The following is a 45,178-nucleotide window of genomic DNA, read 5'->3' on the forward strand; positions in this document are numbered from 1 at the left end:
ATCTCGACGCCGCCGAGGTCGATACGGCCACTGTCGGGGGAAGCGAGGCCGAGCAGGCAGCGGGCGATGGTGGACTTCCCCGAGCCGGTCTCCCCGACGAGGCCGACGCACTCCCCCTCGCGAACCTCGAGGCTGACGCGTTGCAGCGCCACGGTGGTGTGCGGGCGGCCGATCAGGGGCGTGCTGCGGAAGGTTTTGCGGACGTCGGTGAGCGCGGCGACGGTAGGGGCGCTGGCGGCCGGGGCGGGCGGCGGTGTTCCGTGCAGCTCGACGGCGACGGGGGCGAGGTCGATCTCCGGCAGCCGCAGGCAGGCCGACGCGCGCTCGTCCCCGAGGGGTTCCAGCGGCGGGCGGGCGGTGGTGCAGACGTCCTCGGCCCACTGGCAGCGGTCGGCGAAGGCACAGCGGGCTCCGACGCTGTCGGCGGACGGCACCGAGCCGGGGATGGAGACCAGCTCGTCGGCGTAGTGGCCGAGCGGTGGCTCGGACCGGAGCAGTCCGTGGCTGTACGGGTGTGCGGGGCTCTGTTCCAGGGCCTTGGCGGGCCCGGTCTCGAGGACCGAACCCGCGTACATGACGTGGATGCGGTCGCAGACGTCGAAGGCGACCCGCAGGTCGTGGGTGATCAGGATCAGCGCCATGCCGCGGCGCTGCTGTATGTCCTTGAGCAGCCTCAGGACGTCGTCCTGGGTGGTGGCGTCGAGTGCGGTGGTCGGCTCGTCGGCGATGAGCAGCCGCGGGTCGCCGGCCAGCGCGCAGGCGAGCGAGACACGCTGGCGCATGCCGCCGGAGAGTTGGTACGGGCGACGGTCGGCGACGTCCGGCGGCAGGTTGACCTCGTCGAGGCGGCGGACGACCTCGTCCCGCAGTGCGGCGCGGTCACGGCGCGGGCCGGGCAACGACTCGGCGATGCCGGCACCCGCGGTCTGCAGCGGGTTGAGCATGGTGAACGGGTCCTGCAGCAGCAGGCTGAGGGACGTGCCGCGCAAGGGACGCAGCTGCTTCTCCGTGGCCCCGACGAGTTCCTGGCCGTCGAAGTGGACCGAGCCGTGGGCGGCGAGGCCACGGGGAAGCAGTCCGGTGATCGCCCGTGCGGTCAGGGACTTGCCGCTGCCGGACTCGCCGACGATGCCCAAGGTCTGTCCCTCGGCGACGTCGAGGCCGACCTCGCGTAGGAGTACCGACGGGCGTCCGCGTCGTCCGGCGGTGGTGACGCCGAGCCGGTCGGTCGACAGCAGCGGTTTCATGCGCGGCCCCCTCGGCGGTCGAGCCGCTCCTGCGCCCAGTCCCCGAGGAGCGAGGCGCTGATGGCGGTCAGGCAGAGCAGCACCGCGGGAGCCAGGGACAGCCACGGGTTCTCCGCGACCAGGGTCTGCCCCTCGGCGAGCATGCGCCCCCAGTCCGGGCTGTCGGCGGAGACGCCGAGTCCGAGATAACTCATGGCGGTGAATCCGATCAGTGCGGCGACGAAGTCCAGCAGGAAGGTGGCGACGAGGGTGGGCAGCACATTGGGCAGGACGTGCCGCACCACGATGCGCGCGGGGTGGATGCCCAGGGTGCGGGCGGCGTCGACGTAGGGCAGACGTACCTGCACCTGGGCCGCGCTGCGGGTCAGCCGGATCTGACCGGGCACGCCGAGAGCCAGCAGAACCCCGGCGGTCACCCAGTAGCCCCCGCCGAGCGCGCCCACCGCCACGATGGCGATCAGCAGCGCGGGCAGCGCGTAGACCAGGTCGGCGAAGCGGCCCGCGAGGCTGTCCGTCAGACCGCCGAAGTAGGCCGCGGCCAGGCCGAGTCCACTGCCGACCAGCAGGCAGCCCAGGGCCACGACGAGCGGCCCGAGGAGCGCCGCACCGGTGCCGGCGAGGAGCTGTGACATGACGTCGTGGCCGAGTTGGTCGGTGCCGAGCAGATGGCCGGGGCCGGAATCGCTGACGCTGAGCGCGGGGTTCTGCGCCAACGGGTCGTGCGGCGCGAGGGTCTCGCCGACGACGGCGACGATCGTCAGGAGCGCGAGGAACGTGCCGCACAGCAGCGGCACCGCTTTGACGCGTATCCGCGGACGGCGTTCCTCGGCAGGAATCACTGCGGCGGCCATCAGGTCCTCCCGCTCGGGGACAGGCGCGTACGGGGATCGATCACCAGGGCGAGGACATCGACCAGGAGGTTGACCACGACGACCAAGGCAGCGACGCAGATCGTGACGCCCTGCACGACCGGCATGTCCTTGGCGTTCACGGACTGCACCATCAGCTGTCCCACACCCGGCAGCGAGAACACCGACTCCACCAGAGCGGCGCCCGAGATGGCCACGATCAGCAGCAGTCCCGCCGCCGTGACCACGGGCAGCGCGGTGTTGCGCAGTGCGTAACGCACCATGATCCGCCGCCTGTTCAGGCCCCGGGCCCGGGCGAAGGTGATGTAGTCCTGCTCCATCACATGCAGTACCGCGGCTCGCGACTGGCGCATCAGCAGGGCGACGAGGTTGACGGCCAGGGCCACGGCCGGCAGTACGAGATGGGAGAGCCGGTCGGCGAAGCCGCTGTCGCCCGCGCCGTAGACCGGGAACCATCCCAACTGCACCCCGAAGACGTGGATCAGCAGGATCCCGACCGCGAATCCGGGGATGCTCATGCCGACGATGGCTCCCGCCGAAGCGGTCCTGTCCAGCTTCCCGCCGCTGCGCACCCCGGCGGCCACCCCGATCGTCACGCCGAAGACGCACACCAGGATCAGTGCGCATCCCGCGAGTTGCAGGGTGAGCGGCAGTTGGGCGGAGATCGTCCGCGTCACCGGCTCCCCGGACTGCATGGAGACGCCGAGATCGCCGCCGAGTGCGTCCGTCAGCCAGTGCCCGTACTGGACGATGAACGGATCGTCGAGGTGGTATCGCGCCTCGATGGCGCGGACGGCCTCGGGAGTGGGCTGCTGGTCGCCGAGGAGGGTGTCCACCACCGAACCGGGGCTGAGCGTCAGCAGACTGAAGACGAGCAGCCCGACGGCGAGCAGGATCACGACCGTGCCGGCGAGGCGTTTCGCGACGAACCGGAGGACGGGCACCGGGCTCAGCCGGCCTTCAGCGCGGACGCCCAGGTGCCGTTGACCATGAGGTCGAAGAGGGTGACCTTCTTGGAGAAGGTGAAGCCCTCTCCGAGGACGGCCACCGTGTCTGGGTTGTAGAGCGGCACGTACGGCACATCGTCGGCGATGTTCCTCAGGAGGGTCTGAGCGGCCTTCCAGCGCTGGGCCTTGTCGGTGGAGGTGGTGAGCCGGGCGTAGGCCTTCTCGGACTCCGGGTCGCTCCAGTTCGCGAGGTTGAAGCGGCGCGGAGCGATGTTCTCCTTGCCGGTCGTCTTGCTCAGGATGGCGATGGGATCCGGGATCGGGGCGACGAGTTGCATGGAGTGCGGGCCCTTCCTGTGGCCGTAGACGGCCTCCGTCCACTGCGGCTGGCTGAGCGGCTTGGGCTTGATGGTGACGCCGAGCGGCTTCATGTTCTGCTGCAGGTTGAGCACCACCAGCTCGGAGAAGGGGGCGCCGGTCAGATAGGGCACGGTGAGGGTGAAGCCCTTGGGACGCTTCGACTTCGCCAGTTCCGCGCGGGCCTTCTTCGGATCGAGGTCGTACTGCGGCAGTCCGGCGAGGAAGTTCTTCGCCTCCTGCTCGCTCGATGCCACGGGTGCCAGGACTCCGGGCGGCACCATGCCGTTCAACAGCTCGGCGTGCTTGCCGAATCCGGCGCTCATCACCCCGCTCCGGTCGACGGAGTACGCGATGGCCTTGCGTACGTGGACGTCGTCGAGCGGCGCCGTGCGGGTGTCCAGGGACAGGAAGGTGCTGGAGAGCGACGGCAGCGGGTACAGCCGCGCCTTGTCGATCCCTTCCCACTGGTCCGCGGTCTTGAGGTTGCCGATCAGGGCGCCCTGGATCTCGCCCGAACGCATCGCCAGCTGCGCGGTGTTGTCCTGCGGAATGAACCGGAAGGTGATCCGGTCCATGGCGGGCTTCTTCCCCTCGAAGTGCGGATTGCGCTCGAGCCGCACCTGCTGCTTCGTGTACGCGACGACCTTGTACGGGCCGGTGCCCACGGGCACGGCGGCGGCCGTGCCCAACTCCTTCGCGTGCGCCTCGGCGAACTTGGCGTCCTGGACGAAGCCGATGACGGCGAGCGACTGCCGGGCCGTCGGATCCGGGTAGCGGAGTTTCACGGTCACCTCGTCGGCGCCGGTCGCCGACGCGCTCTTGAAGGAGCGGACGTTCCCCGCCGTCTGCGCGCCGGCGGCGGTGTCCGTGACATGTCGCAGGCTCCACACGGCGTCCGCGGCGGTCATGGTCCGTCCGCTGGAGAACTTCACGCCCTTGCGGAGTGAGTAGACGAGGGTGGTGGCGTCGGGCTGTTCCACCGACGAGGCGAGACCCGGCGACAGTTTCCCGTCCACGGAGATGTGCTCCAGCTTCTCGGTGGCCGGCGCCATCATCTGCATGATGTTTCCGTCGTAGTGCTTCGTGATGTCGAGGGAGATCGGCGCCGCGCTCTGCGCGAAGGTGAACTCCTTGGCGCCGGACGCTCCCGCCGATCCGCTGCCGCCTCCCGTACAGCCCGCGGCCAGGGCGAGGGAGCAGGCGCCCGCGCCCACCGCCCACGCCCTGCTACGTCGTGATCGCTTCGTGCGTGTGCTGCTCAGCCGCATGGTTCGCTCCTCGGAGGGACACGGTTCGGCCGGACCGGCACGTCCAGGCAGGCGTCGAGTATGCGGCGGTCGTGACGGGCGCCACTATCGGCGGTTGTCGAGGAAACCCGCGCACATGCCCTACAGGCGTCGGGTTCCGCGGCCTCGTTCCCGCTCCTACTGTCCGCGGCAGAGCAGTCCCGACCGAAGGTCCGACGGACAGGGAGCCACGATGACGGCGAGCACCATCCAGTACCTCGGCGCGCAGGGCGACGACCCGCTCGGCGGCGGCCGCGTAGGACCGAAGACGGCCGTGCGGGCAGGGCGGGCCGTGTGCTCGAGCCAGCACCCCACCGTCACGGGGACGATGACCGACGTACTGCGCTCCGGCGGCAACGCCGTCGACGCCGCGATCGCCGGCAGCATCGTCCAAGCCGTGGTGCAGCAGGACATGACCAACCACACCGGCACCGTCACCGGCCTCTTCCACGAAGCAGCCACGGGCCGCATCCACGAACTGAACTCCATGGGCCGGATCGTGCCGGGCCTGGCGGCGCACCACCGCGTGCCGGGCGGCAAGGGCCTGTACTCGCCGGTCGGCACCCGCGGCCCCATGTCCGTGATCCCCGGCTTCATGCCCGGGATGAAGGCGATGTACGAGCGCTTCGGCAGCAAGCCGTGGGGCGACCTCGTGGCGCCCGCCGTCGCAGCCGCCGAGGACGGCCACATCGTCACGTCCTTCGAGACGCTCGTGCTCGCGCAGACGGTCGACTTCTTCCTCTACACACCCTCCGGCCGCGCCCACTTCACTCCCGACGGGCACCTGCCGCAGGCCGGCGACCGCTGGTCACAGCCCGCTCTCGCGAAGACCATGGCGGCACTTGCCGCAGAGGGTCCGGACTACTTCATCACCGGCGGCTGGGCCCGCAACTTCGTCAAGCGCGCCAATGAACTGCAGTGGCCCATCACCCTCGATCACATGACGGTGCTGCCCGCGCAGTGGCGCGAGCCACGGACGTGGAAGCACCGCGACCACGAGGTCGTCCAGCTCTCCGCCCCTGACCGGCAGGCCGTGTACTGCGCCCTCGTCCTCGGCATCCTCCGGCACCTGGACGTCCGCTCGGCCGGCCACTTCACCGACTCGCCGGAAGCCGGCTACTACATGGGGCACGCCCTGCGCCTGGCCCATCAGGAGACCGGCTTCATCAACGATCCGGACCTCTTCGAGGACCCCAGCGAGATCCTCGTCGACGACGACTACCTCGCCTTCCTGGCGGCCAAGCTCCGGCGCAGCCGCCCGCGCACCGACCTGACGGCCCACGTCGAACTCACCCGCGGCCGCAACGCCCTGCACGCCGCCGGGTCGGCGTCCGAACAGCCCGCGGGCAGCTGCGAGTTGAGCGTCGTCGACGCCGACGGCAACTGGGTGCAGATGATGAACACCCTGCAGAGCGGCGGCATAGCGGGCGAGGTCGTGGACGGAGTCCCCATGGTCGGCAGCCACATGGTCAACTCCCTGTCGTCGCCGATCTCCGGCTGGCTCACGGGCGGTGGCGGGATGCGCGCCATGCTCAGCAACACCCTGGTCCTCCGCGACGGCAAGCCGGTGGTGGCTCTCGGCAGCCCCGGAAACGTCCACTGCACCGTCCCGCAGGTGCTGGCCAACATCCTCGAGTACGGCATGGATCCGATCGAGGCGGAGGACAGGCCGCGGATGCTTCCGCTGACCGACGACTACGAGCTGTCGGTCGAGAGCCGGGTGGGCCAGGAGTACGTCGACGGCCTGGCCCGCCTCGGGGTCCTGGTCAACCCGCTGCCGGCGTACGACTACCACATGGGCTCGTACCAGATGAGCTGGCTCGACGGCGACGTGTTGAAGGGCGGGGTCGGACCGCGCCGTGAAGGAATGGCGCAGGGCATTTAGCGCCTGACCGGCCGCACACGTGCACGGGACCGGCGGACGTGTGCGGCCGGCTGCGGGAGGGAGGATCCGGGCAGCGGCCCGGCTCGTCCTTCGACCCCGAGGGGCCGGTCCTCCCGCACGCGGCGGCGCATCTCGGCCATGGCAGAGCGTTGCTGTACGCCGAGCGGCGGGCCCACCGGCCGGAGTTGCCTCGCCCGTCGGCGTGGTGAGCAGAGGCGTCCGGTCCACGCGGCGCGTGCCGTCCCGACGCGTTGAGCGGGACCTGCGGCATGCCGCGTGCCGCACGCCGGTCGCGGCCCGGCAGCGTCACCGGATGTCCTTGACGACCTCACCGTTCTTGATGACGAGGACGATGCGCTCGCGCCGGTCGAAGAGCGCGGGGTCGTCGAGCGGGTTCCCGGCGAAGGCCACGAGGTCGGCCCGCTTGCCGACCTCGACGGTGCCCACCTCGTCGCCGATGCCCAGGATCCCGGCGTTCACCGAGGTGGCCGCCATCAGTGCTTCCATCGGCGACTCCACCTCGGACCTGAGCACCAGCTCGTTGCCCCGGTGCTCCTGATGCGGCCCGATCAGGTCGGATCCGGATCCGACCCGCACTCCGGCCGCCCGCGAGGCCCTGATCGCGTCGATCTGGCCCTGCTGCACACTCGCGGCGCGATCGGCCACCTCGGGCGGCAGTCCCGCGCTCGCCGTGTCGTCGAGCAGCGCCTGAACGACCGCCAGGGTCGGCACGTGCGCGACATCATGAGCGGCCATCAGCGCTGCGGTGGCCTCGTCGATGCCCGAACCGTGCTCGACGCACCGCACTCCGGCCGCCACGGCATTGCGGATACCGGCGTTGTTGTGCGCGTGCACGGTCACGTACGTCCCGCGGGCCGCGGCTTCCTCGACCGCGACGGCGATCTCCGCACGGCTGAACTGGGTGTCGGAGACGTTGTCGTGCAAGGACACGACACCGCCGGTGACGCAGAGCTTCAGGAAGCTCGCACCGCGCCGGAACGACTCACGTACGTGCTTGCGCAGTTCGTCCGGGCCGTCCGACAGGATGGACAGCGTCCGCAGACCGGGGATGCCGTGGTCGTTCCAGCGTTCGGCGGCTTCCCAGAAACCGCCCAGATGACCATGCCCACCGGTCTGGCAGTGCGCCGGTCCGCTGTGCAGAATCCGCGGCCCGGGAACGATGCCGTCGGCCACCACCTGCGCCACACCGTCGTCCAGGCCACCCGGTTCCCTGACCGTGGTGAATCCACCGTCGAGCGTCTGCGCGCAGTTGGCGAAGATGTCGGCCGCGATCCGCGCCACGGACAGCTCATGCCGGAAGCCGTCGGAGACATCGCTCGACAGACCCAGGTGCGCATGCGCGTCGATCAGGCCCGGCGTCAGCGTGAGTCCGCCGCAGTCGACGACCTCCGCCCCGGCCGCGGGCGCCTGCTCCAGGCCGGTGATGCGTCCGTCCTCGACACGCACCGCCACCTTCCGGGGCTCCGCCCCGGTCCCGTCGACGAGTGTTGCTCCTGCAAGCCACATGCGATCTCCCGGATACGTCGGACGGGCGGACAGGGGGATCGTAGTGACGGTGCGCGACCCCGGCTATCGCTGTCCGTCGCGCCCACAACTGCCGCGACGCTACGGGTGATGCGGGCCCGCCGCTGCCCGGCCGCGGGCGCGAATGCTTCGGCGGTCGCCGAAACGTCGTCGTCGTATCGTGGCGTCATGACCAGGGACCGGGACTTCACACGACTGGGGAAGGCGCTCGGTGCGCCCGCACGGTCGGTGTTCCTCAATCTGCTGATGGACGGGGCCAGGCGCCCGGCGGGCGAACTGGCGCGAGCGGCCGGGGTCAGCGCCTCGACCGCGTCGGAACATCTGACGGTGCTCGTCGAGGCCGGTCTGGTGACCTGCGAGGCCCGCGGGCGCAGCCGCTACTACGCCCTCGCGGGGCCCCGGGTCGCCACCGCCCTCGAGGCGCTCGGCGCCCTCACCGGGCCGGCGCCGGTCTCCGGATATCGGCTCAGTCGCCAGATGGAGCGCCTGGCGGCGGCACGGCTGTGCTACGACCACCTCGCCGGGCGGCTCGGCATCGCCCTTGCCGACGCCTGGACGGCGCAGGGATGGCTGGCCGACCGCGAGGCGCTCGCCCTCACCGCCGCGGGTACCGAGGGGCTGCGCGGGATCGGTGTCGACGTCGACGAGGCGATCGCGGCCCGCCGCCCCACCACCCGTGTCTGCCTGGACTGGACGGAACGCCGGGACCATCTCGCGGGCGCCCTGGGGGCTGCGGTCGGGCGGCGGTTCCTGGCGGCGGAGTGGGTGGTGCGCCACCGGTCGGGGCGCGGCCTGGACGTGACGGCCGCAGGGCACGCCTTCGTACGCCGGACGTGGGGCATCGACCTGGGGGCTGGACCGTCTGACGGCGTGTCCGACTCCGTCTCGTAGCCGGGCACTTGGGGCGGACTATCCCAGCAGCGCGGCGATCGTGACGAGAGCCGGCACGGAGGCGGCGGTGGACAGCAGGATGGATTCGCGGGCCAGTTGCTCGGCCACCCGGTACTGGGACGCGTACGTGAAGAGGTTCTGCGCGGCGGGCAGCGCCGAGGTGACGGTGACCGCGAGCAGCGCCTCACGGTCCAGGTGCAGCACTCCCGCACCGATGGCCCAGGCGGCGAGCGGCTGGACGACCGTCTTCAGGACGGCGGACAGCACTATCGCGGGCCGGTCCGCCCCGCGGGCGGGCAGTCCGCTGCCGCGCAGGGAGATGCCGAAGGCGAGCAGGACCGCGGGGACGGACATGTTGCCTATGAGCGTGAGCGGCTCGAGCGCCGGGCCCGGCACCGTCCAGCCGGTGGCGGCGACCACGACGCCGGAGAGCGCGCCGACCGCCATCGGGTTGCGCAGCGGCGTGGTCAGCCGGTGGCCGAGACTGCGCCGCTCGCCCGGCCGGCTCAGGTCGAGGACGGCCAGCGCGAGCGGGGTGAGGACGATCTGCTGGAACAGCAGCACCGGCGCGACGAACGAGGCGTCCCCGAGGACGTACACGGCGATCGGAATGCCCAGATTGCCGGCGTTGACGTAGCTGGAGCACAGGGCGCCGAGGGTGAGCCGGCCGACGCTCCAGCGCCGCGCGAGTCCGACGGCGAGGAATGCACCGGCTGCGACGGCGGTACTTGCCGCGGTGACCAGGAGCCGTCCGGACAGGACGACGGAGAGGTCGGCGCCGGCGAGGGTGGTGAAGAGCAGAGCGGGAGTGGCGACGTTGAAGGCGAGGCGGGTCAGGACCGCGCGGCCGTCCTCGCCGAGGTGGCCGCGGAGTCCGAGGACGTAGCCGACGGCTATGACCACGGCGATCACCGCGAATCCGGTGAGGACTCCCTGCATGGCCTTCCCTCGCGCCCCGCTGCCGGCCGGGCTTGCTCGACCGCCCGCGCGGGCCCGGCCCTTCTGCCCCCGCACCGGCCGGGAGCAACCCTACGTGCCGGTCTCCGCCGTGCCGGCGACGGGCGAGTGCGCACAGGACAGGGTCTAAAGGGCGTCGGCGCCCGGGCCGAGCGGGCTGCCGTCGGTGCCGCGGGTGAGCCGGTCGAGGCGCAGGGCGAGTTGAGTCTCCAGGGCGTGGGCCGGGGAGTTCCAGTCGGGGCCGAGGAGTTGGGCGACCCGGTCGAGGCGTTGGACGACCGTGTTCACGTGGACGTGCAGCGCGTCCTTCGCCCGGGCCAGGCTGGAGCCGTGGTCGTAGTAGGCGTGCAGGGTGCGCATCAGCTCGGTGCCGCGTTCGGCGTCGTAGGCCAGGACGGGGCCGAGGATCCGTTGTACGTACGAGGAGACGTCGGAGCGGTCGCCGCCGAGGAGGATGCCGACGAAGCCCAGGTCGGCGATGTCCGCGCCCTCTCCGGTGCGGCCGAGGGCGTGCAGCGCCTGGAGGCAGCGGACCGCCTCCGCGTGGCTGGCCGGGAGTTCGTCCGGCCCGGCACCGGGGCCGGCGGCCCCGACCGTGACCGGCGCGGCGAGGGCGCGGCCGAGGTCCGCGGCCAGGGTGTGGGCGAGGTCGCCGGGCCGGTCGCCCGGCGCGAGGAGCACCACCTGGCCGTGCCGGGTGCCGGTCAGGCCGCCCAGCCCGCGGGCGGTGCGGGCGGTCTCCGCCGCGAGGCGCGAACGCAGCTGCGGTTCGCAGCCGAGTACGGCGACGATGTGCGGTCTCCCGAGGTGGACTCCGAGGCGTCGGGCGCGCAGCGTCAGGCTGCCGCTGTCCCAGTGGGGGGAGGAGTCGGGTCCGGCGAGCAGGTCGTCGAGGAGTTCGCCGCGCACCCGGTCCTCGGCCTCGGCCACGGACCGGCGCAGGAGCAGCAGCAGCGCGGTCACCAGGGCCGCCCGCTCGAACAACCGCCGGTCCGGCTCGGTCAGTTCGGTCCTGCCGGTGAGCACGATGCTGCCGAGCGGTTCGGTGCCGGCGAGCACCGCGCAGGTCCACACGCCGTCGGCGAACGCGGCGCGGCCGTCGGTGTGCGAGGCCGCGAGGCCGGCGGTGGAGGGGGTGACGGGGTCGGTGTGGGCGCGGGCCAGCTCGCTGCCGTCGGTGTCGTGGACGGAGAGTCCGCCGCCGAGCAGGGCCGCGATCTCGGCCGCCACGTCGTCGATGCCGGCGCCGCGCAGCACGAGTTTGGTGAGGCGGTCGTGGGCGTCGGAGGCCCGGTGCAGGGCCGCGCTGTGCGCGCGTGCGGTCTCGTTGGCCGCTTCGAGGCGGACCAGGGTGCTGCGGGTCTCCTCCAGGAGGCGGGCGCTGTCGATGGCGACGGCCGCGTGGGCGGCGAGCGAGCCGAGCAGGTCGATGGCGTCGGGGGTGAACTCGCGGGGTGTGCGGTTGGCCGCGAAGAGCACCCCGATGATCTCCTCGCCGAGCCGCAGCGGGACACCGAGGATGCCGCGCAGTCCCTCCTCGGCGACGCCGCCGTCGATCGCGCCGGTGTGCAGGAAGCGCTGGTCGGTGCGGTAGTCGGTGCTGGCGTAGGGCCGCGCGGTCTGCGCGACGAGGCCGCCTAGCCCCTCCCCCATACCGAGCCTGAGCTGCTGGAAGGCAGCGGAGACGGAGCCCTCGGTGACGCGCATGAAGGTGTCGTGCGCGGCCGGGTCGTTGAGGGTCAGGTACGCGACGTCGGCGCCGAGCAGGGCGCGGGCCCTGCGGACGATGGCGCGCAGTACCGCGTCCAGGTCGCGCAGGCCCGCCAGGTCGCCCGCGGTGTCGAAGAGGGCGCTCAGTTCAGCTTCACGGCGCAGGTGCTGGTCCAGGGCACGACGTACGGCGAGGGCCACTTCGGTGGCCTCGGCCACCTGCTCGACGGTGCCGGCGTCCGCGCCGTCGGCCCGGGTGCGGGCGGGCTCGGCGGCGAGCTCCTCGGCGGGGGCGCCGGCGGCGAGCAGGTCGAGGAGGCGGTGGACGGATGCCGCGGCGGGCGCAGGGCTCCGGTGCGCGGGCCGGGTGGGGTCGGCCATGGTCCGCCTCCGGGTCGGTGGGTACGCGGTGGTCACGTGCGGGGCCGCCCAGTCTGCCGTGCGCGCGTGCGGCGCGGCGGACCGGGCGGCGCCCGGCGAACGGGACCCGGCCGGGTCAGGCCCGGATCCGGGGTGCGTCCGCGGGCTCGGCGGGCTCCGGGTCCTCGTCGCGGTTGCGGGTGAGGTCACGGCCCAGGGTCTCGCGGGTGACCGCCACGGTGACGGTGGTGACCACGGCCGCCGCGCAGAGATAGAGACTGACCGGGATCGACGAGTCGAATTCCCGCAGCAGCTCGACGGCGATGATCGGGGCGAGCGCGCCGGCGACGATGGACGCGAGTTGGGAGCCCATCGAGGCGCCGGAGTAGCGGACCTTGGTGTCGAACATCTCGGAGATGAACGCCGCCTGCGGCCCGTACATCGCGCCGTGCAGCACCAGCCCGACGGTCACCGCCAGGGTGATCACGGTGAACGACTCGGAGTCGACGAGGGTGAAGAAGGCGAACCCCCAGGCGGCCATCCCCACCGACCCGATCAGCGTGACGGGCCGGCGTCCGACCCGGTCGGAGAGCGCACCCCAGAGCGGGATCGTGACGAAGTGGATGGCGGAGCCGATGAGCACGGCGTTGAGTGCGGTGCTCTTCGGCAGCCCGAGGTGCGTGGTGACGTAGACGAGGACGAACGAGGTGAGGATGTAGTACGAGATGTTCTCGCCGAAGCGGACACCGATGGCGGAGAGGACCTCGCGCCAGCTGCGGCGGAACACCTGGACGACGGGCGGTTGTTCCGCGACTCCGCGCGCCGCTGCCGCTTCCGCCTTGGCCTGCGCCTCGAGGAACACCGGCGACTCGGAGACCGACACGCGGATCCACAGGCCGATCACGACGAGCACTCCGGACAGCAGGAACGGGATCCGCCAGCCCCAGGCCACGAAGTCGGCCTCGGACTGGAACGCGGCGAGCAGGGCGAGGACGCCGGTGGCGAGGAGGTTGCCGCCGGGGGCGCCGCCCTGGGGCCAGGAGGCCCAGAAACCGCGGTGCTTGTCCCCGCCGTGCTCGGAGACGATGAGCACCGCACCGCCCCACTCACCGCCGAGGGCGAAGCCCTGGATCAGACGGAGCACCGTCAGCAGGATCGGGGCGCCGACGCCGAGGGTGTCGTAGGTGGGCAGCAGGCCCATGGCGAAGGTCGCACCGCCCATCATGAACAGGCTGATGACGAGGAGCTTCTTGCGGCCGATCTTGTCGCCGTAGTGGCCGAACACGATGCCGCCGAGCGGCCGGGCCAGGAAGCCGATCGCGTACGTGACGAAGGCGATCAGGGTGCCCACCAGCGGGTCGGCCGACGGGAAGAAGAGAGTGTTGAACACCAGCGCGGCGGCCGAGCCGTAGAGGAAGAAGTCGTACCACTCGATGGTGGTGCCGATGAGGCTGGCGGCGACTATGCGGCCGATGCCGGTTCGTGGTTTCGAGGGGCCGGAAGGTTTCGTGGTGTCGGACGGCATCGGGGTGCCGGACGGGTCCGGGGTGTCGGTCATGGATTCACCGGGTTTCACGCGTGGGGACGGGGCGACGGTGCGGGCGGAGCGGCTGAACAGGGCGGTGCCGGGCGGTACTTGGTCGAGCCTCGGGGGCGGTCGTGCCGGGCGTTGCGTCGGCGTACTGCTGCGGTCAGCCCGCAGTCCAGCCGCCGTCGAGCGGGAGCGAGGCGCCTGTCAGGTGGCCGGAGTACGGACCGCACAGCCAGACGACCGCGGCGGCCACCTCCTCCGCCTCGATGAGCCGCTTCATCGGCGAGCGTGCGAGGAGGATGTCGGAGACCACGTCCGCCTCGCTGATGCCGTGCACGGCCGCCTGGTCACGGACCTGCCCCTCGACGAGCGGCGTCCGCACATAGCCGGGGTTGACGCAGTTGCTGGTGACTCCGTGCGGCGCGCCCTCGATCGCGGCGACCTTGCTCAGGCCCTCCAGGGCGTGCTTGGCGGCGACGTAGGCCGATTTGTAGGCGCTGGCCCGCAGACCGTGGACGCTGGAGACGTTGACGACCCGGCCCCAGCCGCCGGACTGCATGTGCGGCAGGATCCTCCGCATCAGCAGGAACGGCGCGGTGACCATCACCTTCTGGATCAACTCGAAGCGTTCCAGGGGGAAATCGGTGATCGGTGCGACGTGCTGCAGACCGGCGTTGTTGACCAGGACGTCCACCTCCGCGGGCAGCAGGTCGACGGCGTCGGGGTCCGCGAGGTCGGCCACGTGCGCCACCGCACCGGCGATCTCTGCGACCTCCTTGGCGCTCTCCGCGTCGCGGTCGACCACATGGACCGCGGCTCCCGCCTGCGCCAGGGCGAGCACGCAGGCCCTCCCGATGCCGCTGCCGCCGCCCGTCACCAGGGCCGTACGACCGGTCAGTTCGACGGCGGCGGCGGGCGGCGGCAGCGGGGCCGACGCGGGAAATGTGTTCGTCATGGCCGGAAACAGTAGGGAGCCGGGACCGCCACTCCCATGTATGGGAGAGCCACAAACCGCCGGACGGTCATGGCTTCTTCCACCATGCCGATGCCCGACCCGCCGTGGGTGTCACCGCAGACGGCACTCGTCGAGCAGTCGGGCCGGCTCCGTTCCCCGGGGCAGCGCGACGGTCCGCGAGGCCGGTGGCTGCCCCGGGTGGTCGCGGTCCACCCAGCGTTCGAGGGCCGCGAACGCCGACCGGTGGCAGGGCGTGAGCGGGCGCAGCCGACCGGGGAACATGTCGACCAGGGAATCGGTGTGCGTGCCGCCCTCGATGCGGTAATAGCGGTGCAGTGCCCCGCGGCCGGCTCGTTCGACCATCCGGGCATAGACGTCCGAGCTGCGGCTGATCGGCAGCAGTACGTCGAGGGTGCCGTGCACGGTGATCAGCGGTTTGCCGATACGGCCGGTGAGTTCGATCTTCTGGACCGCCTGCCGTACGGATTCGGGGCGCGCGCCGTAGTCGTAGTCCGCGTCGCAGGCGGGCGTGCCGGGGGCGCAGTACGGGGTGCCGGCCTCGAGCGGTCCGTCGAAGCCGGGGTCGACCTCCTCGCGGTAGATGCGTTGGGTCAGATCCCAGTACGCCTCGTGGTGGTACGGCCACAGGAACTCGGACCCTGCCGGGTAACCGGCTGCGTGCAGGGCCGCTCGGGCTCGTCCGGCACCCGGGCCGCCCGCCGCGTAGGCGGGATAGTGCCGTAGGGCGGGCGGCAGGAAGTCGAGGAGGGTCGGCCCGTCGGACCGCCACAGCGTGCCTTCCCAGTCGACTCCGCCGTCGTAGAGCTCGGGGTGGTTCTCCAGTTGCCAGCGGACCAGGTAGCCCGCGTTGGACAGGCCGGTGACCAGGGTGCGGGCGGGCTTGTGTCGGTAGTGCCGGGCCACGGTGGTGCGGGCGGCACGGGTGAGTTGGGTCAGCCGGTGGTTCCATTCGGCGACGGCGTCACCGGGTGTCCGACCGTCGCGGTGGAAGTCGGCTCCGGTGTTGCCCTTGTCGGTGGCGGCGTAGGCATAGCCGCGGGAGAGCACCCGGTCGGCGATGGCGCGGTCGCCCGCGTACTGCTCGCGGTTGCCCGGGGTTCCGGCGACGACGAGGCCGCCGTTCCAGTCGTCGGGCAGGCGGATGACGAACTGGGCGTCGTGCTGCCAGCCGTGGTTGGTGTTCGTGGTGGAGGTGTCCGGGAAGTAGCCGTCGATCTGTGTGCCGGGGACTCCGCTCGGGACCGGCAGGTCTCTCGGGGTGAGCCCGGCCCAGTCGGCCTCGTCGGTGTGACCTGATGCGACGGTGCCGGCGGTGGTCAACTCCTTTAGACATGCGGCCTGTTGGTGCACGGCGCCCGGTACACGTGCCGTGCGGCCGCAGTCGACCTGTTCGAGGGTGCCGGGTCGTGCGGACGCGGAGGGTGCCGCCGCGAGTACGGCGATGGCGAGCAGGGCGGGCGCGGCCCATCTCCGGTGCGTTCGGGGCGTGTCGGCGAGTCGGCGCATCAAGGTGCCTCCGGTGTGGGGTGGTTCAGGTCGGCGCGTCTGCTCGTCCTACCGGCTGGATGGCGGGAGCGGCGATGTCCGCCGGCCACACAGGGCACCCTCCGAAGCTGGTCGGCGCACCCATGCCCCGCCCGGCACGCCCGCCCGGATGATGGGACCGTCACCGCTCCCCACTCCCCCAACTCCCCACGGAGACAGCCGACATGAGAAAGACACATCCTCCACTCCCGACTCCCCCGCACGGCCCGGGACTTGCCCCGGCGGGAAGGGGCCGAGTCCCGGGCCGCCCCCGGACCGCCCGCCGTTGGCTCGCCGCCACCGCAGCAACGCTCGCCCTCGTGGCCGGGCTTCTGGCGGCTGCCCCGCAGCCGCAGGCGTCCGCCGCAGGGTCCGGGCCGTCCGCCGCCGACCTCACGGAGATCACCGGCTTCGGCAGCAATCCGGGCAGCCTGTCGATGTACGCGTACGTCCCGGACGGCCTGCCCGCGGACGCCCCCGTCGTCGTGGCCCTGCACGGCTGTACGCAGAACGCCCGTGACTACTACGACCATTCGGGCTGGCCGCAGCTCGCCGACCGACACGGATTCGCCCTGGTGCTGCCGCAGACAGGCAGCACGAACAACATCAACGCGTGCTTCAACTGGTTCGAGCCGGGCGACAGCGCCCGCGACAGCGGAGAGGCCCTGTCGATCAAGCAGATGACGGACAAGGCACTCGCGGAGTACGGCGGCGACCTGGCCAGGGTGTACGTCACCGGTCTCTCGGCCGGGGGCGGCATGACGGCGAACCTGCTCGCCGCGTACCCCGACGTCTTCGCCGGCGGCGCGGTCAACGCCGGCCTGCCCGCGTACTGCGCGAACAATGCGGCCACCGCCTACACCTGCATGTACAGCCCGACGGACAAGCCCCCCGCCCAGTGGGGCGACGCGGTGCGCGCCGCAGCCCCCGAAGGGACCACCGACTGGCCCCGGGTGGCGATCTGGCAGGGCACCGGCGACACCACGGTCCGCCCGGCCAACGCCGAGGAGCTGCGCGACCAGTGGACCGACGTATGGGGCCTCGGTCAGACCCCGTCACGCACCGACGACCTGCCGGGCGGCACCACCCGCAGCAGCTACGACGACGCCTCGGGCCGGCCTGCCGTCGAGGTCCACTCGGTCGAAGGCATGGCCCACGGCCTGCCGGTCGACCCGGGCAGCGCCGCCGAACAGTGCGGCACCGCCGGCACCTACTACCTCGACACGATCTGCTCCAGCCACTACACGGCCGCCTTCTGGGGACTGATTCCGGCGACGGAGCCGACCGGCTGAGCGCCCGCACGACTCCCGGCCCCGTCGGCGCCGTCACGCGATGAACCAGCACGCGCGCGCGGGCAACGTACGGCCTCGCGTGAACCGTTGCGGCATGATCTTCGGTGAGGAACTGTCCCCCGCCACAAGGTTCTGCCGACCGGAGAGGAACGCGTGACCGACAGCCGTCGCCCGTACGACCCCGACGACGGGGAGCCGCGCCCGCCCGGGGACGCCGAGCCGGAACCCGGGCCCGGCTCGGTCCCTCCGCCGGGAAAGCGGCTGCGGCAGTTCCGCCGCCACGAGGTGCTGCACCGCTCGCTCTACAGCATCGGCATCGCCGGTGAGGACGGCGCCGAGACCGACTACACCGTGGACATCGACCTCGGCAGAGACGACTCCTGCGCCCTGCTCTTCGCCGACGGGCACCGGGTGGCGAAGGCCGAGATGCCCGCCGCCTTCCCGGTTCCCGGCGGGAAGATCGAGGTCGATGTCTCGCTGTACGGCGTACGCCGGGTGCATCTGGTGCACGAGGACGGCAGCGAGCAGCGCCTCACGCCGGTCACCGGCACCATCGAGGACCTGCGCGGCAGACTGCACCGCCGACATCCCGGAGTGAGCCGTGCCATCTCCTGGACGGCGATCCTGATCCTGGTCGCGAACCTGGTGCTCGCCGTCCCTCAGGGCCTCGAACTGCTCACCCAGATCCCGAAGATCGCCGACAACATCGGGACCTTCAACTCGCCTGTCGATCTCCCGAGTTGGCTGAACTCCACGCTGATCGCCGCCGGAGTCCTCGCCGCGGTGGAGCGGCTTCTCACCCTGCGCAGCCACAAGATCCTGGACGCCGAGACCCTGTGGCTCAACTTCTGAACAGGTACCTGTGAACGGCGGCCGGTGAAGTCGCGGTGCACCGGCCGCCGTGCGGCAGGACGGCTCAGTCGTCGCCCTCCAGGTCACCCTCTGCCTCCAGGTAGACCTTCCGCAGCGCGTCCAGGACCGCGGGATCCGGCTTCTCCCACATACCGCGCGACTCGGCCTCCAGGAGGCGCTCGGCGATGCCGTGCAGGGCCCAGGGGTTGGCCTGTTCGAGGAACTCGCGGTTGGTGGGGTCGAGGACGTAGGTCTCGGTGAGCTTGTCGTACATCCAGTCGGCGATCACGCCGGTGGTGGCGTCGTAGCCGAACAAGTAGTCCACGGTGGCGGCGAGTTCGAAGGCGCCCTTGTAACCGTGGCGGCGCATCGCCTCGATCCACTTGGGGTTGACCACACGGGCACGGAAGACCCGGGAGGTCTCCTCGACGAGGGTGCGGGTGCGGACCGTCTCGGGGCGCGTGGAGTCGCCGATGTACGCCTCGGGCGCGGTGCCGCGCAGGGCACGCACGGTGGCGACCATGCCGCCGTGGTACTGGAAGTAGTCGTCGGAGTCCGCGATGTCGTGCTCGCGGGTGTCGGTGTTCTTCGCGGCGACGGCGATGCGCTTGTAGGCGGTCTCCATCTCGTCGCGCGCCGGGCGCCCGTCGAGTTCGCGGCCGTACGCGTAGCCGCCCCAGACCGTGTACACCTCGGCGAGGTCGGCGTCGGTGCGCCAGTCGCGGGAGTCGATGAGCTGGAGCAGGCCGGCGCCGTACGTGCCCGGGCGGGAGCCGAAGATGCGGGTGGTGGCCCGCCGTTCGTCTCCGTGCTCGGCCAAGTCGGCCTGGACGTGGGCTCGTACGTGGTTCACCTCGGCCGGCTCGTCGAGGGAGGCGGCGAGGCGTACCGCGTCGTCGAGGAGGCCGACGGTGTGCGGGAAGGCGTCACGGAAGAAGCCGGAGATGCGCAGCGTCACATCGATGCGCGGCCGGCCCAACTCCGCGGCGGGGATGGGCTCCAGGCCGGTGACGCGGCGCGAGGCGTCGTCCCAGACGGGGCGGACGCCGAGCAGCGCGAGGGCCTCGGCGATGTCGTCGCCCGCGGTGCGCATGGCGCTGGTCCCCCACAGGGACAGGCCGACGGAGGTCGGGTACTGGCCGTCGTTGTCCGTGCGGTAGCGCTCCAGGAGGGAGTCGGCGAGGGCCTGGCCGGTGTCCCAGGCCAGGCGGGACGGTACGGCCTTGGGATCGACGGAGTAGAAGTTGCGACCGGTCGGCAGGACGTTGACCAGGCCGCGCAGGGGCGATCCGGACGGGCCTGCGGGGACGAACCCGCCGTTCAGGGCGTGCAGCGCGTGGTCGAGTTCCGCGGTGGTGCCGGCCAGGCGCGGCACCACCTCGCGGGCCGCGAACTCCAGGACTGCGGCGACCTGTTCACCGTGCTCCGTGGGTACGGCTGCCGGGTCCCAGTCGGCGTCCTCCATCGCCTGCACGAGGGCGCGGGCCTTGCTCTCCGCCTCGTCGGCGGTGGTTCGGGTGGCGGCGGACTCGTCGAGCCCGAGTGCTTCGCGCAGTCCGGGCAGGGCCGTCGTTCCGCCCCAGATCTGGCGGGCGCGCAGGATGGCGAGGACGAGGTTGACGCGGTCACCGGCAGCAGGCGGATTACCGAGTACGTGCAGGCCGTCGCGGATCTGCGCGTCCTTGACCTCGCAGAGCCAGCCGTCGACGTGCAGCAGGAAGTCGTCGAAGCCGTCGTCGTCGGGCCGGGCCTCGAGCCCCAGGTCGTGGTCGAGCTTGGCGGCCTGGATGAGGGTCCAGATCTGGGCGCGGATGGCGGGCAGCTTGGCCGGGTCCATCGAGCTGATCTGGGCGTACTCGTCGAGGAGTTGCTCAAGGCGGGCGATGTCGCCGTAGGAGTCGGCGCGGGCCATCGGCGGGACGAGGTGGTCGATGAGGGTGGCGTGCACGCGGCGCTTGGCCTGGGTGCCCTCACCGGGGTCGTTGACCAGGAACGGGTAGATCAGCGGCAGGTCACCGAGGGCAGCGTCGGGGCCGCAGGCCGCGGACAGACCGGCGTTCTTTCCGGGCAGCCACTCCAGGTTGCCGTGCTTGCCGAGGTGGATCATCGCGTCCGCGCCGAAGCCCCCGTCGGCAGTGGAGGCGGCGATCCAGCGGTAGGCGGCCAAGTAGTGGTGCGAGGGCGGGAGATCGGGGTCGTGGTAGATGGCGATGGGGTTCTCGCCGAAGCCGCGCGGGGGCTGGATGAGGATCAGCAGATTGCCGAAACGGAGTGCGGCGAGCACGATGTCGCCGTCCGGGTCGGCGCTGCGGTCGACGAACATCTCGCCGGGCGCCGGGCCCCAGTGCTGCTCGACGGCGGTGCGCAGCTCCTCGGGCAGGGTCGCGAACCAGCGCCGGTAGTCGGCCGCCGGGATCCGGACCGGATTGCGGGCCAACTGCTCCTCGGTGAGCCACTCCTGGTCGTGTCCGCCGGCCTCGATGAGGGCGCGGATCAGCTCGTCGCCGTCACCGGACACGATGCCGGGAATCTCGGCGTCCCCGAAGGCGTAGCCCTCCTCCTCGAGGCGGCGCAGGAGCTCGATCGCACTGGCGGGGGTGTCCAGTCCGACCGCGTTGCCGATGCGGGAGTGCTTCGTCGGGTACGCGGAGAGCACCAGGGCGAGGCGCTTGTCGGCGGCCGGGATGTGCCGAAGTCGCGCGTGGCGTACGGCGATTCCGGCGACGCGGGCGGCGCGCTCGGGGTCGGCGATGTAGGCCGGGAGCCCGTCCTCGTCGATCTCCTTGAACGAGAACGGCACGGTGATGAGCCGGCCGTCGAACTCGGGGACGGCGATCTGGCTCGCGGAGTCCAGCGGCGAGACGCCCTCGTCGTTCTCCTCCCAGTCGGCGCGCGAGCCGGTGAGGCAGAGCGCCTGCAGGATCGGCACGTCGAGCCGGGCCAGCGCGCCCGCGTCCCAGGACTCGTCGTCGCCGCCCGCCGAGGCCTCGGCCGGCTTGGTGCCGCCGGCGGCGAGGACGGTGGTGACGATGGCGTCCACCGAGCGCAGCTGGTCGATGAGTTCGGGCTCGGGGGCGCGCAGGGATGCCACGTACAGCGGCAGCGGTCGGGCGCCCGCGTCCTCGACGGCCTCGCAGAGGGAGCCGACGAAGGCGGTGTTGCCGCTCATGTGGTGGGCGCGGTAGTAGAGCACGGCCACCGTCGGGCCGTCGATGCCGTCGCGGGCGGTGCGCTCGAGCGGTCCCCAGGTCGGGGCGGGTGCGGGCGCGTCGAAGCCGTGGCCGGTGAGCAGGACGGTGTCGGAGAGGAAGCGGGCGAGTTGCTCGAGGTTGGCGGGGCCACCGTGCGCCAGGTAGGCGTGGGCCTCGGCGGCGATGCCGACGGGGACGGTCGAGGCGGCCATCAGCTGGGCGTCGGGAGCCTGTTCACCGGTGAGGACGATCACCGGCCGGCCGTCGGCGAGCAGCAGGTCGAGTCCGTCCTGCCAGGCGCGGATGCCGCCGAGGAGGCGGACGACGACCAGGCCTGCCCCGTCGAGCAGGGCGGGCAGCTCGTCGAGGGCGAGCCGGGACGGGTTGGCGTAGCGGTACGGGACCGGACCGTCGGCCGCGCGGGCGCTCAGCAGGTCGGTGTCGGAGGTCGACAGGAGCAGGATCATGCTCGTGAGGCCTTCCTCGGGGTCCGCGCCCCGGGTGGTGGAGGAATGGGCTCCGCTGCTCCGTGGGCATCCCCCGGGAGGTGCCGGGTGCTGCCGGAAGCGTGGGAAAGGGAGTTCCTGGCTCACCCGTCGCCAGGTGCGGGACCTGGGCCGGGCTCACAGTGGCGGGACCGCGCCGGAATCGCACCGGGCTTCCTCCCCCTGTCGCCCGAGCCTGTCCGGCGGACGAGCCCCGGCGACATCGGCGGATCGGTTGATCCGCCGATGTGCATAGTAAGCGGGCGGGGGGTGCGGCCGACGGGCCGGTGGGTATGCTCGCCGCCATGTCCTCGGCAGCCCCCCGCCCATCGCCCCAGGCCACAGCCGTGGCGCGGGGCGGCGGTGACTCCTGCCCGGGGTCGCTGCGGCTGCATGCTGCGGACGACGGGGCGCTGGCCAGGGTGCGGATTCCCGGCGGTGTACTGGCCGTTCACCAGGCGGACGCGCTCGCCTCGGCGGCCCGGCGCCTCGGTGACGGCGAGCTGCACCTGACGTCCCGCGGCAACGTCCAGATCCGCGGCCTGGACGGTGATTGCGCGGGCGAGCTCGCCGGCATGCTCGATACGGCCGGCCTCCTCCCGGCGCCCTCCCACGAGCGGGTCCGCAACGTGGTCGCATCTCCCCTGTCCGGTCTCGACGACCAGGGACGCACGGACGTGCGCCCGTGGTTGGTCGGCCTGGACGCGGGGTTGTGCGCGAGCACCGGCACCCGGGAGTTGTCGGGTCGCTTCCTGTTCGCGCTCGACGACGGGCGGGGTGACGTCGCCGGTCTCGGGGCCGATGTGACGGTACGGGCGACCACGTCCGGTGATGCGCAGCTTGCCCTCGGACCGTCCGATATCGCCCTGCGGGTGCGCGGCGAGGACGTGGTCCAGGCCGTGCTCACGGCGACCGAGATCTTTCTCACGTCGGCCGCGGCGAGTACGTCACGGGCCTGGCGCGTCGACGAACTGGCCTTTCCCGCTGACGACTTGGTCCGGTCGGTGGCCGATGGCCTCGCGGATGCGCGCATCGGTCATGCGCTGATGGACCGGGAGGCGGCCGGAGCGGACGGGCCGTCGCCCGGTGTCCACGGTGACTCACTGTCGGTACACGTACCGCTGGGGCGCCTCACCGGCGACCAGTGGCGGGAGTTGACCCGGACCGCCGAGACGCAGGCGGGCGAGCTGCGGCTGACGCCGTGGCGCGGGGTCGTGGTGCCGGCTCGGGTCGTGGTGCCGGCTCGCGGTCTCGGCCCGGAGGCGGCGGCCGGAGTGCTCGCGCGTCTCGCCGCCTCGGGACTCGTCACCGATCCCGCGTCCGGGTGGCTGCGGGTCGGCGCCTGTATCGGCCGGCCCGGCTGCGCCAAGTCGCACGCGGACGTCCGGGCGGACGCGGCGCGCGCGTTGCGCGCGGGCGACGCCGGGCTCCCGGTGTACTGGTCCGGCTGCGAGCGCCGCTGCGGGCGCCCGCGGGCCACCCGCGCGGACGTCGTGGCGACGCCCGGCGGCTACCACCTCAGCACGGACACACCTCCGTCACACGGCGTCGAGCTGGACGACCCGTCCCGGCTCGCCTCCGCCCTGTCGGCGCTCACCGGGCACTGCGGATGACGCACCGCGAGACCGGACCCGCGTGACGCGCCGACCGCCCGCACCCCGCCACCCGCACTCGTACTACGACCTCCCGACCTCACCACGACCGAGAGCAGCGAGATCAGCACCGTGACCCTCACCTACGACTACGAGAAGGACGGCGCGGCCATCTACCGCCAGTCCTTCGCCACGATCCGATCGGAGGCCGACCTCGCGGGCCTGCCCGCCGACGTCAGTCAGGTCGCGGTCCGGATGATCCACGCCTGCGGAATGGTCGACCTGGTACAGGATCTGGGCCACACACCGGACGTCGTGGCGCGCGCCCGCGAGGCTCTGCGGGCCGGGGCGCCGATCTTCTGCGACGTGCAGATGGTGGCCAGCGGTGTCACCCGCAAGCGGCTGCCCGCCGACAACGACGTCCTGTGCACCCTCTCCGACCCGTCCGTGCCCGAGCTCGCGGCGGAGCTGGGCACCACCCGTAGCGCCGCCGCACTCGAGCTGTGGCGGGACCGCCTCGAGGGGGCGGTGGTCGCGGTCGGCAATGCCCCGACAGCGCTGTTCCGGCTCCTGGAGATGATCGAGGAGGGTGCCCCGAGGCCCGCCGCGGTGATCGGTGTGCCGGTCGGTTTCATCGGCGCGGCCGAGTCCAAGGACGCGCTCGCGGCCCACCCTTCGGGCCTGGAGCATCTGGTGGTGCGGGGCCGCCGCGGCGGAAGCGCCCTCGCGGCCGCCGCGCTCAACGCGATCGCGAGTGAGGTGGAATGAGCGGCAAGCTGTACGGCGTCGGGCTCGGCCCCGGCGACCCGTCCCTGATGACGATGCGGGCCGTGGAGGTCATCGCCGGTGCGGACGTGGTGGCGTACCACAGTGCACGGCACGGCCGGTCCATCGCCCGCTCGATCGCGGCGCAGCACCTGCGCGAGGACCACATCGAGGAGCGGCTGATCTATCCGGTCACCGTCGAGACCACCGACCACCCGGGCGGCTATCAGGGCGCCATGGACGACTTCTACGCCGAGGCGTCCGAGCGCCTGGCCGCGCACCTGGACGCGGGGCGCACGGTGGCGGTGCTCGCCGAGGGCGACCCGCTCTTCTACGGCTCGTACATGCACATGCACAAGCGGCTCGCGCACCGCTACGACACCGAGGTCGTCCCGGGCGTCACGTCCGTGTCCGCGGCGGCGGCCCGGCTCGGGACGCCGCTCGCCGAGGGCGAGGAGGTGCTGACGATCCTGCCGGGCACGCTGCCCGAGGAGGAACTGACCGCCCGCCTGGCCGCGACGGACGCGGCGGTGGTGATGAAGCTCGGCCGCACCTTCCCCAAGGTGCGCCGCGCGATGGAGAGTTCGGGCCGTCTCGAGGCGGCGCGGTACGTCGAGCGGGCCACCATGCCCGGACAGCGCCTCGCCCGACTCGCGGACGTCGACGAGGAGTCCGTGCCGTACTTCTCGGTGGCCGTACTGCCCAGCGAGGTGGACGCCGAGCGCCTCGAGCGCGAGCAGGGCGAGGTGGTCGTGGTCGGCACGGGACCGGCCGGCCCGCGGTGGCTGACGCCCGAGTCGCGGGGCGCTCTGGCCGCGGCGGACGATCTCGTCGGCTACACGACGTACCTGGACCGGGTGCCGCGGCGTCCGGGGCAGGAACGGCACGGCACGGACAACCGCGTGGAATCGGAGCGCGCCGAGTTCGCCCTCGATCTGGCCCGCAAGGGACGCCGGGTCGCGGTCGTCTCGGGCGGCGACCCCGGCGTCTTCGCGATGGCCACCGCCGTCCTGGAGGCCGCCTCACAGGCCGAATACGCGGATGTGCCGGTACGCGTTCTGCCGGGAGTGACCGCGGCCAACGCGGCCGCCGCCCGGGCCGGCGCACCGCTCGGCCACGACTACGCGACGATCTCGCTGTCCGACCGGCTCAAGCCCTGGGAGGTGATCGCCGAACGGCTGCGCGCGGCCGCGACTGCCGACCTGGTGCTCGCCCTGTACAACCCGGGTTCGCAGAGCCGGACTTGGCAGGTGGGCAAGGCCCGCGAGCTGCTGCTCGAGCACCGCGCCCCGGACACTCCGGTGGTGGTGGCCAGGGATGTGGGCGGTCCCGGCGAGCACGTGCGGATCGTGCAGCTGGCCGATCTGGATCCGGCCACGGTCGACATGCGGACCATCCTGCTCGTCGGCTCCTCGCAGACCCGGTCCGTGCGCAGAGGTGCCGGCGAGCAGATCGTGTGGACGCCGCGCCGGTATCCGGAGGCGTGAGCGGGGTGCGGCGGCGCGGCCCCGGGCTGCCGCACCGGCCCGGTCAGCTCTCCGGCGGTACGAGCCCGAAGTGGTCGAGCACCCAGCGGGCGGCCGCCTCCGGGTCCGGTACCTGCGCAACGCCTTCGGGGGCGGGAGGCCGGCGGACGACCACGACCGGCACGCCCGCTTCTCGGGCTGCGGTCAGCTTCGGCGCGGTGGCCGCTCCCCCACTGTCCTTGGTGACGACGACGTCGATGCGGCGTTGCCGCAGCACCTCGCGTTCGCCGTCGAGGGTGAACGGGCCGCGGTCGAGCAGCACTTCGGTCCGCGGTGGAAACGGGGGCCCGGGCGGATCCACCGAACGCACCAGGAACCACAGGTCGGTGAGCCCGGCGAACGCGGCGAGCCCGAGCCGCCCGGTGGTCAGGAACACCCGCCGGCCGAGCCCGGGCAACAACTCCGCCGCATGCGCCAAGGACGTGGCGTCGTGCCAGACATCGCCCGCGACCGGATCCCAGCCGGGCCGGCGCAGGGCGAGGAGCGGAACACGGGCGACGGCCGCGGCCGCGGCCGCGTGGAAACCGATCGTCCCGGCGAAGGGGTGGGTGGCGTCGATGAGCGCATCCACCCGGTGGTCCCGCAGCCAGGCGGCCATGCCGTCGGTCCCGCCGAAGCCGCCGATGCGTACCTCGCCGGGCGGCAGCCGGGGGCTCGCCACGCGCCCGGCCAGTGAGCTGGTCACGGTCAGGCCGGGTGTGCCGTGCAGCAGACCGGCGAGCCGGCGGGCCTCCGTGGTCCCACCGAGTATCAGTACGTGCATGGGAGTCCGGGTCCGATCATGAGCGGTGAAGTGCAGGCTTCCGGGCCGCGGGGCGGTCGCAGCGCACAACTCGAGCACACCGGCCTGAGGCCGGGATGGACCACGGGGGCCTGTGCGACGGCGGCGGCCACGGCCGCGTACACGGCCCTGCTCACCGGCGAGTTCCCCGACCCGGTGACGATCACACTACCGAAGGGCCGGACGCCGTCCTTCGCGCTGGCCACCGAGGAGCTGACCGACGCCCGCGCCACGGCGGGGATCTTGAAGGACGCGGGCGACGATCCGGATGTCACCCACGGTGCCCTGGTCCGGGTCACGGTGCGCCGGCTGCCCGCGGGAGCCGGGGTCGTCTTCCGGGCGGGCCCCGGCGTGGGTACGGTCACTCGTCCCGGTCTCCCGCTGCCGGTGGGCGAACCGGCGGTCAACCCGGTGCCGCGGCAGTTGATGCGTGAGCACATCGCCGAGGTGGCGGCCCGCTGCGGGGGCCGCGCGGATGCGGAGATCACCGTCGGCATCGAGCACGGCGAGGAGATCGCCCGCTCCACCTGGAACCCGCGCCTCGGCATCCTCGGCGGCCTCTCCGTCCTCGGCACCACCGGGATCGTGGTCCCGTACTCCTGCTCGGCGTGGATCGACTCGATCCGACGCGGTGTCGACGTGGCCCGCGCGGCGGGGCGCACCCACGTCGCCGGATGTACGGGGTCCACCTCGGAGAGGACGGTGGTCGCCGAGTACGGGCTGCCCGAGGACGCACTGCTCGACATGGGCGACTTCGCCGGCGCCGTACTCAAGTACGTCCGGCGCCATCCGGTGGACCGTCTGACGGTGTGCGGCGGTTTCGCGAAGCTGTCCAAGCTGGCGGCCGGACACCTCGACCTGCATTCCGCGCGCTCGCAGGTGGACAAGGGATTCCTCGCCTCGCTCGCCGTGCGCGGCGGCGCGGACCAGGAGCTGGCCGCGCGGGTGGCGGAGGCGAACACCGGCCTCGCCGCGCTCCAGCTCTGCCAGGCCGCCGGGGTTCTGCTGGGCGACCTGGTGGCCACGGCGGCACGCGACGAGGCCCTGTCCGTACTGCGCGGGGCACCGGTCGCCGTCGACGTGGTGTGCGTCGACCGGGCGGGCACGGTGGTGGGACGCAGCACAGTGGCCTGAGACGCGGCATTCACCCCGTCGCTCAGCACACGTGCCGGTCGCGCTCCGGCGAGTACAGGTGGCTGTCACCGAACTGCTCGGCGCCCAGCGTGCGGCCGACCATGATGACGGCGGTACGGAGCACTCCGGCGTCCTTCACCTGCTGGGCGATCCCGTCGAGTGTGCCGCGCAGGACGACCTCGTCGGGTCGGGAGGCGTAGGCGACGACGGCCGCCGGGCAGTCGACACCGTAGTGCGGCAGGAGTTCGTCCACGACCCGGTCCACGTAGCGGGCGGCGAGGTGCACCACGAGCAGGGCGCCGCTGCGGCCGAGCGTCGCGAGGTCCTCGCCGTCGGGCATGGCGGTGGCCTGCTGCGCGATACGCGTGAGGATCACCGTCTGGCCGACGGTCGGCACGGTCAGCTCGCGCTTGAGCGCGGCCGCCGCCGCGGCGAACGCCGGTACGCCGGGGACCACTTCGTACGGCACACCGGCCGCGTCCAGGCGCCGCATCTGCTCGGCGACGGCACTGAACACCGAAGGGTCACCGGAGTGCAGCCGGGCGACGTCGTGGCCTTCGCCGTGGGCGCGGACCAACTCCTCGGTGATCCGGTCGAGATCGAGCTGCGCGGTGTCCAACAGACGTGCGTCCGGCGGGCATTCGGCGAGCAGCTCGCGCGGGACGAGGCTGCCCGCGTAGAGGCAGACCTGGCAGGCGGCGAGCGTCCGTGCGCCGCGCAGCGTGATCAGGTCGGCGGCGCCGGGCCCGGCGCCGATGAAGTACACGGTCATCTCTTCGCTCCTGCGGGGTCGTCGGATGCGGCGTCGGGTTCGGGCTCCGGGTCGGCCGCGTCGGGCCCCTTCCGCGCGCTCCACTGGGTCACCGGCATCGCCTGGCGCCAGCCGGTGAAGCCGCCCACCGGTACGGCGTGCGCCACCGCGAGGCGGACCAACTCGCCGCCGTGGCGCCGGTGTGCGGCGGCGAGCAGCGCCTCGGACTCCAGGGTCACGGTGTTCGCCACGAGCCGCCCGCCGGCCGGCAGGGCCTCCCAACAGGAGTCGAGCAGCCCTTCGGCGGTGAGCCCGCCGCCGATGAACACGGCGTCGGGCGTGGGGAGCCCGGCGAGCGCGGCCGGTGCGGCACCGGTGACGACCTCGAGCCCCGGTACGCCGAGCCGCTCGGCGTTGCGGACGATGCGTTCGGCCCGTACCGGATCGCGTTCCACGGTGACGGCGCGGCAGGACGGGTGGGTGCGCATCCACTCGACGGCGACGGAACCCGATCCGCCTCCGATGTCCCACAGCAGTTCACCGGGCCCGGGGGCGAGGGCGCCGAGCGTCGCGGCGCGAACATGGCGCTTGGTGAGCTGCCCGTCGTGCTCGTACGCCTCGTCGGGCAGTCCGGGTACGGCGCCGGTGCGCAGGGCATCGGGAGCGCGGCGGCAGTCCACCGCGACGACGTTGAGCGGGTCGCCGGGACGGTCCGGCCAGGTGTCGGCGGTCGCCGCCTCGCCGGTGAACTCGCGGTCGCTGCCGAGTTGTTCGAGGACCCGCATCCGGCTGGGTCCGAAGCCGCGGTCCCGCAGCAGGGCGGCGACCCGGGCGGGGGTGGTGGCGTCGGCGCTCAGGACGAGCAGTCTGCGGCCGTGGTGCAGGGCGGCGGCGAGGCGGGCCGCGGGGCGGCCGACGAGGGTGACGACCTCCAGGTCCTCGACCGGCCAGCCGAGCCTGGCGGCGGCGTACGAGACGGACGACGGGTGCGGCAGCACACGCAGGGCGTCCGCGCCGAGCACCTCGGTCAGGGCGCGCCCGATGCCGTAGAACATCGGGTCGCCGCTGGCCAGTACCGCGATCCGGCGGCCGGCGTGCGCGTCGAGCAGACCGGGCACGGCAGGGCGCAACGGCGTGGGCCAGGCGACCCGCTCCCCCGCGCACGACTCCGGCAGCAGATCGAGCTGCCGCCGCCCGCCGACGATCACTTCGGCATCGCGCAGGACCGCACGGGAGGGGTCCGGGATGCCGGTCCAGCCGTCCGCCCCGAGGCCGACGACGGTCACGGTGGTGGTCGGTCGTGCGCGGGTCACGGTCGGTTCCTCGGTGCTCGAAGGCGCGGCCCCCGGGGCGGCCCGCAGCCTGTTGCCAGGGCGGCACCCGTTCCCGGGAGGTGTCAGGCACGCACTCTACTGGGCGGTGACCTGCGCCTCCTCGGACGGGTGCCGCTTCCCGCGGACCCGGTCGGGGTCAGCTTGCGGCGAGGAGATTGAGCGTGTCGACGACCCGGTTCGAGAAGCCCCACTCGTTGTCGTACCAGGCGACGACCTTGATGTGCCGGCCGTCGACGCGGGTCAGCTCCGAATCGAAGATCGACGAGGCCGGGTTGCCGGTGATGTCGGACGACACCAGCGCGTCCTCCGAGTACTCGAGAACACCCTTGAGCGGCCCCTCCGCCGCGGTGCGGTACGCGGCGAGCACGTCCTCGCGGGTCACGTCGCGGGCGACCGTGGTGTTCAGCTCGACGATCGAGCCCACCGGTACGGGGACGCGGATCGAGTCGCCGGACAGCTTGCCGTCCAGCCGCGGCAGGACATGGCCGATCGCCTTGGCCGCACCGGTCGTGGTCGGCGCGATGTTCACAGCCGCGGCGCGGGCCCGGCGGGCGTCCCGGTGCGGGCCGTCCTGCAGGTTCTGCTCCTGCGTGTAGGCGTGCACGGTCGTCATGAACCCGTGCTCGATGCCGGCGAGTTCGTCGAGTACGGCGGCCAGCGGGGCGAGTGCGTTGGTCGTGCACGAGGCGTTGGAGACGATGTGATGCGCCGCCGGGTCGTAGGTGTCGCTGTTGACCCCGTAGGCGAGCGTGACGTCGGCGCCGTCGGAGGGGGCGCTGACGAGTACCTTCCTGGCGCCGGCGTCCAGGTGCGCCCGCGCGGCCTTGGCCGACGTGAAGCGGCCGGTGGCCTCCAGGACGATGTCGACGCCGAGTTCGGCCCAGGGCAGGTCCGCCGGCTCGCGCTCGGCGAGCACGGTGATGCGGCGGCCGTCGACGACAAGGGTGTTCCCGTCGACGGTCACCGGGCGGCCGAGCCGGCCCGCGGTGCTGTCGTACGCGAGCAGCCTGGCAAGGGCGGCGGGCTCGGTGAGGTCGTTGACGGCCACCACCTCGAGTGCGTCGTCGCGCTCCAGCAGCGCGCGCAGCACATTGCGTCCGATGCGGCCGAATCCGTTGATGGCGATACGAGTCATGAGTGAGGTCCCTTCTCTCCTGCCCTCAGCGTCGCGCGCTGCTCCGGCGCCGGACAGCGGCACGATCGCCATGGTCCGCAAGGATCCCGCCAACCGCTCTAGTCTCCGCGGGAGAACGTCCGCCGGTACTCGATGGGCGTGGTGCCGAGGATGCGCTGGAAGTGCAGCCGCAGATTGGACCCGGTGCCGAGGCCGACGTCCGCGGCGATCTGCTCGACGCTCCGCTCCGAGCGCTCGAGCAGCTCGCGCGCCATGTCGATCCGCACGCGCATCACCCACTGCATCGGCGTGTATCCGGTGTCCTCGACGAACCTCCGGGAGAACGTCCGCGGCGACACCGCCGCATGCCGGGCGAGCGAGTCGAGGGTGAGCGGCTCGGCGAGGCGGTGCAGCGCCCATTCGCGGGTCGCGGCGAAGCGCGCGCCGAGCGGTTCGGGCACGCTGCGCGGTACGTACTGGGCCTGGCCGCCGCTGCGATAGGGGGCCGCGACCAGGCGGCGGGCCGCATGGTTCGACGCGGCGACCCCGAGGTCACCGCGGAGCAGATGCAGGCACAGGTCGATGCCGGAGGCGGCCCCGGCCGAGGTGAGCACCTTGCCCTCGTCGACGAACAGGACGTTCTCGTCCACCTGGATCCGCGGGTACTTCTCCGCGAGGCGGCGGGTGTAGTGCCAGTGCGTGGTGGCTCGCCGGCCGTCGAGCAGTCCGGTCGCGGCGAGCGCGAAGGCGCCGGTCGAGATGGCCGCCAGACGCGCGCCGCGGTCGTGGGCCGCGATCAGTGCGCCGACGACACTCTGCGGCGGATCCTCCCGGTCCGGGAAGCGGAAGCCCGGCACGAAGACGATGTCGGCCCAGTCCAGCGCGTCCAGCCCGTGCGCGACGGCGTACGAGAGTCCGTCCCCGCCGGTCACCGGCCCGGGTTCGGCCCCGCAGACCCGTACCTCGTACGGCATGCTCGCGCGCGTGGTGAACACCTGGGCGGGGATGCCGACATCGAGCGGCTTCGCCCCTTCGAGCACCAGCACTGCGACCCGGCGCAGTCGAGACACGGACACCTGCCCGAGCGTACGTCCCGCCCGCGGCGGGCCTGCACTGCACACGGCTTGCCTCCTGTCACCGCCGGCGGCGGTGACAGGAGGCAAGGGCTCGGTCTTGGAGTCAGTCCGCCGCAGGCAGCGTGATGGTGGGCTTCCCGGGCTTCAGCTTCACCGTGGACGCCTTGAGGTACTGGTCGAGGAACGGCGAGCGCGCGCCGCCGGTGGCGACATCCTCGGCCGGGTCGTCCACGGACAGTTCGAGTCGCGCGTCCGTGACCTGGATCTTCTGCTTGGACGGGGTGTCGATCCAGTCTCCGGTCTGCACGGAGCCGATCTCCACGGCCAGCGAGTGTCCGGCCTTCAGGGTCCAGTCGGTCGACTTGAGCTCGAGGTCCAGCTGGTCGCGGTCGAGACGCGACACCTGCTCGTCGAACATCACGGCCTTGCCGTCCTTGTCCACGTCGTACAGCTTCACCATGACGTTGCCCTCGCCCTTCGCGGTCATGGAGACCTTGGGGCTGCCGGTGACACGGGTGGCCTTCGCGACCGGCTCGGACCACACGAAGTAGCCGGCCTTGCCCTGACCGGCGTCCTCGCCGGGCGGCTCCGTCTCGGAGCCGCCACCGGTGTCGACGTACGTGCCGTCGCCGAGCCGGAGCGTGGCGGTGCGGTCCTTGGCGGGCCAGGACTTCTCGCCGCGCCAGTCACCACTGCCGTCCTCGACGGCGTAGTCGGGGTAGTCGACCTTCGGCTTCTTGCCCTTGAGGTGCTCGTCGTAGAACGACAGGGTCTCCTTGAACCAGCCCTCGCGGCCCATGGCCAGCCGGCCGTCCTCGACCCGTTCGTTGCCCCGCACGTGGTTCCACTGGCCGACCCAGCCGCGCTCGACGCCCTCGTGGTTGTCGAGGAACTCCTGCATGCCCTCGGGTTTGGTGTTGTCCTCGATCAGGCCCTGGGTGAAGAACAGCGGGGTGTCGGTGCCCTTCGCCTTCGCCGCCGGGTTGCGGTCCTTCCAGTGCTTGTCGTCCGGGTCGCCGATGGCGTATCCGTAGCTGTTCAACGCCGCGCACTCCGGGTGCTTCTTCTCGTAGCCGGCGTTCTTCTTGTAGCGCTTGTCGTCGCCGGGCAGTTGCGGGAGTCCCGCGATGCTGTTGTACGTGTTGGGGGTGATGGCGGCGTGCGGGCGGGGCAGCCCGTTGGCGTGGACCTGCTTGTATCCGTCCCACACGGGCTCCTGGGCGACGACGGCCTTCAGCGCGTCCTGTTTCAGGTTGTTGCCGATGAGACCGGTGTACGCGTCGAAGGACTTGCCGTACATCCCGACCGCTCCGGTGGACCACGGACGGTTCGCGCTCCAGTCGATGGCCGCCTTGACGTCGGCCTGGTCGCCGGGCCCGCCGAAGTCGAGGCAGCCCGTGGAACCTCCGAACCCACGGGTGTCCACCATGACGAAGGCGTAGCCCTGCTTGAACAGGTCGGTGCCCTTCATGAAGTCCTGGAAGCGCTTCGACGGTCCGGGCTGCTTGTACCCCTCGGGCGCTATCTCGCCGGAGTGCCCGAAGTACGAGCTCGCCGAGAGGATCACGGGCACCTTCTTGCCCTTGGGCATCTTCTCGGGCAGCAGGACGTCCGCGTGGAGTTCGGTGTCGGAGCCGTCGGACGACGGGAAGTAGTGCTGGGTCCAGACCGCGCCCTCGGGGACGCGCTCGTTCTGCTTGTGGGTGACGCCGTCGGTGGCGGTCGCGGTGGCCCCGCCGGGCTTCCCGGAGGCCTGCTCGGGAGCGACTGAGGCCGAGGCGGTGAGTGTGCCGGTCAGCACGAGCGTGGTGGCGATGGCGGAAGCGGCGTAGACGGTCGCGCGGCGGTTCTTCACGGGATCCTCCGGAGTTGCGGTGCGGACGGAGCGGCGGACGCGGGGCGTGTGCTGGACGGTGCGGCGGCGAGGGTCACTTCCCCCAGCCGCCTCCCACGGCCCGGCTCGACAGGTAGGAGTCGCGCAATGCGGCACGCAGCCCCGGGACGAGTCCGTCGAAGTGGTCGGCGAGCGTCTTCAACGCCTGCTTGTGCGTACGCCGTTCCTTGCCGCTGAACACGCTGGACACCTCCAGCTCGGCGGCGAACACGGCCATGGTCAGGTCGTGCACCGCGACGGTCGACGGATCGGCGCCCAGCAGGACCACGCTCCGCACCCGGTCCTGCAGCTCGGTGATCTCCTGCAGGTCCTTGATCGCGACCTGGTGGCCGGCGAGCGGGCTCAGGAGCCGGTTCTTGTCGGTGACCGTGACCGCACCGGAGGCGACGAGCTGCTCACGGACGGCCTGTTCGGCGGTGTACGCGTCGTGGATCTGCGAGAGCCAGCTCTTGGGTTTGTCGGTGGGGATGCCGCGCCAGACGTCGGCGGTGAAGGGGTCCGCGGGCATCGTGCCGGCGCGGCGGACGACCTTGCGGCCCTTGGAGCCCTGCGGGGCGACGAGCCCGTCCAGCGTCAGCCGGGCCAGCGCTCCGGCGCGCAGCAACTGGCCGCGGCCCTGCAGGTCGGTGGTCACGAACTTCCCCTTCTCCACGGTGTAGCAGAGCAGGTAGAGGAGCTCGGGGAGGGTCCGGTTCTGCTCGGTCCGACTCTTCTCTGTCCGGTGCATCTCGGGTCCTCGGGGTTGTAGGAATTCCGCCGGCGAGCGGCGGTGCATGCGCTACGGCACGAGACGACGTTCGCTGTCTCTGAACGACACTATGTCACTAAGTGACACGCGACGCCAGTACGAATTTCCGGAGGAACTGATTCCGGGAAGCGCTCGCCCACCCGGCGACAGAGGTCTGCTCGGGTGCGTACGGCAAGCGGATGCGGCCGGTCACGGGCCGGATCAAAGAGACCTGCGAGGCCGCGCGTGCGGCAGGCGCGAGGACCGAGGCCGGCCTCGCGGTGCCCGAAGAGCGCGACGCGCAGCACCGGTGGGGCCGGCCCTGAGGGGACGAGGGCCACGTTCGAGCCGTACCGGAGCACGTCGTGATCGCGCGGGCGTGGCCGGCGGGAGCGTGGAAGCGGCGAGGGCGGGGCTGAACTGAGGGGGCTCGATACGCAGCATGGGTCCGCTCGCGCCGGACGGCCCCGCACAGGAGCAGAAACAGGAGCAGAAACAGGAGCGGAAGCAGGAGCAGTACGGGTGCGCCTGGCTCTACGCGGGCGAACTCACCGCGGAGCCATTGCGGCCAGGCCCTTGTTGCGGAGCCATTGCGGCCCTTGTCGAGGGCGTGACACGAATCGGCCGGGCATCACCGCCCGGCCGATTCGAGTAGGTGTCAGCGGTCGCCGGCCAGATCGAGGTTCCGGCCTTCTTCCTGGTCGGCGGCCCCGATCCGTTGCGGCGTCTGCGCACGCCACGGGTGGGCGATCGGGTGCGAGACGGCACGCCACCACGGCTCCACCGGGAGGGTCCCGGCAGGCTCGAAGGGCTCGCCCGGACGCGGGAACGCGGCACGCTGCCCGGCCTCCTCGGCGACGTCCCTGGTCCACTCGGCAGGCTCGGCCCACGCGTGCGTGGCGAGATTGAAGGTGCCCCAGTGGATCGGCAGCAGCACCCCGTGCGGCTCGCCCCCCTGCAGGTCGAGGTGGGCCTGCAGACCCTGGGCGGGGGACATGTGAATGTCGGGCCAGGCCCCGGGCACCGGCGTACGGTCCGTGTGCCCGTCAGGCCAGTGGTCGCTGTAGGCGCCGATCTGGATCATCGTGACGTCGAACGGTCCGTGCTCCGCACCGATCTCGCGGAAGCCGGCGAAGTACCCGGTGTCGCCGCTGTGGTAGATCCGGTGCTGCTCCCCCGTGACGACCCAGGATGCCCACAGGGTGTGCTGCTGATTGCGCAGCCCGCGGCCGCAGAAGTGCCGCGCGGGAGTCGCGGTCAGCGAGATGCCGCCGACCTCGGTGGACTCGTTCCAGTCCAGCTCCCTGATCCGGGCAGCGGGCACACCCCAGCGCTCGAGGTGTGCGCCGACCCCCAGCGGCACCGCGAAGACCGTGTGGGTACCGGCCAGCGCCTTGATCGTGGGCAGGTCCAGGTGGTCGTAGTGGTCGTGCGAGATGACCACGACGTCCACGGGACCGAGGGCGGCGAGCCCGACCGGCACCGGATGCAGCCGCTTGGGCCCGGCGAAGTCGAACGGCGAGCAGCGCTCACCCCATACCGGGTCGAAGAGGACGCGCCGGCCGTCGATCTCCGCGAGGACGCTGGAGTGCCCCATCCACGTCACCCTGAGCCCGCTCGGGGGCGGCGTCGCGAGATCGGCGAGCGTGGTCGCGTACATCGGAACGGAAGCCGCCGGCGCCCGTCGCACCCGCGACTCCTTGCGGAAGTACGAGCGCGCGAACTCGAGACCGAAGCCGCCCTGCGGCCGTTCGGTGCCCGCAGGGTTCTGGAACCGGCCGTCCGAGAAGTTCGGCGAGCTGTGGATCCGCGCCAGCCGCTCCCCGGACGAATCGGCTCCGAACGCCTCGGGCCTGCGCGAACGGAGTCCGGAACGCAGAGAACGCAAGCCGGTCACGGCACCTCCTGAGGTCGGGGACAAAGCCCGCAACGAAAAGACTCTCCATTATGGGCGCTCATGGCGCCGCTGCGACCGGGGACCGGCCACCGCGGTCCGGCGCCGCGCACCGGTCGCGCACACCGTGGATCAAGCACGCGGCTGTCCGTACGCCCGCTCCACCCGCAGGCGCAGCACCAGCCGCCGGTCGCGGACCATCGCCGCCCGGTAGTCGTCCCAGTCCGGATGCTCGCCCTGGACATCGCGGAAGAGGGTGATCAGCTCCTCGACCGCCGGGTCGTGCGGATCCGCGGCGACCTCGGACAGTTCCGCGGTGGCGTCGACTGCGGTCCAGGCCCAGCGGTCGTCGCTCGTCACGTGGTACGTGGCCCGGGGGTCGCGGCGCAGATTGCGGGTCTTGGCCCGGTCGTCCGTGATCGACACCCGGATCACGCCCTCGTCCGGGTAGTAGTGGTGGTTCACATTCGACAGCTGGGGGCGGCCCTCCCGGCCGAGGGTGACGAGCACCCCGCCGTCGTACTCCGAGACCAGTTTCAGGAGCGCGTCCTGTCGCGCGTCGGATGACGTCATGACCACTCAACGCACGAACGTCGCCCGGGATTCCGGCCACGGCCCGCCTCCCGAATACGGCCGGATGTCACGCCCGGAACGCCGCCGTCCGTCGCATCAGTGACCGCCCGACGCGACGACGGAAGGACACCGCCATGGCCCGCGTCTCGCTCACCCCGCCCCGGTCACTGCGTTACCGCCTGACGGAGTGGTACGCGAAGCGCACCTACGGCAGGGCGATGGACCCGCTGAAGGCGGCCGGCCACCATCCGCGCGTGCTGTGGGGCCAGGCCCGCCTGGAGATGTCCGTCGCCCGCTGGAACAGCCTGGACGCCGACCTCAAGGCGCTCGCGGTGATGGCGTCCGCCGCGTCCATCGGCTGCTCCTGGTGCATGGATTTCGGCCACTGGGAGAACCATGAGCGCGGTATGGATCCGCGCAAGCTCCACGCTCTGCCGCGCTGGCGGCAGAGCGAGGTGTACTCGGACCTGGAGCGGGACGTCATGGAGTACGCGGAGGGGATCACCGCGAACCCGCCCGACGTCGCGGACGACCTGGCAGAACGGCTCGTCCACCGCCTCGGCGAGCCGGCGTTCGTCGAGCTGACCGCGATGATCGCGGTGGAGAATCTCCGCTCGCGCTTCAACGCCGCGATGGGCCTCACCAGCCAGGGCTTCAAGGACTCCTGCGACCTCGCCCCCACACCGGGCCACGCCACCGACGACCACCGCTCGCCCCACTGACTGCCGCGCGGCCGCGGACCGAAGCCCGGCCACCGAGCACACACAGGACTCAGGCAGTCGGCCTGATCTGCTGCTTGATCGTGTACGGGTCGAGCGACCCCTTGGCCGAGGCATGGTCGCCCGAGGACTCGCCCCGCAAGCGGCGGCCGATCCACGGCACCAGGTACTCGCGCGCCCACTGGATGTTGTCGCGCCGGACCTCGAGCGTGCCGCGGGGCGGCAGCGCCGGCCAGGGCTGGTCCGGTTCGGCCGGTACCGGAATCCCGAGGACCTGCCCGGCCCGCAGCGCGACCCGGGTGTGCCCCTCCGGCGAGAGGTGGAGCCGGTCCCCGTCCCAGGCGCGACGGTCCTGCACGGACTTCAGCGACCAGAGGTCGAGCACCGGGCAGTCGTAGCGGTCGGCGATGGCCCGGACATGCGCCGTGTAGGTGGCGATCTTGCCCCTGAGGTGACGCAGGACCGGGACGTCGCGGGTGTCGAAGCCGGTGGTGACCATCACCGTGCCGACGGAGCCGCTGAGATCGGCGACCGCGCGCTCGAAGCGCTCCGCGACGTCGTCGGGGTCGGTGCCGGGCCGGATGATGTCGTTCCCGCCCGCACAGAAGCTCACCAGGTCGGGCGCGAGCTCGCGGGCCCGGGGCACCTGGTCGGCGACGATCTGGTCGAGAAGCTTGCCGCGCACCGCGAGATTCGCGTAGCGGAAGGAGTGTTCGGGGTGCCGGTCGGCAAGGAGGACGGCGAGCCGGTCGGCCCAGCCGACGAACGTCCCGTCCGGGCCGGGGTCCCCGACCCCTTCGCTGAAACTGTCGCCGACGGCCACGTACGACCCGTATGCGTCACTGAGGATGAGGGGTGTCGATTCGTCTGCCACGTCGGAACATGCTGCACCTCTTCAAGTGACCTACGCCATCGTAGGGTGCCCTTGACAGCGGTGAGATAGGCCACCGGTAAAGATCGCCCCAATGCGGGAATAGTCCGGCAACCACGGCACCACGCCCGGCCAGGCGCCTCAAGTGCGCGGAGCAGGCGGGCAGTTGAGGGTCCACACACGCCTGAGGCGACCGGAGCCGAGAGCTCCGGTCGCCTCAGGCGCCATGCCGTCCTACGGGGTCAGACGCTGACGCCGTGCGAGCGGAGGTAGGCGAGCGGGTCGACGTCCGAGCCGTAGCCTGGACCGGTACGGACCTCGAAGTGCAGGTGCGGGCCGGTGGAGTTTCCGGTCGAGCCGGAGAGGCCGATCTGCTGGCCGCCGGACACGGTCTGGCCGGTGGAGACACCGAGCGAGGTCATGTGGGCGTACTGCGAGTAGTGGCCGTCCTCGTGCTGGATGACGACCTCGTTGCCGTACGAACCGCTCCAACCCGCCGAGACGACGGTGCCCTGGCCGATGGCCTTGATCGGCGTACCCGAGGAGACCACGAAGTCGGTGCCGGTGTGGTAGCCGCTGGACCACATGCCGCCGGGGGTGCGGTAGTTGGTGGAGATGGAGGCGTCGACGGGAGCGGTGAAGCCGCCGGCCGAGGCCTCGGCCTTGCCGCCCTGGGCGCTCGGAGCGGAGTCGGCGGACTGCTGCGCCGGAGCGGACTGCGGCTCGGCCTCGGCCTTCGGGGCCGACTCGGTGCGGTCGGCCGTCGACGCCTTGGCCTTGCCGTCCAGCTTCAGCTGCATACCGGGCACGATCCGGTTCGGGTTGTCGCCGACGACGGAGCGGTTGTTCTCGTAGAGCCGCTCCCAGCCGCCCTCGACTCCCTGCCGGTCGGCGATCGCGGACAGGCAATCGCCCGACTTCACGTCGTACGAGCCGCTGGAGGTCGCCGGAGCGGCGGCCGGCGCGGACTGCTTGGCCTGGGCGGGGGCGGACTGCGGGCTCTGCGCGGGGACGGTTCCCGGGGCCGTGGACGGGGCGGCGTTGGCCCCGGTGGCGCCGAGAAGCGGAAGCGCGAGCGCGGCGCCACCGGTACCGGCGACGGCGAACGTACGCGTGATCCGCTGGGACTTGGGACGGCGGTGCTTACCCTTCGCGGGCATGGCGAATTCCTCTCCGGCGCCTACGAGGTGAGCTGTCGGGTTCGGACTGGAGCTGCCCGGCCGCGCATTCGACGCGACTTCACCCCTAGCCTTTCCGGTGGACCGGAACGGCGAATTACCGTGGGTCCCCCGCTCCTGCCGTGCACGGGTAGATGCACTGAGTTCCGGGTAGCGGCAGGATTTGGCGTCCACCCGGACGACCGTGACGTTAAGCGAGTGCGGAACTCAGAAACAAGGAATCAACTTCTTTGCCATTCCGCCCCGCTGATCCTTTTCCGGATATTCCGTCACACTCCGTGGATCAATGATCTTCCCGACCGCGACGGCCTCCGGAAACGCTTCGGCAAGATCGCCACACACCGTCACGACTATGATCCCGCTCACGCATTGACAGCCATCCGCCTTTAATCCGGGGCCAGTTGCACCTAATCCCCCTAAAGCACCTAACCGCACCTAATCCCTTTAACTCGCCAATGGCACCGAATCGGTCATTTGGTACTCGCGGGACTGCCGTTCGCACCGGCGCCTCCCGCGCATGATCACTCCGAGCAGGCGTGTCGTATCGTCGAATCGGTGCGCACCACGGCGATCAGCGCCGGTGACCCCAATGGGAGGAGCCCCCGTGACGCAGCAGGTCCCGTCGACCGAGCCCACGCTCGCCGGAGTACGCAACTTCCGTGATCTGGGCGGTCTTCCGACCGCTGACGGCCGTCGGGTACGGCCCGGCCGGCTCTTCCGAAGCGGCCACCTGGCGCACGCCACGGACGAGGACGCGCGGTACCTCACCGAGCTGGGCCTGCACACGATCTTCGACTTCCGCAATTCCGCCGACCGGAAGCTGGACGGCCTGGACGTCGAACTGGCCGGAGTGCGCAACATCAACATCCCGCTGAGCGATCCGGCCGACGGCGCGGAGTTCTGGCGGATGGTCCGCAGCGGAGACATCGCGGACCTGCGCTCGGTGCTGTCCGACGGCAAGGGCGTGGACCGGATGACGACCGCGTACCGCGCGATGATCAAGGACCGCACGTCGGAGCACGGCCGCATCCTGCGCGCGCTCGCCGACGACAGCGTGCCGGCCCTGATGCACTGCGCCGCGGGCAAGGACCGGGCCGGCCTGTCCATCGCCGTCACGCTGCTCGCGGTGGGTGCGGACCGCGAGGTGATCGAGGCCGACTACGTGGAGTCCAACGCCGCGCACCGGCGTTACAAGGTGCAGCGCAGCAGCACGGCCCCGGACGCCATGTCCCCCGAGGTGCTCGAACTCCTCAGCCCGCTCTTCGACGCGCGCGCCGAGTACCTGGCCGCCGCCTTCGACTCCATCGACGAGACCTGGGGCACCACCGAGCGCTACCTCACCGAGGGCCTCGGCCTCGACGACGCCCTGCGCACCCGCCTGCGCGACAACCTGCTGGACTGATCCGGACCGGCGGGCGGGCGGAGCCGCTACTGCCCGCCGCCGAGTGTGAACAGCAGATAGATGAATCCGGCCAAGAGGTGCCCGGCCACGAAGTAGACGAAGAGCCGGATCCACAGTCCCCGCGGAATGGTCTCCTCGACCCGCTTCCGCGGCGACACCCGCACCGGCTCGCCCGGTGCCTGACCGGCCACGGCCTCGACGTCGACGGCCTCACCGGACTTGGTCCCGGCCGTCGCCTCCCCGGCCGTCGCCTCCCCGACCGGTTCCTCCGAGGGCCCGGCTCCCTTCGCCGCCCCGGCCGCCTCGAACTCGCTCATGCCCTGCCTCCTTTGCCGTGGACGCCGTCCGCACCGCGGGAACCGTGCCCGATGCACCCGTGTTCGGGCACCTGACGATCGGCCGCCGAGAAGCCGCCACCGGCTGGGCTCATACGTCCGATTCAGCCAGAGCCGTGCCTCAGGGGCAAATTTTTTGCCCCTGAGGCAAAAGCCGCGGAGGGCGCTCAGCGGGTCGCGACGGCCTGCTTCATCAAGGTCCGGCCGAAGTCCCACATCAGGCCACCGCCGCTGTGCGCGTCGTCCATCACGGCCGTGAAGGCCTCGACGAAACGGTCCACCTCGCGCTCCCCGATCGTGAGCGGGGGAATCAATTTGATCACTTCGAGGTGGTCACCGGAGACCTGGGTCAGAATCCGGTGCTTCTGCAGCAACGGTACGACGACCATCTGCGCGAAGAGCCCCTTGCGGGCGGCCTGCAGGACCGTCCACCGGCTGCGCAGCTTCAGCGACCGCGGACGGCCGAACTCGATGCCGATCATGAGTCCGCGGCCCCGCACCTCGTGCAGCAGCTCGTAGCGGTCGACGAGCGCGCCCAGTCTGGTCCTCAGCAGATCACCGGTGGCCCGGGCGTTCGCGACGAGCTGCTCGTCGGCCAGCACGGCGAGTACGGCGAGGCCCGCGGCCATGGCCTGCGCGTTGGAACCGAAGCTCGCCGAGTGGACCAGGACCCGGTCCATCGACGAGTAGACCTTCTTGAAGATCCAGTCCTTGCCGAGCGTCGCGCCCACCGGCACATAGCCGCCGGAGAGCGCCTTGGCCACGCACACCAGGTCCGGCTCCACGCCCTCGTCGCGCTGGTAGGCGTAGAAGTCGCCGGTCCTGCCGAGTCCCGTCTGCACCTCGTCGGCGATCAGCAGCGCCTTGTGCCGGTGCAGCAGCTCCTGGGCCGCCTTCAGATAGCCGGGCGGGGCCTCGTGCACGCCCTTGCCCTGGATCGGCTCGACGACGAGTGCCGCGACGTCGCCGCGTCTCAACTCCCGTTCCAGAGCGTCGAGATCACCCATGTCCACGGCGGTGTCCGGGAGCAGCGGCGCGAAGCCGTCGCGGAATCCTCCCTCGCCGTTGACCGACAGAGCACCCGTGGTCAGTCCGTGGAAGGCGTGTGCGCAGTACAGGATCCTCGGCCTGCCGGTGGCGTACCGGGCGAACTTCAGCGCCGTCTCGACCGCCTCCGCCCCGCTGTTGCCGAAGAAGACCCGGTCCAGGTGCGGACTGTGCTCCAGCAGCCGCTCGGCGAGCAGCCCGGGCAGCGGCTGGCAGTCGAAGCGGGTCAGATCCGCGAGCGAGGCGTCGAGTACGTCGTGCAGTGCCTTGCGTACGACGGGATGGTGGCGGCCGACGCCCATGACGCCGAAGCCGGCCAGCATGTCCAGGTAGTCGTTGCCGTCGGTGTCCCAGAAGTAGGCGCCCTCGGCCCGGTCATAGACCTTGTCGAAGCCGATGGTGTGCAGCATGCGCGGCAGTTGGTGGTTGAGGTGGCGGGAGTGCAGCTCGTAGCGCTCGGTGCCGCGGTCGGCGAGGAGCCGGCCCAGGTCGAACCCGGAGCCCGCGTCCTGCTGTGAGCCCTCGGGCTGCTCGGTGGCCTGTTCGGGGCTGCTCATGCCTGCTCCTCCTCGGCGGTGGCCCCCGCGGGCCTGTGCCGTCTCGCGTCCAGGGCCGTGAGGCTCGCGCCGATCCGTCCCGCGATCTCGACGGGGGTCAGCCCGATGTCGGCGAGCAGCTCACCGCGTTTGGCGTGCTCCAGGAACTGCTCGGGAATCCCGAACGTCCGCAGCGGCTGATCCACCTCCGCGTCCCGCAACGCCAGCCCGACGGCCGAACCCACGCCCGAGGCACGGCTGTTGTCCTCTACCAGGGCGATCAGATCGTGTTGCTCGGCCAACGGCGGCAGCGCCTCGTCGACGGGCTTGACCCACCGCGGGTCGACGACGGTGCAACCGATCCCCCGCGCTTCGAGCAACTCGGCTGCCCCCAGACAGACCGGGGCCATCACCCCGACGGCGACCAGCAGCACCCGCGGAGCCTCGGCCCGGTGCAGTACGTCCATCCCGCCGACCCGGTCCACGGCCGGCACCTCCGGTCCCACGGACTCCTTGGGGAACCGCAGCAACGTGGGCGCGTCCGTCACCTCGACCGACTCCCGCAGCTGCGCCCGCAGTTGGCCGGCGTCGCGCGGGGCAGCGATCCGCAGTCCGGGCACGACCTGCAGTACGGACAGGTCCCACATGCCGTTGTGCGAGGCGCCGTCGGCGCCCGTGACACCGGCCCGGTCGAGGACGAAGGTGACCCCGCACTTGTGCAGCGCCACATCCATGAGCAGCTGGTCGAAGGCGCGGTTGAGGAAGGTGGCGTAGACGGCGACGACGGGGTGCAGCCCGCCGGTGGCGAGCCCGGCGGCCGACACCGTCGCGTGCTGCTCCGCGATGCCCACGTCCCACACCCGCTCGGGGAATCGCTCCGCGAACGGTCCGAACCCGACCGGCTGCAGCATGGCCGCGGTGATGGCGACGACGTCCGGCCGCTCCTCGCCGACCCTGACCATCTCCTCGCCGAAGACGGAGGTCCAGGAGCGACCGCTGGAGGGCGCGAGCGGTTCGCAGGTGAGCGGGTCGATGGCCGCGATCGTGTGGAAACGGTCCGCCTCGTGGGCCAGCGCCGGCTCGTACCCGCGGCCCTTCTCGGTGAGACAGTGCACGAGCACGGGCCCGTGGAAGCGGCGGGCCCGCCGCAGAGCGGACTCGACCGCACCGATGTCATGACCGTCGATGGGTCCCAGGTACTTCAGGCCGAGGTCCTCGAACATGCCCTGCGGGGCGAAGGCGTCCTTGAAGCCCTTCTTGGCGCCGTGCAGCGACTCGTAGAGCTGCCGGCCCACGACCGGGGTCTGCTGCAGCACCTCCTTTCCCCAGGCCAGCACCTTCTCGTAGCCGTCGGTGGTGCGCAGGGTGGCGAGGTGGTTGGCGAGCCCGCCGATGGTGGGGGCGTAGGAGCGTTCGTTGTCGTTGACGACGATGATCAGTGGGCGGTCCTTGGCCGCGGCGATGTTGTTGAGCGCCTCCCAGGCCATGCCGCCGGTGAGGGCACCGTCGCCGATCACCGCGATGTCATGCCCCGGATCGCCGCGCACCTCGCGGGCCTTGGCGAGTCCGTCGGCCCAGCCGAGCGCGGTGGAGGCGTGGCTGTTCTCGACGATGTCGTGCTCGGACTCCTCGCGGGACGGGTAGCCGGACAGGCCGCCCTTGCCGCGAAGCTTGGAGAAGTCCTGCCGCCCGGTGAGGAGTTTGTGTACGTAGGACTGGTGGCCGGTGTCCCACACGATGCGGTCGACCGGCGACTCGAAGACCCGGTGCAGGGCGATCGTCAGTTCCACCACACCGAGGTTCGGACCGAGGTGGCCGCCGGTCCGTGCGACCGCCCGGATCAGGAACTCGCGGATGTCTTCGGCCAGTTCGGTGAGGTCGTCGTCCTGCAGCGCCTTCAGGTCATGCGGTCCTCTGATGCTCTCCAGCAGAGTCATGCTTCGGCCCCCTTCGGTCGTCTGCCGTCACGCACCCGCCGCGACGCCGGCGCCCGCGGCGCTGACGACCGGCGTTCCGGATGC

34 protein-coding genes, 1 pseudogene and 2 riboswitches (1 of these 37 running past the window's edge) are annotated in these 45,178 nt (G+C 71.8%); of the genes and pseudogenes, 10 read left to right on the plus strand and 25 right to left on the minus strand.

Features of this window, described 5'->3' with window-relative positions; translation table 11 throughout:
* The 4 genes in view from DSC45_RS05465 to DSC45_RS05480 are tightly spaced (at most 5 nt apart) and all read right to left on the minus strand, a layout consistent with a single transcriptional unit that may run on beyond the window.
* Positions 1 to 1,247 carry the 5' portion of an ABC transporter ATP-binding protein gene (locus tag DSC45_RS05465; protein ID WP_119287581.1) on the minus strand. 556 nt of this gene lie to the left of the window's left edge, so the window shows 1,247 of its 1,803 coding nt (coding positions 1-1,247); the start codon lies at positions 1,245 to 1,247; its stop codon lies beyond the left edge, outside the window.
* On the minus strand, positions 1,244 to 2,098 hold the full coding sequence (locus DSC45_RS05470; protein WP_119287583.1) for an ABC transporter permease: 855 nt from the start codon (positions 2,096 to 2,098) through the stop codon (positions 1,244 to 1,246). Before DSC45_RS05470 ends, DSC45_RS05465 begins: the two co-directional genes overlap by 4 nt.
* Positions 2,098 to 3,060 (minus strand): ABC transporter permease, encoded by a 963-nt coding sequence (locus DSC45_RS05475; protein ID WP_119287585.1) that lies wholly within the window; start codon positions 3,058 to 3,060, stop codon positions 2,098 to 2,100. The genes DSC45_RS05470 and DSC45_RS05475 overlap by 1 nt, the downstream gene beginning before the upstream one ends.
* 5 nt (positions 3,061 to 3,065) lie before the next feature.
* Complete coding sequence (locus DSC45_RS05480; protein WP_119287587.1) at positions 3,066 to 4,691, minus strand: ABC transporter substrate-binding protein; 1,626 nt, start codon at positions 4,689 to 4,691, stop codon at positions 3,066 to 3,068.
* Between the two features lie 211 nt (positions 4,692 to 4,902).
* On the opposite strand from DSC45_RS05480, the gene DSC45_RS05485 reads away from it, so the two are divergent.
* Complete coding sequence (locus tag DSC45_RS05485; RefSeq protein ID WP_205571248.1) at positions 4,903 to 6,594, plus strand: gamma-glutamyltransferase; 1,692 nt, start codon at positions 4,903 to 4,905, stop codon at positions 6,592 to 6,594.
* 306 nt (positions 6,595 to 6,900) lie between these two features.
* Here DSC45_RS05485 and DSC45_RS05490 read toward each other — a convergent pair whose 3' ends face one another.
* Positions 6,901 to 8,121: a metal-dependent hydrolase family protein gene (locus DSC45_RS05490; protein WP_119287589.1), complete on the minus strand. Its 1,221-nt coding sequence runs from the start codon at positions 8,119 to 8,121 to the stop codon at positions 6,901 to 6,903.
* A 186-nt stretch (positions 8,122 to 8,307) separates the two neighbouring features.
* Here DSC45_RS05490 and DSC45_RS05495 point away from each other — a divergent pair, with 186 nt between their 5' ends.
* Positions 8,308 to 9,030 (plus strand): winged helix-turn-helix domain-containing protein, encoded by a 723-nt coding sequence (locus tag DSC45_RS05495; protein ID WP_119287591.1) that lies wholly within the window; start codon positions 8,308 to 8,310, stop codon positions 9,028 to 9,030.
* A gap of 18 nt (positions 9,031 to 9,048) precedes the next feature.
* Here DSC45_RS05495 and DSC45_RS05500 read toward each other — a convergent pair whose 3' ends face one another.
* The 5 genes from DSC45_RS05500 to DSC45_RS05520 form a co-directional block, all read right to left on the minus strand.
* On the minus strand, positions 9,049 to 9,969 hold the full coding sequence (locus tag DSC45_RS05500; RefSeq protein ID WP_119287592.1) for an AEC family transporter: 921 nt from the start codon (positions 9,967 to 9,969) through the stop codon (positions 9,049 to 9,051).
* A gap of 144 nt (positions 9,970 to 10,113) precedes the next feature.
* On the minus strand, positions 10,114 to 12,078 hold the full coding sequence (locus DSC45_RS05505) for a helix-turn-helix domain-containing protein (RefSeq protein ID WP_119287594.1): 1,965 nt from the start codon (positions 12,076 to 12,078) through the stop codon (positions 10,114 to 10,116).
* 115 nt (positions 12,079 to 12,193) lie between these two features.
* Positions 12,194 to 13,582 carry an MFS transporter gene (locus DSC45_RS05510; protein ID WP_119287734.1) on the minus strand — a complete coding sequence of 463 codons (1,389 nt, stop codon included), beginning with the start codon at positions 13,580 to 13,582 and terminating at the stop codon, positions 12,194 to 12,196.
* Positions 13,583 to 13,748: 166 nt separating this feature from the next.
* Positions 13,749 to 14,543 carry a 3-hydroxybutyrate dehydrogenase gene (locus tag DSC45_RS05515; RefSeq protein ID WP_119287596.1) on the minus strand — a complete coding sequence of 265 codons (795 nt, stop codon included), beginning with the start codon at positions 14,541 to 14,543 and terminating at the stop codon, positions 13,749 to 13,751.
* Between the two features lie 111 nt (positions 14,544 to 14,654).
* The gene (locus DSC45_RS05520; protein ID WP_119287597.1) at positions 14,655 to 16,070 is read right to left on the minus strand and encodes a 3-hydroxybutyrate oligomer hydrolase family protein; all 1,416 of its coding nucleotides are present in this window, start codon (positions 16,068 to 16,070) and stop codon (positions 14,655 to 14,657) included.
* Between the two features lie 350 nt (positions 16,071 to 16,420).
* Between DSC45_RS05520 and DSC45_RS05525 the strand changes: the two are divergent.
* Both DSC45_RS05525 and DSC45_RS05530 read left to right on the plus strand, forming a co-directional pair.
* Positions 16,421 to 17,353, plus strand: a pseudogene (locus DSC45_RS05525) (PHB depolymerase family esterase); the annotation flags it as partial.
* A 180-nt stretch (positions 17,354 to 17,533) separates the two neighbouring features.
* Positions 17,534 to 18,232: a hypothetical protein gene (locus tag DSC45_RS05530; RefSeq protein WP_119287601.1), complete on the plus strand. Its 699-nt coding sequence runs from the start codon at positions 17,534 to 17,536 to the stop codon at positions 18,230 to 18,232.
* Between the two features lie 64 nt (positions 18,233 to 18,296).
* Here the strand turns inward: DSC45_RS05530 and cobN are convergent, their stop codons facing one another.
* Complete coding sequence (cobN, locus tag DSC45_RS05535) at positions 18,297 to 21,890, minus strand: cobaltochelatase subunit CobN (RefSeq protein WP_119287603.1); 3,594 nt, start codon at positions 21,888 to 21,890, stop codon at positions 18,297 to 18,299.
* Between the two features lie 111 nt (positions 21,891 to 22,001).
* Positions 22,002 to 22,088, minus strand: a riboswitch (cobalamin riboswitch).
* 125 nt (positions 22,089 to 22,213) lie between these two features.
* Here cobN and cobG point away from each other — a divergent pair.
* The 3 genes from cobG to DSC45_RS05550 all read left to right on the plus strand — a co-directional run bounded on the left by cobG (position 22,214) and on the right by DSC45_RS05550 (position 25,752).
* Positions 22,214 to 23,521 carry a precorrin-3B synthase gene (gene cobG / locus DSC45_RS05540; protein ID WP_240434474.1) on the plus strand — a complete coding sequence of 436 codons (1,308 nt, stop codon included), beginning with the start codon at positions 22,214 to 22,216 and terminating at the stop codon, positions 23,519 to 23,521.
* 111 nt (positions 23,522 to 23,632) lie between these two features.
* On the plus strand, positions 23,633 to 24,268 hold the full coding sequence (locus DSC45_RS05545; protein WP_119287606.1) for a precorrin-8X methylmutase: 636 nt from the start codon (positions 23,633 to 23,635) through the stop codon (positions 24,266 to 24,268).
* Positions 24,265 to 25,752, plus strand: coding sequence for a precorrin-2 C(20)-methyltransferase (locus DSC45_RS05550; RefSeq protein WP_119287607.1), 1,488 nt, complete (start codon positions 24,265 to 24,267; stop codon positions 25,750 to 25,752). The genes DSC45_RS05545 and DSC45_RS05550 overlap by 4 nt, the downstream gene beginning before the upstream one ends.
* A gap of 43 nt (positions 25,753 to 25,795) precedes the next feature.
* Here the strand turns inward: DSC45_RS05550 and DSC45_RS05555 are convergent, their stop codons facing one another.
* Positions 25,796 to 26,554 carry a cobalt-precorrin-6A reductase gene (locus tag DSC45_RS05555; RefSeq protein WP_119287609.1) on the minus strand — a complete coding sequence of 253 codons (759 nt, stop codon included), beginning with the start codon at positions 26,552 to 26,554 and terminating at the stop codon, positions 25,796 to 25,798.
* 18 nt (positions 26,555 to 26,572) lie between these two features.
* Between DSC45_RS05555 and DSC45_RS05560 the strand changes: the two genes are divergently transcribed.
* On the plus strand, positions 26,573 to 27,706 hold the full coding sequence (locus DSC45_RS05560) for a cobalt-precorrin-5B (C(1))-methyltransferase (RefSeq protein ID WP_119287611.1): 1,134 nt from the start codon (positions 26,573 to 26,575) through the stop codon (positions 27,704 to 27,706).
* A gap of 22 nt (positions 27,707 to 27,728) precedes the next feature.
* Here the strand turns inward: DSC45_RS05560 and cobM are convergent, their stop codons facing one another.
* The 8 genes from cobM to DSC45_RS05600 form a co-directional block, all read right to left on the minus strand.
* Positions 27,729 to 28,478, minus strand: coding sequence for a precorrin-4 C(11)-methyltransferase (gene cobM, locus DSC45_RS05565; RefSeq protein WP_119287612.1), 750 nt, complete (start codon positions 28,476 to 28,478; stop codon positions 27,729 to 27,731).
* Complete coding sequence (gene cbiE / locus DSC45_RS05570) at positions 28,475 to 29,770, minus strand: precorrin-6y C5,15-methyltransferase (decarboxylating) subunit CbiE (RefSeq protein ID WP_240434475.1); 1,296 nt, start codon at positions 29,768 to 29,770, stop codon at positions 28,475 to 28,477. Before cbiE ends, cobM begins: the two co-directional genes overlap by 4 nt.
* A 157-nt stretch (positions 29,771 to 29,927) precedes the next feature.
* Positions 29,928 to 30,926: a type I glyceraldehyde-3-phosphate dehydrogenase gene (gene gap, locus DSC45_RS05575; protein ID WP_119287614.1), complete on the minus strand. Its 999-nt coding sequence runs from the start codon at positions 30,924 to 30,926 to the stop codon at positions 29,928 to 29,930.
* Between the two features lie 98 nt (positions 30,927 to 31,024).
* Positions 31,025 to 31,981 (minus strand): GlxA family transcriptional regulator, encoded by a 957-nt coding sequence (locus DSC45_RS05580; RefSeq protein WP_119287739.1) that lies wholly within the window; start codon positions 31,979 to 31,981, stop codon positions 31,025 to 31,027.
* 103 nt (positions 31,982 to 32,084) lie between these two features.
* Positions 32,085 to 33,836 (minus strand): CocE/NonD family hydrolase, encoded by a 1,752-nt coding sequence (locus tag DSC45_RS05585; RefSeq protein WP_119287616.1) that lies wholly within the window; start codon positions 33,834 to 33,836, stop codon positions 32,085 to 32,087.
* A 73-nt stretch (positions 33,837 to 33,909) separates the two neighbouring features.
* Positions 33,910 to 34,602 (minus strand): GOLPH3/VPS74 family protein, encoded by a 693-nt coding sequence (locus DSC45_RS05590; RefSeq protein WP_119287618.1) that lies wholly within the window; start codon positions 34,600 to 34,602, stop codon positions 33,910 to 33,912.
* Positions 34,603 to 35,260: 658 nt separating this feature from the next.
* Entirely contained in the window at positions 35,261 to 36,499 is a 1,239-nt protein-coding gene (locus DSC45_RS05595) for an MBL fold metallo-hydrolase (protein ID WP_240434476.1), read from the minus strand.
* A gap of 129 nt (positions 36,500 to 36,628) precedes the next feature.
* Complete coding sequence (locus DSC45_RS05600) at positions 36,629 to 37,069, minus strand: TIGR03618 family F420-dependent PPOX class oxidoreductase (protein ID WP_119287620.1); 441 nt, start codon at positions 37,067 to 37,069, stop codon at positions 36,629 to 36,631.
* 134 nt (positions 37,070 to 37,203) lie between these two features.
* On the opposite strand from DSC45_RS05600, the gene DSC45_RS05605 reads away from it, so the two are divergent.
* Positions 37,204 to 37,791 (plus strand): carboxymuconolactone decarboxylase family protein, encoded by a 588-nt coding sequence (locus DSC45_RS05605; RefSeq protein WP_119287622.1) that lies wholly within the window; start codon positions 37,204 to 37,206, stop codon positions 37,789 to 37,791.
* A 49-nt stretch (positions 37,792 to 37,840) separates the two neighbouring features.
* On the opposite strand, the gene DSC45_RS05610 is transcribed toward DSC45_RS05605, so the two are convergent.
* Both DSC45_RS05610 and DSC45_RS05615 read right to left on the minus strand, forming a co-directional pair.
* The gene (locus tag DSC45_RS05610; RefSeq protein ID WP_240434477.1) at positions 37,841 to 38,662 is read right to left on the minus strand and encodes an SGNH/GDSL hydrolase family protein; all 822 of its coding nucleotides are present in this window, start codon (positions 38,660 to 38,662) and stop codon (positions 37,841 to 37,843) included.
* 239 nt (positions 38,663 to 38,901) lie between these two features.
* On the minus strand, positions 38,902 to 39,819 hold the full coding sequence (locus DSC45_RS05615; protein WP_119287624.1) for a M23 family metallopeptidase: 918 nt from the start codon (positions 39,817 to 39,819) through the stop codon (positions 38,902 to 38,904).
* Positions 39,820 to 39,823: 4 nt separating this feature from the next.
* A riboswitch (cyclic di-AMP (ydaO/yuaA leader) is annotated at positions 39,824 to 40,006 on the minus strand.
* Positions 40,007 to 40,441: 435 nt separating this feature from the next.
* On the opposite strand from DSC45_RS05615, the gene DSC45_RS05620 reads away from it, so the two are divergent.
* Positions 40,442 to 41,239 carry a tyrosine-protein phosphatase gene (locus DSC45_RS05620; RefSeq protein ID WP_119287625.1) on the plus strand — a complete coding sequence of 266 codons (798 nt, stop codon included), beginning with the start codon at positions 40,442 to 40,444 and terminating at the stop codon, positions 41,237 to 41,239.
* Between the two features lie 26 nt (positions 41,240 to 41,265).
* On the opposite strand, the gene DSC45_RS05625 is transcribed toward DSC45_RS05620, so the two are convergent.
* From DSC45_RS05625 to dxs, 3 genes are all read right to left on the minus strand, one after another.
* Positions 41,266 to 41,556, minus strand: a complete 291-nt coding sequence (locus DSC45_RS05625; RefSeq protein ID WP_119287627.1) for a DUF6126 family protein — start codon at positions 41,554 to 41,556, stop codon at positions 41,266 to 41,268.
* 185 nt (positions 41,557 to 41,741) lie between these two features.
* Positions 41,742 to 43,178: an aspartate aminotransferase family protein gene (locus tag DSC45_RS05630; protein WP_119287628.1), complete on the minus strand. Its 1,437-nt coding sequence runs from the start codon at positions 43,176 to 43,178 to the stop codon at positions 41,742 to 41,744.
* Positions 43,175 to 45,094 (minus strand): 1-deoxy-D-xylulose-5-phosphate synthase, encoded by a 1,920-nt coding sequence (gene dxs / locus DSC45_RS05635; protein WP_119287630.1) that lies wholly within the window; start codon positions 45,092 to 45,094, stop codon positions 43,175 to 43,177. The genes DSC45_RS05630 and dxs overlap by 4 nt, the downstream gene beginning before the upstream one ends.
* Between the last annotated feature and the right edge of the window lie 84 nt (positions 45,095 to 45,178).

The sequence above is a fragment of the Streptomyces sp. YIM 130001 genome (genome assembly GCF_003574445.1).
Lineage (GTDB): Bacteria > Actinomycetota > Actinomycetes > Streptomycetales > Streptomycetaceae > Streptomyces.

Excerpts from the sequence above, each read along its gene's own strand:
- DSC45_RS05470 (WP_119287583.1), bottom strand. The coding sequence starts at position 2,098 with ATGGCCGCCGCAGTGATTCCTGCCGAGGAACGCCGTCCGCGGATACGC.
- DSC45_RS05480 (WP_119287587.1), bottom strand. The coding sequence starts at position 4,691 with ATGCGGCTGAGCAGCACACGCACGAAGCGATCACGACGTAGCAGGGCG.
- DSC45_RS05485 (WP_205571248.1), top strand. The coding sequence starts at position 4,903 with ATGACGGCGAGCACCATCCAGTACCTCGGCGCGCAGGGCGACGACCCG.
- DSC45_RS05490 (WP_119287589.1), bottom strand. The coding sequence starts at position 8,121 with ATGTGGCTTGCAGGAGCAACACTCGTCGACGGGACCGGGGCGGAGCCC.
- DSC45_RS05495 (WP_119287591.1), top strand. The coding sequence starts at position 8,308 with ATGACCAGGGACCGGGACTTCACACGACTGGGGAAGGCGCTCGGTGCG.
- DSC45_RS05500 (WP_119287592.1), bottom strand. The coding sequence starts at position 9,969 with ATGCAGGGAGTCCTCACCGGATTCGCGGTGATCGCCGTGGTCATAGCC.
- DSC45_RS05505 (WP_119287594.1), bottom strand. The coding sequence starts at position 12,078 with ATGGCCGACCCCACCCGGCCCGCGCACCGGAGCCCTGCGCCCGCCGCG.
- DSC45_RS05510 (WP_119287734.1), bottom strand. The coding sequence starts at position 13,582 with ATGCCGTCCGACACCACGAAACCTTCCGGCCCCTCGAAACCACGAACC.
- DSC45_RS05515 (WP_119287596.1), bottom strand. The coding sequence starts at position 14,543 with ATGACGAACACATTTCCCGCGTCGGCCCCGCTGCCGCCGCCCGCCGCC.
- DSC45_RS05520 (WP_119287597.1), bottom strand. The coding sequence starts at position 16,070 with ATGCGCCGACTCGCCGACACGCCCCGAACGCACCGGAGATGGGCCGCG.
- cobN (WP_119287603.1), bottom strand. The coding sequence starts at position 21,890 with ATGATCCTGCTCCTGTCGACCTCCGACACCGACCTGCTGAGCGCCCGC.
- cobG (WP_240434474.1), top strand. The coding sequence starts at position 22,214 with ATGTCCTCGGCAGCCCCCCGCCCATCGCCCCAGGCCACAGCCGTGGCG.
- DSC45_RS05550 (WP_119287607.1), top strand. The coding sequence starts at position 24,265 with ATGAGCGGCAAGCTGTACGGCGTCGGGCTCGGCCCCGGCGACCCGTCC.
- DSC45_RS05555 (WP_119287609.1), bottom strand. The coding sequence starts at position 26,554 with ATGCACGTACTGATACTCGGTGGGACCACGGAGGCCCGCCGGCTCGCC.
- DSC45_RS05560 (WP_119287611.1), top strand. The coding sequence starts at position 26,573 with ATGAGCGGTGAAGTGCAGGCTTCCGGGCCGCGGGGCGGTCGCAGCGCA.
- cobM (WP_119287612.1), bottom strand. The coding sequence starts at position 28,478 with ATGACCGTGTACTTCATCGGCGCCGGGCCCGGCGCCGCCGACCTGATC.
- gap (WP_119287614.1), bottom strand. The coding sequence starts at position 30,926 with ATGACTCGTATCGCCATCAACGGATTCGGCCGCATCGGACGCAATGTG.
- DSC45_RS05590 (WP_119287618.1), bottom strand. The coding sequence starts at position 34,602 with ATGCACCGGACAGAGAAGAGTCGGACCGAGCAGAACCGGACCCTCCCC.
- DSC45_RS05600 (WP_119287620.1), bottom strand. The coding sequence starts at position 37,069 with ATGACGTCATCCGACGCGCGACAGGACGCGCTCCTGAAACTGGTCTCG.
- DSC45_RS05605 (WP_119287622.1), top strand. The coding sequence starts at position 37,204 with ATGGCCCGCGTCTCGCTCACCCCGCCCCGGTCACTGCGTTACCGCCTG.
- DSC45_RS05615 (WP_119287624.1), bottom strand. The coding sequence starts at position 39,819 with ATGCCCGCGAAGGGTAAGCACCGCCGTCCCAAGTCCCAGCGGATCACG.
- DSC45_RS05625 (WP_119287627.1), bottom strand. The coding sequence starts at position 41,556 with ATGAGCGAGTTCGAGGCGGCCGGGGCGGCGAAGGGAGCCGGGCCCTCG.
- DSC45_RS05630 (WP_119287628.1), bottom strand. The coding sequence starts at position 43,178 with ATGAGCAGCCCCGAACAGGCCACCGAGCAGCCCGAGGGCTCACAGCAG.
- dxs (WP_119287630.1), bottom strand. The coding sequence starts at position 45,094 with ATGACTCTGCTGGAGAGCATCAGAGGACCGCATGACCTGAAGGCGCTG.